At 72.3% G+C, this 56,393-nt stretch carries 50 protein-coding genes and 1 pseudogene (1 of these 51 running past the window's edge); 29 read left to right on the top strand and 22 right to left on the bottom strand.

The window, feature by feature from the left end:
* Together IO30_RS0129615 and amaP are read left to right on the top strand one after the other, a co-directional pair.
* Positions 1-571, top strand: the 3' portion of a protein-coding gene (locus IO30_RS0129615; RefSeq protein WP_037895649.1) for a DUF6286 domain-containing protein. The gene continues 59 nt to the left of window position 1, outside the view; only the last 571 of its 630 coding nucleotides appear in the window; its start codon lies off the left edge, out of view; its stop codon occupies positions 569-571.
* 4 nt (positions 572-575) lie between these two features.
* Positions 576-1,142 (top strand): alkaline shock response membrane anchor protein AmaP, encoded by a 567-nt coding sequence (gene amaP, locus IO30_RS0129610; RefSeq protein WP_031147999.1) that lies wholly within the window; start codon positions 576-578, stop codon positions 1,140-1,142.
* 45 nt (positions 1,143-1,187) lie between these two features.
* Here amaP and IO30_RS0129605 read toward each other — a convergent pair whose 3' ends face one another.
* The 6 genes from IO30_RS0129605 to IO30_RS0129580 form a co-directional block, all read right to left on the bottom strand.
* Positions 1,188-1,943 carry an SDR family oxidoreductase gene (locus IO30_RS0129605; RefSeq protein ID WP_031147997.1) on the bottom strand — a complete coding sequence of 252 codons (756 nt, stop codon included), beginning with the start codon at positions 1,941-1,943 and terminating at the stop codon, positions 1,188-1,190.
* 9 nt (positions 1,944-1,952) lie between these two features.
* Positions 1,953-2,741: an SURF1 family cytochrome oxidase biogenesis protein gene (locus IO30_RS0129600; protein ID WP_031147995.1), complete on the bottom strand. Its 789-nt coding sequence runs from the start codon at positions 2,739-2,741 to the stop codon at positions 1,953-1,955.
* A 125-nt stretch (positions 2,742-2,866) separates the two neighbouring features.
* Positions 2,867-3,100: a hypothetical protein gene (locus IO30_RS0129595; protein WP_078904345.1), complete on the bottom strand. Its 234-nt coding sequence runs from the start codon at positions 3,098-3,100 to the stop codon at positions 2,867-2,869.
* Between the two features lie 147 nt (positions 3,101-3,247).
* Positions 3,248-4,225, bottom strand: a complete 978-nt coding sequence (locus IO30_RS0129590; protein WP_037895648.1) for a DEDDh family exonuclease — start codon at positions 4,223-4,225, stop codon at positions 3,248-3,250.
* Between the two features lie 74 nt (positions 4,226-4,299).
* Positions 4,300-6,912, bottom strand: a complete 2,613-nt coding sequence (locus tag IO30_RS0129585) for an MXAN_6230/SCO0854 family RING domain-containing protein (RefSeq protein WP_031147990.1) — start codon at positions 6,910-6,912, stop codon at positions 4,300-4,302.
* Positions 6,913-7,063: 151 nt separating this feature from the next.
* Positions 7,064-7,696 (bottom strand): TetR/AcrR family transcriptional regulator, encoded by a 633-nt coding sequence (locus IO30_RS0129580; RefSeq protein WP_031147988.1) that lies wholly within the window; start codon positions 7,694-7,696, stop codon positions 7,064-7,066.
* Between the two features lie 118 nt (positions 7,697-7,814).
* Here IO30_RS0129580 and IO30_RS0129575 point away from each other — a divergent pair, with 118 nt between their 5' ends.
* Genes IO30_RS0129575 through IO30_RS0129560 form a run of 4 tightly spaced genes read left to right on the top strand, consistent with a single transcriptional unit; the run spans position 7,815 to position 12,019 of the window.
* Positions 7,815-8,612, top strand: coding sequence for an acetoacetate decarboxylase family protein (locus IO30_RS0129575; protein WP_031147986.1), 798 nt, complete (start codon positions 7,815-7,817; stop codon positions 8,610-8,612).
* 1 nt (position 8,613) lies between these two features.
* Positions 8,614-9,498, top strand: a complete 885-nt coding sequence (locus IO30_RS0129570) for an SDR family NAD(P)-dependent oxidoreductase (protein ID WP_031147984.1) — start codon at positions 8,614-8,616, stop codon at positions 9,496-9,498.
* Between the two features lie 11 nt (positions 9,499-9,509).
* Positions 9,510-10,796, top strand: coding sequence for an amidohydrolase family protein (locus IO30_RS0129565; RefSeq protein WP_031147982.1), 1,287 nt, complete (start codon positions 9,510-9,512; stop codon positions 10,794-10,796).
* The gene (locus IO30_RS0129560; protein ID WP_031147979.1) at positions 10,793-12,019 is read left to right on the top strand and encodes an amidohydrolase family protein; all 1,227 of its coding nucleotides are present in this window, start codon (positions 10,793-10,795) and stop codon (positions 12,017-12,019) included. Before IO30_RS0129565 ends, IO30_RS0129560 begins: the two co-directional genes overlap by 4 nt.
* Positions 12,020-12,038: 19 nt before the next feature.
* On the opposite strand, the gene IO30_RS0129555 is transcribed toward IO30_RS0129560, so the two are convergent.
* A complete protein-coding gene (locus tag IO30_RS0129555) occupies positions 12,039-15,143 on the bottom strand; it encodes an NACHT domain-containing protein (protein WP_031147978.1) in 3,105 nt (1,034 codons plus the stop codon).
* A 114-nt stretch (positions 15,144-15,257) separates the two neighbouring features.
* Here IO30_RS0129555 and IO30_RS0129550 point away from each other — a divergent pair, with 114 nt between their 5' ends.
* The 3 genes from IO30_RS0129550 to IO30_RS0129540 are packed head-to-tail and all read left to right on the top strand — an operon-like array spanning position 15,258 to position 18,132.
* Positions 15,258-16,349, top strand: a complete 1,092-nt coding sequence (locus IO30_RS0129550; protein ID WP_051902663.1) for a sterol desaturase family protein — start codon at positions 15,258-15,260, stop codon at positions 16,347-16,349.
* On the top strand, positions 16,346-17,032 hold the full coding sequence (locus tag IO30_RS0129545; protein ID WP_078904315.1) for a lysoplasmalogenase: 687 nt from the start codon (positions 16,346-16,348) through the stop codon (positions 17,030-17,032). Before IO30_RS0129550 ends, IO30_RS0129545 begins: the two co-directional genes overlap by 4 nt.
* A gap of 56 nt (positions 17,033-17,088) precedes the next feature.
* On the top strand, positions 17,089-18,132 hold the full coding sequence (locus IO30_RS0129540) for a zinc-dependent alcohol dehydrogenase family protein (protein WP_031147972.1): 1,044 nt from the start codon (positions 17,089-17,091) through the stop codon (positions 18,130-18,132).
* Positions 18,133-18,198: 66 nt separating this feature from the next.
* Here the strand turns inward: IO30_RS0129540 and IO30_RS0129535 are convergent, their stop codons facing one another.
* Entirely contained in the window at positions 18,199-19,755 is a 1,557-nt protein-coding gene (locus IO30_RS0129535; protein WP_031147971.1) for a S8 family serine peptidase, read from the bottom strand.
* 258 nt (positions 19,756-20,013) lie between these two features.
* Between IO30_RS0129535 and IO30_RS0129530 the strand changes: the two genes are divergently transcribed.
* The 3 genes from IO30_RS0129530 to moaA all read left to right on the top strand — a co-directional run bounded on the left by IO30_RS0129530 (position 20,014) and on the right by moaA (position 23,200).
* Positions 20,014-20,379, top strand: coding sequence for a DUF485 domain-containing protein (locus tag IO30_RS0129530; RefSeq protein WP_031147969.1), 366 nt, complete (start codon positions 20,014-20,016; stop codon positions 20,377-20,379).
* Entirely contained in the window at positions 20,376-22,019 is a 1,644-nt protein-coding gene (locus IO30_RS0129525) for a solute symporter family protein (protein WP_031147967.1), read from the top strand. The genes IO30_RS0129530 and IO30_RS0129525 overlap by 4 nt, the downstream gene beginning before the upstream one ends.
* 191 nt (positions 22,020-22,210) lie before the next feature.
* Complete coding sequence (moaA, locus tag IO30_RS0129520; protein ID WP_031147965.1) at positions 22,211-23,200, top strand: GTP 3',8-cyclase MoaA; 990 nt, start codon at positions 22,211-22,213, stop codon at positions 23,198-23,200.
* 84 nt (positions 23,201-23,284) lie between these two features.
* On the opposite strand, the gene IO30_RS0129515 is transcribed toward moaA, so the two are convergent.
* Positions 23,285-23,530 carry a hypothetical protein gene (locus tag IO30_RS0129515; protein WP_031147963.1) on the bottom strand — a complete coding sequence of 82 codons (246 nt, stop codon included), beginning with the start codon at positions 23,528-23,530 and terminating at the stop codon, positions 23,285-23,287.
* Positions 23,531-23,676: 146 nt separating this feature from the next.
* Positions 23,677-24,018 carry a DUF3099 domain-containing protein gene (locus IO30_RS41230; protein WP_037895645.1) on the bottom strand — a complete coding sequence of 114 codons (342 nt, stop codon included), beginning with the start codon at positions 24,016-24,018 and terminating at the stop codon, positions 23,677-23,679.
* A 176-nt stretch (positions 24,019-24,194) separates the two neighbouring features.
* Between IO30_RS41230 and IO30_RS0129505 the strand changes: the two genes are divergently transcribed.
* Entirely contained in the window at positions 24,195-24,470 is a 276-nt protein-coding gene (locus IO30_RS0129505) for a GlsB/YeaQ/YmgE family stress response membrane protein (protein ID WP_031147959.1), read from the top strand.
* An 85-nt stretch (positions 24,471-24,555) separates the two neighbouring features.
* Here IO30_RS0129505 and tyrS read toward each other — a convergent pair whose 3' ends face one another.
* The 3 genes from tyrS to IO30_RS0129490 form a co-directional block, all read right to left on the bottom strand.
* Entirely contained in the window at positions 24,556-25,821 is a 1,266-nt protein-coding gene (gene tyrS, locus IO30_RS0129500; protein WP_031147957.1) for a tyrosine--tRNA ligase, read from the bottom strand.
* 62 nt (positions 25,822-25,883) lie between these two features.
* Entirely contained in the window at positions 25,884-27,284 is a 1,401-nt protein-coding gene (locus IO30_RS0129495) for a metallopeptidase TldD-related protein (protein ID WP_031147956.1), read from the bottom strand.
* Positions 27,281-28,843: a TldD/PmbA family protein gene (locus IO30_RS0129490; protein WP_373316423.1), complete on the bottom strand. Its 1,563-nt coding sequence runs from the start codon at positions 28,841-28,843 to the stop codon at positions 27,281-27,283. Before IO30_RS0129490 ends, IO30_RS0129495 begins: the two co-directional genes overlap by 4 nt.
* A 146-nt stretch (positions 28,844-28,989) precedes the next feature.
* Here IO30_RS0129490 and fabG point away from each other — a divergent pair, with 146 nt between their 5' ends.
* Positions 28,990-29,709 carry a 3-oxoacyl-[acyl-carrier-protein] reductase gene (gene fabG, locus IO30_RS0129485; protein WP_031147952.1) on the top strand — a complete coding sequence of 240 codons (720 nt, stop codon included), beginning with the start codon at positions 28,990-28,992 and terminating at the stop codon, positions 29,707-29,709.
* Between the two features lie 5 nt (positions 29,710-29,714).
* Positions 29,715-30,410: pseudogene (gene fabI, locus IO30_RS48225) on the top strand (enoyl-ACP reductase FabI); the annotation flags it as partial.
* 700 nt (positions 30,411-31,110) lie between these two features.
* Here fabI and IO30_RS0129475 read toward each other — a convergent pair.
* Complete coding sequence (locus IO30_RS0129475) at positions 31,111-31,854, bottom strand: FadR/GntR family transcriptional regulator (protein WP_237403316.1); 744 nt, start codon at positions 31,852-31,854, stop codon at positions 31,111-31,113.
* A 57-nt stretch (positions 31,855-31,911) separates the two neighbouring features.
* Here IO30_RS0129475 and IO30_RS0129470 point away from each other — a divergent pair, with 57 nt between their 5' ends.
* From IO30_RS0129470 to IO30_RS0129455, 4 genes are all read left to right on the top strand, one after another.
* Complete coding sequence (locus IO30_RS0129470) at positions 31,912-33,228, top strand: CynX/NimT family MFS transporter (RefSeq protein ID WP_031147946.1); 1,317 nt, start codon at positions 31,912-31,914, stop codon at positions 33,226-33,228.
* Positions 33,229-33,233: 5 nt separating this feature from the next.
* Positions 33,234-33,353, top strand: a complete 120-nt coding sequence (locus tag IO30_RS47745) for an SGM_5486 family transporter-associated protein (protein WP_267886487.1) — start codon at positions 33,234-33,236, stop codon at positions 33,351-33,353.
* A gap of 148 nt (positions 33,354-33,501) precedes the next feature.
* Positions 33,502-33,717 carry a hypothetical protein gene (locus tag IO30_RS0129460; RefSeq protein ID WP_031147945.1) on the top strand — a complete coding sequence of 72 codons (216 nt, stop codon included), beginning with the start codon at positions 33,502-33,504 and terminating at the stop codon, positions 33,715-33,717.
* An 89-nt stretch (positions 33,718-33,806) separates the two neighbouring features.
* Entirely contained in the window at positions 33,807-34,328 is a 522-nt protein-coding gene (locus IO30_RS0129455) for a SixA phosphatase family protein (protein WP_031147943.1), read from the top strand.
* A gap of 117 nt (positions 34,329-34,445) precedes the next feature.
* On the opposite strand, the gene serB is transcribed toward IO30_RS0129455, so the two are convergent.
* Together serB and IO30_RS0129445 are read right to left on the bottom strand one after the other, a co-directional pair.
* Positions 34,446-35,645, bottom strand: coding sequence for a phosphoserine phosphatase SerB (gene serB, locus IO30_RS0129450; RefSeq protein ID WP_031147941.1), 1,200 nt, complete (start codon positions 35,643-35,645; stop codon positions 34,446-34,448).
* Between the two features lie 67 nt (positions 35,646-35,712).
* Entirely contained in the window at positions 35,713-37,287 is a 1,575-nt protein-coding gene (locus tag IO30_RS0129445) for a glycosyltransferase family 39 protein (RefSeq protein WP_031147939.1), read from the bottom strand.
* Between the two features lie 436 nt (positions 37,288-37,723).
* Here IO30_RS0129445 and IO30_RS0129440 point away from each other — a divergent pair, with 436 nt between their 5' ends.
* Complete coding sequence (locus tag IO30_RS0129440; RefSeq protein ID WP_078904314.1) at positions 37,724-40,288, top strand: ABC transporter ATP-binding protein/permease; 2,565 nt, start codon at positions 37,724-37,726, stop codon at positions 40,286-40,288.
* Between the two features lie 95 nt (positions 40,289-40,383).
* Here IO30_RS0129440 and IO30_RS0129435 read toward each other — a convergent pair whose 3' ends face one another.
* Together IO30_RS0129435 and IO30_RS0129430 are read right to left on the bottom strand one after the other, a co-directional pair.
* Positions 40,384-41,082, bottom strand: coding sequence for a transglycosylase SLT domain-containing protein (locus IO30_RS0129435; protein WP_031147935.1), 699 nt, complete (start codon positions 41,080-41,082; stop codon positions 40,384-40,386).
* A gap of 541 nt (positions 41,083-41,623) precedes the next feature.
* Positions 41,624-42,346 carry an SDR family NAD(P)-dependent oxidoreductase gene (locus tag IO30_RS0129430; protein WP_031147933.1) on the bottom strand — a complete coding sequence of 241 codons (723 nt, stop codon included), beginning with the start codon at positions 42,344-42,346 and terminating at the stop codon, positions 41,624-41,626.
* A 170-nt stretch (positions 42,347-42,516) separates the two neighbouring features.
* Between IO30_RS0129430 and IO30_RS0129425 the strand changes: the two genes are divergently transcribed.
* The 3 genes from IO30_RS0129425 to IO30_RS0129415 all read left to right on the top strand — a co-directional run bounded on the left by IO30_RS0129425 (position 42,517) and on the right by IO30_RS0129415 (position 44,673).
* Positions 42,517-43,662, top strand: coding sequence for a GAF domain-containing sensor histidine kinase (locus tag IO30_RS0129425; RefSeq protein ID WP_031147931.1), 1,146 nt, complete (start codon positions 42,517-42,519; stop codon positions 43,660-43,662).
* Positions 43,655-44,299: a response regulator gene (locus IO30_RS0129420; protein ID WP_031147929.1), complete on the top strand. Its 645-nt coding sequence runs from the start codon at positions 43,655-43,657 to the stop codon at positions 44,297-44,299. The genes IO30_RS0129425 and IO30_RS0129420 overlap by 8 nt, the downstream gene beginning before the upstream one ends.
* Before the next feature lie 128 nt (positions 44,300-44,427).
* The gene (locus IO30_RS0129415; RefSeq protein WP_031147927.1) at positions 44,428-44,673 is read left to right on the top strand and encodes a chaplin; all 246 of its coding nucleotides are present in this window, start codon (positions 44,428-44,430) and stop codon (positions 44,671-44,673) included.
* A 780-nt stretch (positions 44,674-45,453) separates the two neighbouring features.
* Here the strand turns inward: IO30_RS0129415 and IO30_RS0129405 are convergent.
* Positions 45,454-46,239, bottom strand: a complete 786-nt coding sequence (locus tag IO30_RS0129405; RefSeq protein WP_031147925.1) for a hypothetical protein — start codon at positions 46,237-46,239, stop codon at positions 45,454-45,456.
* A gap of 133 nt (positions 46,240-46,372) precedes the next feature.
* On the opposite strand from IO30_RS0129405, the gene IO30_RS0129400 reads away from it, so the two are divergent.
* From IO30_RS0129400 to IO30_RS0129385, 4 genes are all read left to right on the top strand, one after another.
* Complete coding sequence (locus tag IO30_RS0129400; protein ID WP_031147923.1) at positions 46,373-47,167, top strand: ABC transporter ATP-binding protein; 795 nt, start codon at positions 46,373-46,375, stop codon at positions 47,165-47,167.
* A gap of 54 nt (positions 47,168-47,221) precedes the next feature.
* Positions 47,222-47,650: an NfeD family protein gene (locus tag IO30_RS0129395; protein WP_031147921.1), complete on the top strand. Its 429-nt coding sequence runs from the start codon at positions 47,222-47,224 to the stop codon at positions 47,648-47,650.
* An 84-nt stretch (positions 47,651-47,734) separates the two neighbouring features.
* The gene (locus IO30_RS0129390; RefSeq protein ID WP_031147919.1) at positions 47,735-48,721 is read left to right on the top strand and encodes an SPFH domain-containing protein; all 987 of its coding nucleotides are present in this window, start codon (positions 47,735-47,737) and stop codon (positions 48,719-48,721) included.
* A gap of 90 nt (positions 48,722-48,811) precedes the next feature.
* Complete coding sequence (locus IO30_RS0129385) at positions 48,812-49,582, top strand: sulfite exporter TauE/SafE family protein (RefSeq protein ID WP_031147917.1); 771 nt, start codon at positions 48,812-48,814, stop codon at positions 49,580-49,582.
* 95 nt (positions 49,583-49,677) lie between these two features.
* On the opposite strand, the gene IO30_RS0129380 is transcribed toward IO30_RS0129385, so the two are convergent.
* Both IO30_RS0129380 and IO30_RS0129375 read right to left on the bottom strand, forming a co-directional pair.
* Positions 49,678-50,181: an HNH endonuclease gene (locus tag IO30_RS0129380; RefSeq protein WP_031147915.1), complete on the bottom strand. Its 504-nt coding sequence runs from the start codon at positions 50,179-50,181 to the stop codon at positions 49,678-49,680.
* A gap of 149 nt (positions 50,182-50,330) precedes the next feature.
* Positions 50,331-50,864 (bottom strand): YbhB/YbcL family Raf kinase inhibitor-like protein, encoded by a 534-nt coding sequence (locus IO30_RS0129375; protein ID WP_031147913.1) that lies wholly within the window; start codon positions 50,862-50,864, stop codon positions 50,331-50,333.
* A 142-nt stretch (positions 50,865-51,006) separates the two neighbouring features.
* Here IO30_RS0129375 and IO30_RS0129370 point away from each other — a divergent pair, with 142 nt between their 5' ends.
* Positions 51,007-54,453: a LamG-like jellyroll fold domain-containing protein gene (locus tag IO30_RS0129370; RefSeq protein ID WP_167347294.1), complete on the top strand. Its 3,447-nt coding sequence runs from the start codon at positions 51,007-51,009 to the stop codon at positions 54,451-54,453.
* 109 nt (positions 54,454-54,562) lie between these two features.
* Here IO30_RS0129370 and IO30_RS0129365 read toward each other — a convergent pair whose 3' ends face one another.
* Positions 54,563-55,345 carry a sporulation protein gene (locus IO30_RS0129365; protein ID WP_031147909.1) on the bottom strand — a complete coding sequence of 261 codons (783 nt, stop codon included), beginning with the start codon at positions 55,343-55,345 and terminating at the stop codon, positions 54,563-54,565.
* 118 nt (positions 55,346-55,463) lie between these two features.
* Here IO30_RS0129365 and IO30_RS0129360 point away from each other — a divergent pair, with 118 nt between their 5' ends.
* Complete coding sequence (locus IO30_RS0129360; protein WP_031147907.1) at positions 55,464-56,105, top strand: DNA-3-methyladenine glycosylase; 642 nt, start codon at positions 55,464-55,466, stop codon at positions 56,103-56,105.
* Positions 56,106-56,393: the final 288 nt, after the last annotated feature.

The raw sequence follows: 56,393 nt of genomic DNA, 5'->3' as shown, positions 1-56,393 counted from the left end.
GGCCGGAGCCCCGGTACGGCGGGTGCGCCGGTTCCGTTCCGCCCGGCGGATCCCGGCCGCCCTCACCGCCCTCCTCGTCCTTGCGGCGGCGGGCCTGCTCCTCTACGACCTCGCCGCCGTACGCGCCGGACGCCCCGGCATGGAGTGGCGCGGGGAACTCGCCCGCCGGCTGGAGCAGCACACCCCGGCCGACCCGCAGGTGCTGATCGCCGGCGGGCTCCTCGCCGCGGCCGGGGCGGTGCTCCTGCTGCTGGCCTGCACCCCGGGGCTGCGCCGGGTGCTGCCGATGACGGTCCCCGGCCAGGACGCGGACCTGCGGGCCGGCCTCGGGCGCAAGGCCGCCGCGCAGGTGCTGCGGGACCGGGCCATGGAGGTGTCGGGAGTGCGGTCGGTACGGGTCAAGGTGGGCCGGTCCCACGTCAGGGTGCGGGCCACCTCGCACTTCCGGGAACTGGCCGACGTACGGGCCGACCTGGACGAGGTGCTCGCCGTCGGCATCGAGGAACTGGGCCTCGCGCACCCGCCGCGGGCGCGCGTACGGGTCAGCCGGGCCTCCGGACCGAAGGGGTGAGGCGATGACGGGCACGCTCGGAGCGGTCAACCGGATCCTGCTGGCGCTGGCCGGCCTGGTCCTGCTGGCCGCCGGCCTCGCGCTGCTCACCGGGTCCTGGCCGCTCGGCGGGCGCCACGCACCGCTGCTGACGGAGCAGACCCGGGACCGGTACTGGCACGCCGACGGCTGGTGGTGGTGGGCGGTGGTGGCCGCCCTCGCCGTGTGCGTGCTGCTGGCCCTGTGGTGGCTGCTGTCCCAGCTGAGGCGGCCGCGACTGGACGCGGTCGTCGTGGACACCGGCGACGGGGCCTTCGCCCTGCTGCGCGGGCGCGCGCTGGAAGAGGCCGTGGCCGCCGAGGCCGGCGCCCTCGACGGGGTGGCCGCCTGCAAGGTCGTGCTGCGCGGGAAGCGGGGGGCGCCCGCACTGCGGATCGGCCTCGAACTGGAACCGCACGCCGTGCCCGCCGATGCCCTGGCCGGGCTGGCGGGCCCGGTCCTGACCCACGCCCGCAGCTCGGCGGGCCTCCCCGCACTGCCCACGGAGGCCCGCCTGCGGGTCACCTCGCACCGGGCTCAGCGGGTCACCTGAGGCCGGGTGTCCAGGGGCGTCCCGCCGATCCGGTACGCGGGTGCCTCAGAAGCCGTGGCGGAAGCCGCCGTCGACCGGGAGCATGACGCCCGTCAGGTACGAGGCCGCGGGCGAGAGCAGGAAGGCCGCGGCGCGGCCGAACTCCTCCGGGGTGCCGTAGCGCCCCAGCGGGATGCGGGACTCGTTCCGGGCCCGGGCCGCGTCCGAGTCACCGGACAGCGCGTCGAGCTCGCGCACGCGGTCGGTGTCGATGCGGGCCGGCAGGAGGCCCACGACCCGGATGCCGCGCGGGCCGAGGTCCACCGAGAGGGACTTGGCGAAGCCCGCGAGACCCGGGCGCAGGCCGTTGGAGACGGTCAGGCCCGGAATCGGCTCGTGGACCGAGCCCGAGAGGACGAAGCCGATGACCCCGCCCTCGCCGAGTTCGGCGGCCGCCGCCCGGGCGAGCCGCACCGCACCCAGGAAGACGGACTCGAAGGCCGCCGTCCACTGCTCGTCGGTGTTGTCCGCCGCGGAGCCCGGCGGCGGCCCGCCGACGCTGATGAGGATGCCGTCCAGGCGGCCGAACCGCTCGCGGGCGGTGGCCACGAGCCGCGCGGCCGCGTCCGGGTCGGCGTTGTCGGCGGCCACCCCGACCGCCAGGGGGCCGAGGGCGGCCGCGGCGTCCGCCGCGCGCTTCTCGTCCCGGCCCGTCACCACGACCCGTGCGCCGTCGGCGGTCAGTTCACGGGCGGCGGCGAAGCCGAGGCCGCGCGTGGCCCCGGTGACGATGTAGACACGGTCCTTCAGTCCAAGATCCATGCCGACACGCTACGCCGCCGGTGCGGGCTCCCGCTCGGCGGCCGCGGCGGCCGCCTCCTCGCGGTCACGCTTCTCCCGCCGTACCAGGACGATCCAGCCCACCGGTACCGCGGAGGCGAACAGCCACCACTGGACGGCGTACGCCATGTGCGCGCCGATCGAGTCGTGGTCGGGCTCGCCGACCGGCTCGGGGCCGCCGTCCTGCGGGACCGGCGCGGTGAGTTCCAGGTAGCCGCCGAGGACGGGCCGGCCCAGGGACTCCGCCTGCTGAGTGCTGTTGATCAGCATCACCTGACGGTCCGGCAGGCCCTTGCGGTCCTTGATGCCGCTGCCGCCGCTGGTCTCGTCGGCCTTCAGCCGCCCGGTGACGGTGACCTCGCCCGCGGGCGGGGCCGGCACCGCGGGGTAGGCACGGGGGTCGCCGCCGCCGGGCACCCAGCCGCGGTTGACGAGCACGGCCCGGCCGTCGGCGAGGACGAGCGGGGTCAGGACGTGGAAGCCGACCTTGTCGTCGTCCGAGGTCCGCATCCGGACGACGACCTCGTGCGCGCTGTCGTAGGTCCCGGTCGCGGTGACGGTCCGCCAGTAGTCGGAGCGCGGGACCACGTGGCCCGGTGAGGTGAGCCCGGTCACGGGGACGGGCTGCGCCCGCAGGCTCGTCTCGATCAGTTCGTTCTGCGCGACCCGGTGCTCGTGGCGGTGGAACTGCCAGAACCCCAGCTTGATCATCGCGGGGATGAGGGCGAGGGCGACGAGGGTGAGGCACACCCACTGCCGGGTCAGTACAAAGCGGTACACGCCCACGACGGTACCCGCAGTCGGGTCGGCCCCGGCGGCCGGGTGGCCGTCCGGGGCCGCGGGGTACGGGACCGGGTGCGGGGCGTCGCCGCGCGGACGCCGTACGGGGTGCGGGATCGGCCTGGTCAGACGTGGTCCTTGATGCCCACCTTCCCCTCCGCCCGGGCGCAGTGCGCCCCGCAGAACCACTGCCCCTCGACCTCGACGCCCTGTCCGATGATCTGGACCCGGCAGTGCTCGCAGATGGGCGCCATGCGGTGGATGGCGCAGGAGAAGCAGTCGAAGACGTGCACGGCGCCCTGCGCGTGCACCTCGAAGGACATGCCGTAATCGTTTCCGCAGACCTCACAACGTGCCATGCGCCGCATGCTGCGCACAGCGGAGGACCGGAACAAGATCCAGCGGGGTGAGTCGCGGCGCCTGCACCCGGGCGGCGCAACGCGCACCGCCGGCGGCGCTGCCGGGGCCGCCGCCCGGGCCGCCGCGGGGCGGCCGCCGGCCCCGTCCTACTCCTCGGCCGCGGCCACGTCGCGCAAGAGCTGGGTGAAGGCCGCCTCGTCGACGACCGGGGTGCCGAAGGCCTTCGCCTTGACGGTCTTCGAGGTCGCCGAGTCGGGGTCGTTGGTGACGAGGAGGCTGGTGAGCCGGGACACGCTCGTCGCGATGTGCAGGCCCGCCTCCACCGCGCGGTCCTCCAGCAGTTCCCGGTCGACCGAGGTGTCGCCGGAGAAGGCGATCCGCATGCCCTGCCGGAGCGGCTCGCCGTCCTTGAAGCGCCCCGGGTTCGGGTGCGGGCACGGCGGGCGCTTGCGCGAGGGCCGCCAGCTGCTGCCGCGGTACGAGGCCTGGTAGCCCACCCGCGGCGCGGCGGGGGTGTCCGACCACTCGGTCAGCGGCCGGCACTCCAGCAGCGGCAGCCGTACGCCGTCCCGTGCGGCGGCGTGCAGCGACGGACGGAAGGCCTCGGCCAGCACCCGGGCGTCGTCGAGCGCGTGGTGCGCGCGCTGCTGGACCACGCCGAAGTGCGCGGCGAGCGACTCCAGCTTGTGGTTGGGCAGCGGCAGGTTCAGTTCCTTCGACAGGGCGATGGTGCACAGCCGCTGGCGCACGGGTGCGGTCTCGGCGGCGCGCGCGTACTCCCGGGCGATCATCTGCCAGTCGAAGATGGCGTTGTGCGCGACCAGCACCCGGTCGGCCAGCCGGCCGGCGAACTCCTCGGCGATGTCCTTGAAGAGCGGCGCGTCCTGGAGGAGGTCACTGGTCAGACCGTGGATCCAGACCGGGCCCGGGTCCCGCTGCGGATTGACCAGGGTGTACCAGTGGTCCTCCACATTGCCCTGGGCGTCGAGCCGGTAGACGGCGGCGGAGACTATCCGGTCGTCGCGAGCGAGTCCGGTGGTCTCCACGTCGACGACCGCGTACCCCTGTGGGTACGCGGTCGGCCACATCGTCTCTGCGGTCGTACGGTCGTCGAGCATGGTCACAGAGGATATCGGCACCGACTGACACCTGTGGCCCCGATGTCCCCTCCGGCCCCCGGGCCCGGGGCGGTGCGCGCTCAGCCCAGCGCGGTGACGAGGTCGCCCGCCGCCAGCTGTTCGAGGCCGCAGCCGTCAACGGGCCCCGGCAGCAGGCGGTATACGGAGCCGCTCGCCCCGGCCGGGGCGACCTCACCGTCCACGAGGGCGAGGAAGACCGACCGCCCGGAGGCTGCGGTGCCCGCGAGGGCATCGGCCCCGGCCGAGCGCAGCAGGGAGTCCGGTGGGTGCAGCCCGACCACCCGGGCGGCGAAGGCCGCGGTGTCCTCCTGCGTCCGCCGCCGGTAGGTCCACAGCTCGTCGGGATCGCTGGGCCGGGGGGTGCGGCGTACGACGGTCACCTCGGGGCAGCGGGCGGCCGCGTGCCAGCCGGCCAGTTCCCACAGGGTGGTGCGGCCGGTGGAGAAGTACTGGAACAGGTCGCGCCCGACGCGGGCCAGGTCCTCGCCGTGCGCCGCCACGCTGTGGTAGCCCTCGTCGTCCGGCAGGTGGACGTCGGTCCACAGGAAGCCGCGCCGTTCCAGGTCGACCAGGAGCGGCACGTGGATGCGGGAGTTGCCGACCAGGTCGTACCGCTGGCGGACCGTCCGCGGGTCGTAGCGGGAGGTGCGGCCGGAGCGGCCGGGCAGGGCCATGAACCCGGCGAAGGCGTCGGGCAGCAGCTCGAAGGGGATGTTGTTGTAGCTGAAGACCACCGGCATGGCGAAGCGCACGCCCGCGTCGGCGAGGGCGTCCAGGTCGATGTCCACGTACTCGCTCGCCCCGTGCGGCGCGGGCGCCGAGACGAGGTCGCCCGAGTGGACGACCGCGCGGCCGCCGTACACGAGGTTCGTGTAGTCGCACAGCCCCGCGTAGTTCCACTGCGCGTCGAACAGGACCACCGACAGGTCCAGGTCCACCCGCTTCTTCGGCGGTTCCATCCAGTGCAGGAACATGCGCAGCACCTCCCCGTCGGGCAGTGCCTGGAAGCTGCCCTTGGGGACGGTGACCAGGGCCTTGGCCGCGGCCCGCTCGGCGGACGGGACGTGCAGGTGGGCCAGCCGGGAGTCGAGGACCGCGAGGTCGTACGGGGGTGCGCAGGCGAGCCGGCGCAGCACCTCGGCCTCGAACAGCTCGCACACCGAAGCCGTCACCGCCTCGGCCAGCGGGGCCCGGTCGTCGTCCCGGGTGAAGGAGTGCGCGACCTGCCCGCGGGGGAAGAACACCCGCTTGGAGCCGGGCAGATGGCGGATCCGCAGCCGTCCGAGGGCGGACAGCAGGGGTCCCGGCCCGGCCTTCTCCAGCCGTTGCCGCAGCACCGCGGCCACCTGCGGGGGCAGGGCCTCGGCCGCGTACAGCCGCAGCAGGTGGTCGAGGCGGCGCACGAGTTCGCCGGGCCGTTCGGCGAGCACCGCGAGGGCCCGGTCCGGGTCGCCGCCGCGCAGGGCCTCCTCGGCCCGGCCCTTCCAGGTGGCCGCCCGGAGCCGGTCCCCGTCGAGGCGTACGGCGTCCGGGTGCGCGGCGGCGGTGGCGAGCAGCGCCGCGCCGAGGGCGGTGCCCGTGACCCGGGTGGAGCGCAGCACGGCGAAGGCGAGCGCGGCGCGCGGGTGGCGGGCGTGCTGTTCGAAGGGGTGCAGGATCTCGGCGGCGCGCTTGAAGAGGTCGGGGTGGCGCAGGACGTCCTCGACGAGCAGCGCCGGATCGAGTGCGTCCAGGACGGCGAGCAGTTCGCGCCGCAGGGCCCGGGGCAGGGAACGCAGCCGCGGGGGCGCCAGCAGGTCGGCCTCCCCGCCGGACCACACGGCGAGCAGCCGCAGCACGTCGGTGGCGGTGGTCAGCCGTGCGGGCAGCAGGGCCCGTACGGCCTCGCGGGTGCGGCGCTCGCGCAGCAGGGTGCCCAGGACCAGGGCCTTGGTCCCGCGCACCGGGATGTCGTCGGGGAGCCAGCCGAGGTCCGCGGGCGTGTGGGCGAGGAGGATGCGGGCCTCCTCGGTGTCCTGTGGGGAGAGCGGGGTCCGGCGGGCGAGTAGCTTGCCGAGCGCGGTGACGCAGTCGGCGGCGCGGTCGGCGGCGAAGGACAGCAGCCGCAGGGGGCCCGCGTATCCGCCGTCCGGGCCGTCCGGGCCGTCCGCGGCGGCCGCGGACTCGGGGCCGGGGTGCAGGAACGGGTCGGCGGGGTCGACGTGCCCCTTGCAGACCGGACAGGCGGTGCGCCCGGCCGCCTCCCAGCAGCCCCGGCACACCAGATGGGCGCACGGGGCGACGGGCCGGACGCCGCCGTCCGCCGCGCAGAGCGCGCACGGCTGGTGCGGCCACTGCGCGAGGAGGGCGCGGACCCGGTCGAGCCACAGCCGGGGGATGCCGTCGGGTACGGAGGCGGGGAAGGAGCGGAACAGCGGCATGTGGGTGCGGTCGGAGCCGAGCAGGGTGTCGACGTCACGGACCAGCTGGGTGCCCGCCTGGGCCAGTCCGGTGGGGCCCAGCCAGGCGAGGGCGGCGCGCAGGGGGGCCGTCAGGGCGTGGCCCCGGTCGAGGAGTTCGGCCTCCAGGGCCGTCAGGCCCGCGGCTGTCGGCGGATCACCCGGGCGCGGCCCGGCCTGGTCGACGTAGACGGTGTGCAGACGGCGCAACAGGACGGTCGACAGCTCGGGCAAAGGGGGGAGTCCTCCGGGACCGGAAAGGGATGGAGGCGGGGGCGGAGAGGGGACGCGCTACGGGTGTCGTCAGAGGTGGAGAAGGAAGCACGTCGCGGAGCCGCCCCCGCGCGGCAGATGCAACCACGGACCGACGGGGTGCGCACGTGATTTACCGCGGGGCCGCGGACGGTGCCAACAGGGCCTGCACGAGGGCCCGTACGGTCAGCAGGAAGAGCCGTTCCGGATCGGCCGGGCGGGCCAGGGCGCGGGCCAGCGCCGGGTCGTGCGGGGCGGCGGCCGGGTCCCAGAGCTCGCTCTCGGCGGGGGACTGGGCGGGGGAGCGCTCGCGGTTGCGCTCGACCAGGAGGAAGCCGATGACCTGGAACTGGACGGCGCGCACCGCGTCGGCCGCCCGGGTCCCGCGCAGGCCCGCGGCGTGCACCTCGTGGACGAGCGCCTGCTGGGCGGGCAGGAACATCCGCTCGGTGAGGCCGCGCTCGTGGACCATGGCGATCAGGTGCGGGCGGGCGCGCAGTTCGCGGCGCAGCACCCGGGCCACCGACAGGATCCGCTCGGCGGGGGTGCGTCCGGCCGGCCGGATGGCGCCCATCTCCTCGACCGTCCGCTCGACGAGGGCGTCCAGCAGGGACTCGCGGTTGCCCACGTGCCAGTAGATGGAGGTCACCGCGGTGCCGAGGTCGGCGGCGAGCCTGCGCATGGTGAGGGCGGCCGGACCGTGCTGCCTGACCAGGGACGCGGCGGCGTCCAGGACCTCCGTGCGGGTGAGTGCGGATCTGGTCATGTCGGACGGCCCACCAATCTGTCGGAACGTCAGTTCCGGTCCCTGCAAGGGTCTTTACCCTTCATCGGTGGCGGTGTAACTGTGTTACAGGAACCCGAACCGAAGGGTGGTGCGAGACATGGCACGCGTACGGTACGGAGCGCGCACCGAGGCCGAGATCGCTGCGGCGCGCGAGAAGAGCTCCAAACTCCCCGACATCTGGTCCACCGGTGTCGTCGCGGTCTGGGAGAGCGACCCGGACGTGGTGGCGGCGGTCCTGCCGCCCCCGCTCAAGCCCGCGGAACGGCCCCTGGTGCGGGCCAACATCAGCAAGGTCGACCTGCCCGGCTACCCGCTGGGCGCCGGCTCGGTGGCCGTCGCCGCCCGGCACGGCGGGGTCGAGGGCTGGTACCCGCTGGTCATGCCGATGACCCACGAGCGCGCCCTCGTCGGCGGCCGCGAGGTCTTCGGCGAGCCGAAGAAGCTGGGCGAGGTCACGGTGGAGCGCGACGGGCTCGTCGTCCGCGCCGCCCTCGCCCGTCACGGCATCGCCTTCGTGGAGGTGCGCGGGGCGGTGGACCGCGCGCTGCCGCTGCCCGAGCCCACCCAGAAGACCGACTTCTACTTCAAGTTCCTCCCCGCCGTGGACGGTTCGGGCTTCGACGCCGATCCGGTCCTGGTGCACTGCACCCGCAACGAGAAGGTCCGCAAGCTGGAGCACGTCACCGGCGACGTGGTGCTGCGCGAGTCCATGTTCGATCCGGTCGCCGACCTCCCCGTCCGCCGGATCGTGGAGATCACCATCGGCGAGAAGACCACCGACCAGCGGGGCCGCGCCGTCGAGCGGGTCAGCGCCCAGGCGCTGCTCCCGTACATCCACCAGCGGTACGACGACCCGATGCAGATCCTGGACGGGCCGCCCGAGGGGAGTGTGTGACATGAGACTCGAACCGGGACAGGTGGCCGTCGTCACCGGCGCCGCCAGCGGCATCGGCCTCGCGATGGCCCGCCGCTTCGCCGCCGAAGGCCTCAAGGTCGTCCTCGCCGACGTGGAGGAGGGCGCCCTGCACAAGGCCGCCGGGGAACTCGCCGCCCAAGGGGCCCAGGTGCTCGCCCGGACCGTCGACGTCAGCGAGCGCGACTCGGTGATCTCCCTCGCCGACGCCGCGTACGAGGCCTTCGGCGCCGTGCACGTGCTGTGCAACAACGCGGGCGTCGGCTCCGGGGCCGAGGGCCGCATGTGGCAGCACGAGCCGAACGACTGGCAGTGGGCCTTCTCCGTCAACGTGTGGGGCGTATTCCACGGCATCCAGGCCTTCGTCCCGCGCATGATCGAGGCCGGCGGCCCGGGCCACGTCGTCAACACCTCCTCCGGCGACGGGGGCATCGCCCCGCTGCCCACCGCCTCCGTGTACGCCGTCACCAAGGCGGCCGTGGTCACCATGACCGAATCGCTCTACGCCCACCTCAGGGCCGAGGGCGCCGCCGTGGGAGCCTCCGTCCTCTTCCCCGGACCGCACATGCTGCGCACCGGGCTGTGGGAGTCGCACCGCAACCGGCCCGAGCGCTTCGCGAAGCAGCGGCCGCGCAGGACCCCGTACCGCAGCCTCGACCAGTACGAGGCGGCGATGAAGCAGGCCGGGCACGAGGTGGACTTCACCCCCGTCGAAGAGGTCGCCGAGCACGTCGTCGACGGCATCCGCGCCGACCGCTTCTGGATGCTCCCGGCGAGCGAGCACAGCGACCGGCAGATCCGCGCCCGGTCGCAGTCGATGCTCGACCGGTCCAACCCCGCCTACCTGGAAAGCTTCATCCTCGACTGAGGGGCCTTGTCGTGAGCGCGTACGAAGACCCGTACCTGATCATCTCCTCCGACTGCCACGCCGGCCTGCCCACCGAGCAGTACCGGCCCTACCTGGACTCCCGCTTCCACCGCCAGTTCGACGAGTTCCTCGGCCAGCGCGACGCCCGCCGCGCCGAGGCGACCCGGCTCGGCGTCCGCAACGAGGCCTTCGCCGAGAAGTGGTTCCACGACCACGAGGAAGGCCTCCGCGGCGGCTGGGACACGGCGCAGCGGCTGAAGGAACTCGACGGCGACGGCGTGGCCGCCGAGGTCGTCTTCCCCGACGCGGACGCCGTCGACAGCCAGACCGCGGCCCCCTTCGGGGTGGGCCTGGGCCTCTCCGGGGACCAGGACCCGGAACTGGGCATGGCGGGCGCCCAGGCGCACAACCGCTGGCTGGCGGAGTTCGTGTCGGCCCACCCCGAACGGCACTGCGGCGTCGCCCTGCTCCCCATCACCGGCGAGCCGCAGAAGGTCGTCGCGGAGATCCACCGGGCCAAGGAGTCCGGGCTGGGCGCGCTGATGATCCCCGCCATGTGGGTGGACAAGGCGCCCTACCACGACCGCCGCTACGACCCGGTGTGGGCGGCGGCGGCCGAGACGCAGATGCCGGTGGTCACCCACTCGGGCTCCTCACCGCGCCACGAGTACGGCGACCACCTGGGCATCTTCGTCTCCGAGGTCACCTGGTGGCCCGCCCGGCCCCTGTGGTTCCTGCTCTGGTCGGGGGTCTTCGAGCGGCACCCGGGGCTGAAGTTCGGGGTCGCCGAGTCCGGCTGCTGGTGGCTGCCGAACCAGCTGTGGTTCATGGACCGCCTCTACCTCGGCGCGCACGGCGGCAAGAAGCTGTCCCCGTTCGAGGAGCTCAAGCGCCCGCCGAGCGAGTACCTGGACCGGCAGGTGTTCGTCTGCGCGACCAACACCAAGCGCCGGGAACTGGCCCAGCGCTACGAGATCGGCGTCGACAACATCCTGTGGGGCTCGGACTTCCCCCACCCCGAGGGCACCTGGCCCGACACCCGCAACTGGCTGCGCAGGACCTTCCACGACATCCCGGTCGACGAGACCCGCCGGATGCTCGGGCTGGCCGCGGCCGAGGTGTTCGGCTTCGACACGGCAAGGCTCGCCCCGCTCGCCCGCCGCATCGGCCCCACCCCGGCCGAGCTGGGGCAGTCCCCGGACCAGGCCGCCGTGGCGGCCTCCTGGGCCCGCTCCCGCGAGACGGGCCGGCACTGGCTGACGGGCGAGGACTTCCCGGTGCTGGGGGTGTCCGGATGAGCGGTGCCCCCGACCGGTACACGGTCATCTCGGCCGACTGCCACGCGGGCGCCGACCTGCTGGACTACCGGCCGTACCTGGAGAAGCGCCACCACGAGGAGTTCGACGCCTGGGCCGCCTCGTACGTGAACCCGTACGAGGACCTCCTCGCGGACACGGCGGACCGGAACTGGAACTCGCAGCGGCGCCTGGCGGAGCTCGAAGCCGACGGGATCGTCGCGGAAGTCCTCTTCCCGAACACCATCCCGCCGTTCTTCCCCAAGGCCTCCCTCATGGCCCAGCCCCCTACGGCGGCCGAGTACGAGATGCGGTGGGCCGGGCTCCAGGCCCACAACCGCTGGCTCGCCGACTTCTGCGCGGACGCGCCGGGGCGCCGGGCGGGCGTGGTGCAGATCCTGCTGAACGACGTGGACGCGGCGGTGAAGGAGATCCGCCGCACGAGGCGGGCGGGCCTCACGGGCGGCATCCTGCTGCCCGGCGTCCCGCCCGGCTCCGCCGTCCCGGAGCTCTACTCGGCCGCGTACGACCCGATCTGGGCCGTCTGTGACGAGCTGGACGTGCCGGTCAACCACCACGGCGGCTCCGCGTCCCCGCCGCTGGGCGACGAACCGGCCGCGCGGGCCGTCTTCATGGTGGAGACGACCTGGTTCTCGCACCGGGCCCTGTGGCACCTCGTCTTCGGCGGGGCCTTCCGCCGTCACCCGGGGCTCAAGCTGGTCCTGACCGAGCAGGGCTCCGGCTGGATCCCGGGCGTGCTGGACATGCTGGACTACTACCACGGCCGTCTGGTGGCGGCCTCGGCGACGGCCGAGGCCAAGTTCGGCGCGGGCCTGGCGGAAGCCATGGGCAAGGGCCCGAGCGAGGTCTGGCGGGACAACTGCTTCGTCGGGGCGAGCTTCATGCGCCCCCACGAGGTCCCGCTGCGGGACCGGATCGGCCTCGACAAGATCATGTGGGGCAGCGACTACCCCCACGACGAGGGCACCACCCCCTACTCCCGCGAGGGGCTGCGCATCGCGTACGCGGGCCTGCCGCGGGAGGAGGTCGCGGCGATGGTCGGCGGCAACGCGGCCCGGGTCTACGGGTTCGACCTCTCGCTCCTGGACCCGGTGGCCGCGAAGTGCGGCCCGCTGGTCACGGAGATCGCCGAACCCCTCACGGAGATCCCGCCCCAGGCCACCAGCCCGGCCTTCGCCCGCGGCGGCTCGGTCCGCGTCTGGTGACACCCTCCGCCGGGGCGGCTCAGGACCTGCTGAACCTGATCCGCCCCGGCGGGAAGAGCTCACCGCCCACGGCCCGGGTGCCGCCCGACACCTCGATCCGCAGATCGGGCAGGCCCGCGAGCGGCGTGATGTCGACGGAGGGCCCGCACTGGTTGAGGCCGAGACGGCCCAGCCGCGGGAGTTCGCGCAGCGGCTCCAGCCCGCCGGTCAGGGTGCTGCCCGACAGGAAGAGGTCGGTGAGCCCCTGGTGGCGCACCAGGCTGCCCGGGTCGAGCGCGCTCACGTCGAGCAGCTGGAGCGTGCCGAGCGGCGGCGCCGGGGCCAGCCGGCCGAGCTCCGCCGCCTGGTCGTCCCCGGACACCGTCAGCCAGTTCAGGGCCGTCCACTCCTCCAGTCCCGCCAGGCTCACCCGGTGCGCCCTGCGGTAGAACCCCAGGGCCGTGGCCGAACGCGCCACCGGGAGGTCGGCCACCCGGGCGATCCCCGGGGCGAAGTCCAGCCCGAGATGGTCGAGGGAGGCCATCCCGGCGACCGGTGACAGATCCAGCCCGTCGGGTATCCGGTAGAGGTAGAGGGTCCTCAGGGCGAGCCCCCGGATCCCGTCCAGGTCCGTCACCCGGCAGTCGTCGAAGCCGAGCAGGGTCAGCCGCGGCAGCGCGGACAGGGCCGAGAGGTCCGAGAGGCCGTTGTTCTGGCTGAGGTACAGCATCTCCAGGTCCGGGTGGGTCAGGACCTCCTGGGGGATGCCCCGGTCGCCCTCCAGCCGTACCCGGGACAGGTGCGGCACCCGGGGCAGCAGCGCCAACTGCTCGGCGCTGCTCACCTCCAGGAACGCCAGCTCGCCCAGCGAGGCGTGGGAGAGCACCGCGTCGACGTAGTCCGACCCTTTGAACCTCCGCCAGCCCGTGGAGAGTTCGTGGCACACCAGGAAGCGGCCGTCGTCACGGAACCCGGTGATCAGCTCCAGCGCGCGGACCCCGCCGACGAGGGCCGCCGTACGGACGGTCGCGGCCGCCTCGTCCTCGGTCAGGTCGGCGGGTTCCGGGAGGAGTTCGAGGACCAGCTCGCCCACCTTGGCCAGCTCGTCGGCCTGTTCCACGCTGCGGGGCGGCAGCAGCGCCGCCGTACGGTGCTCGATGTCCGCGCGGACCCCCGGCTCCAGCTCCGGCGCGTGCTCCAGACAGCTGGCCGCCAGCAGGACCAGACGGCTGTGGTCCCGTTTCACCCGGTCGGCCCGGCGCAGCAGGCCGCGCAGCAGCCTGGCCCGTTCGGCGGGCCGGGCGTGGCCGACAGACATCCGGATGACGTCCTCCCAGGTGTCGTCGTGCGCGTGCTGCACGAGGACCCCGAAGTCCCGTTCCTCGACGGCCGCCTTCGCACCCAGGTAGTCCTGGAAGGTGCGGTGCACGAAGTTCACCGCACCCGGGACCGGTTCGCGCAGCAGGCCGCTGCGGATCAGCAGGTGCATGAACACCTGGCCCGCGCTGCCCTGCGCCCGGACCTGCGGCATGGCGTCCATCCACTCGGCCACCATCTCGACGGCCTCGTCCCGGGCGGCCTCCACCTGGCCGTTGCGGATCAGCCAGTACGCGAGCCGCTGGAGCAGCAGGATCTGCTCGTCGCGGGTCAGGTAGACGCCCTCGACCCCGCTGATCTCCCGCTCGGTGTCCCGGCGGACCAGGAGCATGTCCAGAGCGGCGTCGTAGAGCTCCTTGCGGGCCCGGGGCAACTGCATGCGCCGGTCCTGGTTCAGCGCGCAGAGCAGGGCGCACATGAGCGGGTTGGTGGCCAGCTGCCCGAGGTCGCGGCGGGTGCCGACCGCCTCCAGCAAGGAGGTCTCGTACGCGTCCAGCCGGGCCAGCTCCGCCGGGGAGCCGCACTCCTCGCGCGCCGAGGCGTGCCAGTGGGAGACGAAGGCCCGGACGTCACCGCGTTCCATCGGCAGCAGGGAGTGCGGGGTGAAGTCCTGGTGGGCGAGCCAGCCCTCGGGGACCGCCGAGGAGCGGGTCGTGACCACGTAACGCGCCTTGGGGAAGGCGGAGATCAGCGAGCGGAGCCAGGACTCGGTGCGCATGCGCAGCCGCTGGGGCACCTCGTCCACCCCGTCGACGAGCACCACGGCGCGGCCCTCGGACATGAGCTGTTCGGCCCACCCGGCCGGGGCGGTCAGCGGGACGCCGGAGGCCCGCAGGAACTCCTCCGGCAGGGGCAGGCTCGCCGCCGCCGTGAAGGACCGCAGCCGCAGGACGAACGGTACGCAGCCGTTCCATGCCCGCAGTTCCGGGCCGAAGGTCCGCCGGGCCGCGTTGAGGGCCAGCCACTGCACGAGCGTGCTCTTCCCGGAGCCCGCCGGTCCGCGCAGCAGCATCCGCCGGGAGGCGCCGAGCGCCTGCTCGGCCTTCATCGAGGTGAGGTGCATCCCGGCCTCGCCCGGCACGATCTGCTCGCCGCTGACCGCCAGGCTGATGTACGCCACGTCCAGCGGCCACTCCTGCCGGGACCGGCTGAGGGTGAGGCCGAAGAGCTGCAGGCGGCCGTGGGTGCGGGCGACGTACTCGGCGTAGCGCTCCTCGAAGGCGTGGGCGGAGCCGTCCGGGCGGTCCTGGAGCCGTTCCAGCGAGCGGGTCAGCGCCCCCGTGCGCCGGACCAGTTCCACGTCCGCCCGGGCGCCGAAGCCCGGCAGGGTCGTCGCGTACTCCACGGCGTGCGCGCAGCACAGCCGCGTCAGCCGCGCGTACAGGGCCTCGGCCGCGGGGCTCAGGCCCGGCGGGGGAGCGGGGAGGGCCGCGGCCAGGGCGTCCGGGTCGAGGTCCGCGGCGAAGAGGGTTTCGGCGTCCAGCGTGCCCAGGGCGGCGAAGGCGTCGCCCACCGCGTCCACCGCCGCCGCGCGCTCGTGCTCCGGGAGCCGGAGCCGGGCCGTGGCCTCGCCGAGGCGGGCCGCCAGGACCTCCGCCAGCCGGCGGACCTCCGCGTCGCCCAGCTCCGCCGGGCGGCGCCACCGCGGTGCCGGGCGGGCCGGATCGGCGGCGAGTCCCGCGCCCGGAGCCCGTGCCAGGAGGGACTTCAGCAGTGCCCCCGCAGCCGTGCCCGCCACCCGTAAGAGAACCGTCTCGAAACCCGTCATCGCGCACCCTCCCCTTGGCCCCGGCATCATCTCGCGAACCCGCGGTAACCCAGATGGATACCGATCGGTAACAACCTCTAGCGGAGCCCCCGGAGGCGCCTCTATGGTGCGGGCATGCCGAACCTGCCCGATGTCGTGCTGTGGTCCATACCGGCCTTCGTGCTGCTCACCGTCCTGGAGGTGGTGAGCTACCGCCTCCGTCCCGACGAGGACGCGGCCGGGTACGACACCAAGGACGCGGTCACGAGCGTCACCATGGGGCTCGGCAGCATCGGCTTCGACCTGCTGTGGAAGATCCCGGTCGTCGCGGTCTTCACCGCGGTCTACGAACTCACCCCGCTGCGGGTGCCGTTCCTGTGGTGGACCGCCCTGCTGATGCTGCTCGCCCAGGACTTCCTCTACTACTGGCAGCACCGCGGGCACCACGTCATCCGCATCCTGTGGGCCTGCCACGTGGTCCACCACAGCAGCCGCATGTTCAACCTCACCACCGCCCTGCGCCAGCCCTGGACCAGCGCCACCACCTGGTGGTTCTACCTGCCGATGGTGGCCCTCGGCGTGCACCCGGCGGCCATCCCGTTCTGCTACGGGATCAACCTCCTCTACCAGTTCTGGGTCCACACCGAGCGCATCGGGAAGCTGCCGCGCGCCTACGAGTACGTCTTCAACACCCCCTCCCACCACCGGGTCCACCACGCTTCCCAGGGCGGCTACCTGGACCGCAACTTCGGCGGGATCCTGATCCTCTGGGACCGGATGTTCGGCTCCTGGGTGGGGGAGACGGAGCGGCCCGTCTACGGCCTCACCAAGAACATCGCCACCCACAACCCGCTGCGGGTGGCCACCCACGAGTACGCGGCCATCGCCCGGGACGTACGGGCCGCCGCGAACTGGCGCGAGCGGGCCGGACGGATCTTCGCGGGCCCCGGCTGGCAGCCCGCGGCCGCGGCTCCCGCCGCCGTGGCTGCCGCTCCCGCAGTCCAGGCCGCAGCTCCCGTCGCCCCGGCCGCCGCGCCGGCCGAGGCCGAGGCCACCGAGGCCGTCGCCGCAGCCCCCGCGCCCGCCCCGGCCGTCGCCGACGCCGCGGTCCCCGAGCCCAGGCCGGCACCGGCATCCGCACCCGCGTCCGTCCCCGCCCCGGCCGAGGCCCCCGACGCGGGCGCCGACAGCGACGCCCGGACCCCCGTGCGGGAGACCACCCCGTGAGCACCGCGACGCCCGCGCCCCGGCCCGCGCCCTCCTGGGCCGCCGTCCCCGCCCCCGCGGCGCGGGAGCGCCTCGCCCGGGCCGCCCTCCTGGCCTTCGCCGTGGCAGCCGCCGCCGACCTCGGGTCCCTCCTGGCCGACTGGCACCTCGGGCACGTCATCGCCAAGCCCCTCCTGATGCCGCTGCTCGTCGCCCACGTGGTCGCCCGCGGCGCCCCGCGGCTGCTGACCGCCGCCCTGCTGTTCGGCTGGGGCGGGGACCTCGCGCTGCTCTTCGACGCCGAGGCCGCCTTCCTGATCGGCATGGGCTCCTTCGCCGCCGGGCACGTCTGCTACCTGGTGCTCTTCGGCCGCCGCCGTACCAGTCCGCTGCTCGCCGGCGGGTACGCCCTCGCGCTCGTCGCCACCGTCGCCCTGCTGTGGGGGGACCTGCCGGCCGACCTGCGCATCCCGGTCGCCGGGTACAGCCTGCTGCTCACCGCCATGGCCCTGCGCTCCAGCGCCCTCGGCCTGCGGGCCGGGGCGGGCGGGGCGCTGTTCCTGCTCTCCGACACGCTCATCGCCACCGGGGTCGCCGAGTGGCCCCAGCTGCCCCGCCCCGACTTCTGGATCATGGCCACCTACCTGGCCGCCCAGTACCTCCTGGCCACTGGCGTGACCAACCGGAATGCGGGCGTACGGTAGGACGGTCATAGGTCGTACAAGACCGAACGATCCCCGAGCCGGAGGACTGCACCACCATGCGCGCCACCGTCATCCACGCCCCGCACGACATCCGCGTGGAGGAGGTGCCCGACGCTGCGATCCAGCGCCCCGAGGACGCCGTCGTCCGCGTCCTGCGTGCCTGCATCTGCGGCAGCGACCTGTGGGCCTACCGCGGCGAGGCCGCGCGCCAGCCCGGTCAGCGCATCGGCCACGAGTTCCTCGGCATCGTCGAGGAGACCGGCTCCGCGGTGTCCGGCCTGCGCGCCGGCGACCTCGTCGTCGCCCCGTTCATGTGGTCCGACGGCACCTGCGACTACTGCTCCGAGGGCCTCTACACCTCCTGCGTGCACGGCGGCTTCTGGGGCTCGGTCGGCCACGACGGCGGCCAGGGCGAGGCCGTCCGCGTCCCGCACGCCGACGGCACCCTGGTGAAGCTGCCCGCCGCGGCCGTCTCCGACGACCACCTGCTCACCGGTCTCCTCGCCCTGTCCGACGTGCTCGGCACCGGCCACCACGCGGCGCTGGGCGCGGGCGTGCGCAAGGGCTCCACGGTCGCCGTCGTCGGTGACGGCGCGGTCGGCCTGTGCGGGGTCCTCGCGGCCAAGCGCCTGGGCGCCGAGCGGATCATCGCCCTGGGCCGCCACACCGTCCGTACGGACATCGCCAGGCTCTTCGGCGCCACCGACGTCGTCGCGGAGCGCGGGGAGGCGGCCGAGGCGGCCGTCCGCGAGCTCACCGGCGGCCAGGGCGCGCACGCGGTCATCGAGGCCGTCGGCACCGAGCAGTCCATGCGCACCGCCGTGAACATCACCCGTGACGGCGGGGCCGTGGGCTACGTCGGCGTCCCGCACGGCAGTGGCACCGGCCTCGACCTCGGCGTCATGTTCGACCGCAACATCACCCTGCGCGGCGGCGTGGCACCGGTCCGCGCCTACATCCCGGAGCTGCTGGAGGACGTCCTCAGCGGCGCCGTCGACCCGGCCCCCGTCTTCGACCGGGCCGTGTCCCTCGACGAGGTCCCGGACGGGTACCGCGCGATGGACGACCGCAGTGCGCTCAAGGTGCTGATCAAGCCCTGATCAAGCCCAGGACGGCCGGGAGGGCCGGGCGGGGGTGTCCCCCCGCCCGGCCCTCCCGGGGTCCTGCTACTTCTTCACGGCCTTGAGGGCGTCGACCACGCCGTAGCCGTAGTAGCCGGTCTGACCCCACTTGCTCTCGCAGGTGGTGGCGTCTATCAGGACGCCGGCGGCGTCGTAGACCTGCGTCGGGCAGGCCGTCTTGGTGGCCTGGCCCTTGAGCATCGACTGGAGCTGCGACGGGGTCGCCGACGGGTGCGCGCTCTTGAGCAGGGCCGCGACGCCCGCGACGTGCGGGGTCGCCATGGAGGTGCCCTGCTTGTAGCCGTAGCCGCCGGGGATCGTGGACAGCACGCGGCCGTTGGCGTCCGGGGTGGCCGGGACCTGCCACTTGTCGCCGCCGGGGGCCGACACGTCCGCCACGCCGAGGCCGAAGCTGGAGTAGTACGACTTGAAGCCCTTGTCACCGGTCGCGGTCACCGTGACGACGCCCGGGAGCTGGGTGGGCACGTCGAGGCAGACCCGCGGGTCGATGGTGCGCGGCACCGGAGTGGTGTCGTTCGGGCTGGTGTCGTCGGTGATCGAGTCGGCCGACAGGTCGTAGTTCTCGTTGCCGGCCGCGGCGACATGCAGCACGCCCTTGCGCTCGGCGTACTTGCTCGCCCGGCTGAGGGCCTCCACCAGCGCCTTCTGGTCGTCGTCCGACTTGCAGTTGAAGTACCAGGGGTCGACGTAGTAGCTGTTGTTGGTCACCTCGATCCCCTTCTCGGCGGCGAACATGAAGCCGCAGACGACCGCCTCGGTGTAGAAGAGGCTGGTCGCGGGCTCGCTCACCTTGATCGCGGAGATCTGCACGCCGGGGGCGACACCGCTGATGCCCACGCCGTTGCGCGGGGCCGCGATGGTGCCCGCCACGTGGGTGCCGTGGTCGCTGCCGTCGGCGTACGGGCGCCAGGCGCCCTCGGAGGTGTCCGCGACGCCGCCGACACAGTTGGCCGACTGCGACTTGGAGAAGTTCCCCGCGAGATCGGGGTGGGTGTCGTCCACACCCGTGTCGATGACGCCCACCGTGACGTTCCGGCTGCCATCGTTGATCTTGTGAGCCTGATCGGCCTTGATCGAACGCAGGTCCCACTGGTTGGCTTCCAGCGGTTCCTGCCCGGGCGCAGCCTCCGCCGCCGCCTCGGTGGCGTCCGCGGCGCTCAGGCGCTGCGTGGTGCCCTCCTCGGTGGTCTGCACGGTCTGGAGCGGGGCCGTACGGGTGGCGCCCACGGAGACGAACAGGCTGCGCTGGGCCCGCAGCTGCTTGGCGAAGTCCGGGTTCTGGGAATGTGCGACGACGACCCCGATCTGGTCGTGGGCCTTCACCACCGTTCCGCCGGCGCGCTCGATGGCCTTCTTGGCCTGCTTCACCGTGCCGTACGCGGTCAGGTTCGCCACGTACGAGAGCTTGGGCCCGGTGGTGTCGGCCTTGGAGGCCGTCGCTGCGTCCGCGGTGCTGCCCAGCGGGGCGGCGGAGGCCGCGACCGCGGGGAGGAAGGCGAGCGAGGCGGTGAGCGCCAGCCCGACCGGCACGGAGAGGGCACGGCGGCGTCCGTTGAAGGAACGCGACCCCAGATGAGCCATGGGTTCTCCACATCATCCTTGGTAAAGCCGTCCGGACGTGGTCACGGCGGACGGGTTCATGACAGGTGGAACCTAGTGCCGGTGTTCCCCTCTGCGCCATCAGTTCGAGAAATCAGTTTCTAAAGAAACAGCGGGTGTTGAACCGTCCCGACACGCCGGCCGTGCCGTTGACAGGGGGGCTCAGCACCACCGTCCCCCCACACGGAGGTTGTTTTGTCCGTCGTCCCCACCGCACCCGCGTCACAAGGAGAGCCCCCCGTGACCACCGAAGCAGCGCCGCCCCCCGGCAGCGCGGGAGCGCCCCCGGCGGCTCCCACGGCCGAAGAGTTCGGACACGTCCAGCGCAGCCCCGAGTTCGCCGAACTGCGCAGCTCCTACCGCTCCTTCGCCTTCCCGCTCACCGTGGCCTTCATCGCCTGGTACCTGCTCTACGTCCTGCTGTCCAGCTATGCGGGCGGCTTCATGGGGACCAAGCTCTTCGGCAACATCAACGTGGCCCTCGTGCTCGGCCTCGCGCAGTTCGCGACGACCTTCCTGATCGCCTGGCTCTACTCGCGGCACGCCGCCGCCAAGCTCGACCCGAAGGCCGCGGCCATCAAGGCGCGGATGGAGGGCGGGGAATGAGCAACAGCCTCCAGCTGACGACGACCGCGAACATGACGGTCGGCGCCGGGGCCACCGAGCACCGCCCGCTGATCATGACCCTCTTCGGCCTGTTCGTCGTCGCCACCCTGATCATCACGATCTGGGCCGGCCGCCAGACGAAGGACGCCGCCGACTTCTACGCGGGCGGACGCCAGTTCACCGGCTTCCAGAACGGCCTGGCCATCTCCGGCGACTACATGTCCGCCGCTTCCTTCCTCGGCATCGCCGGAGCCATCGCCCTCTTCGGCTACGACGGCTTCCTGTACTCCATCGGCTTCCTCGTCGCCTGGCTGGTCGCCCTGCTGCTCGTCGCCGAGCCGCTGCGCAACTCCGGCCGCTACACGATGGGCGACGTCCTCGCCTACCGGATGCGCCAGCGGCCCGTGCGCACCGCCGCGGGCACCTCCACCATCGTGGTCTCGATCTTCTACCTGCTCGCCCAGATGGCCGGCGCCGGCGTGCTCGTCTCCCTGCTGCTGGGCATCACCAGCGACGGCGGGAAGGTGGCCGTGGTCGCGCTGGTGGGCGTCCTGATGATCGTCTACGTGACCATCGGCGGCATGAAGGGCACCACCTGGGTCCAGATGATCAAGGCGGTCCTGCTCATCGCGGGCGCCCTGCTGATCACCTTCCTGGTGCTGCTGGAGTTCGATTTCAACGTCTCCGACCTGCTGGGCAAGGCCGCGGAGAACAGCGGACAGGGCGTCAAGTTCCTGGAACCCGGACTGAAGTACGGCAAGGACGGGGTCACGAAGCTCGACTTCATCTCCCTCGGCCTCGCCCTGGTCCTGGGCACCGCGGGCCTGCCGCACATCCTGATCCGCTTCTACACGGTTCCCACCGCCAAGGCCGCCCGCAAGTCCGTGAACTGGGCCATCGGCATCATCGGCGCCTTCTACCTGATGACGATCGCGCTGGGCTTCGGCGCCGCGGCCCTGCTGAACCGGGCCGACATCCTCGCCTCGAACAAGGCGGGCAACACCGCCGCCCCGCTGCTCGCCCAGGAGATCGGCGGCGGAGCGGACTCCACCGGCGGCGCGATCCTGCTCGCCGTGATCTCCGCGGTCGCCTTCGCCACCATCCTCGCCGTGGTCGCCGGCCTCACCCTGGCCTCCTCCTCGTCCTTCGCGCACGACCTCTACGTGAACGTCATCCGCAAGGGCAACGCCACCGAGAAGGAGGAGGTGCGCGCGGCCCGCTGGTCCACCGTGGTCATCGGAGCCGTCGCCATCGGCCTCGGGGCCCTCGCCCGCGACCTGAACGTCGCCGGCCTGGTCGCCCTCGCCTTCGCGGTGGCCGCCTCCGCCAACCTGCCGACGATCCTCTACAGCCTCTTCTGGAAGCGCTTCACCACCCAGGGTGCGCTGTGGTCGATCTACGGAGGCCTGATCTCGGCGGTCGGGCTGGTGCTCTTCTCCCCGGTCGTCTCCGGCAAGCCCACCTCGATGTTCAAGGACGCCGACTTCTACTGGTTCCCCCTGGAGAACCCCGGCATCATCTCCATCCCGCTCGGCTTCCTGCTGGGCTGGCTGGGCACCGTCCTGTCGAAGGAGAAGGCGGACCCGGCGAAGTTCGCCGAGCTGGAGGTCCGCTCCCTGACCGGTACCGGGGCGCACTGACGAAGGCTCCATGAGTTCGTCCGAACACCCTGCGTGGCCGCATCGTACTTCTCTACGATGCGGCCACGCCGCGTCTCGTTCCTTTGGGCACCCCTACACGTAACAAGCGTCGCGTAGGCTCGAATCAGCGCATCAGCGGATCCGCGGGCTGCGCCAACCTCTACAGAACCGGACAGGGGAGGAGGCCCACAGTGCTTCTCGACACCTACGGCCGTGTGGCCACTGACCTGCGCGTCTCGCTCACCGACCGGTGCAATCTGCGCTGTACGTACTGCATGCCCGAGGAGGGACTGCAGTGGCTCGGCAAGTCCGACCTGCTCAGTGACGAAGAGATCGTCCGGCTGATCCGCATCGCCGTCACGCAGCTCGGCATCACCGAGGTGCGCTTCACCGGCGGCGAGCCGCTGCTGCGGCCCGGTCTGGTCGGGATCGTCGAACAGTGCGCCGCCCTGGAACCCCGCCCCCAGATGTCGCTGACCACCAACGGCATCGGCCTCAAGCGCACGGCGCAGGCCCTCAAGGCGGCCGGCCTGGACCGGGTAAACGTTTCCCTGGACACCCTGCGCCCCGAGGTCTTCAAGACCCTCACCCGCCGTGACCGCCACCACGACGTCATCGACGGCATGGCCGCGGCCCGCGAGGCGGGCCTGACCCCCGTCAAGGTCAATGCGGTCCTGATGCCCGGGCTGAACGACGACGAGGCCCCCGACCTGCTGGCCTGGGCCGTCGAGAACGAGTACGAGCTCCGCTTCATCGAGCAGATGCCCCTCGACGCCCAGCACGGCTGGAAGCGCGACGGCATGATCACGGCCGGCGACATCCTCCAGTCGCTGCGCACCCGCTTCACGCTCACCGAGGAGGGCTCCGAGGAGCGCGGCTCGGCCCCCGCCGAGCGCTGGGTGGTCGACGGCGGCCCGGCCACCGTCGGCGTCATCGCCTCGGTCACCCGCCCGTTCTGCGGAGCCTGCGACCGTACGCGGCTCACGGCCGACGGCCAGGTCCGCACGTGCCTGTTCGCCACCGAGGAGTCGGACCTGCGCGCCGCCCTGCGTTCCGGGGCCCCGGACGAGGAGATCGCCCGCCTGTGGAAGGTGGCGATGTGGGGCAAGAAGGCCGGATCCGGCCTCGACGACCCGTCCTTCCTCCAGCCCGACCGCCCGATGTCGGCCATCGGCGGCTGACCGGCCCGGCCGGCATGACACCGCGAGCCCCGGCCCTGAGGCCGGGGCCCGCGCGCGTACGGGTGCGGTGCGGTGCGGCGCCGCTCAGGTGCGTTCCGAGCCCTCCGGCTGGACCCACTCGTCGATCTTCACGACGTCCTTCAGGAAGCCGCGGACGCCGAGGAACTGGGAGAGGCTCTCACGGTGCTCCTCGCACGCCAGCCAGGTCTTGCGGCGCTCGGGCGTGTGCAGCTTCGGGTTGTTCCACGCCAGGACCCAGACGGCCGTGTCACGGCAGCCCTTGGCGGAGCAGGTGGGTTCTTCGGTGCCGGGGGAGTCAGGGGAAATCACGGCTCAACCCTACAAAGCCCCGGACCGGAAGGGCGACGCCGGGCAGCCACGGGGGGAGCTGCCCGGCGTCGGTCCGTCGCTCCGACGGGGGATGCGGAGCGCGTAGGCAGTATGTCACGCAGGACCCGGTGTAGTGCACCGGAACTTCATGATTGATCTGAGCTTTTCTTGAGGTTTCCTGCTCCGAGGGCCGGACGGACCGGGGCCGGGACGAAGTGGGAGGGCAGGGAGGGGGTCGACTCGCGGCCCGCGTTGGCGATGACCACGGCGACGTAGGGCAGCAGCGCACCCGCGACGAGCGTCACGACCGCCACGTGGCGTTCCACGTTCCACAGGACCACGGTCGCGATGACCGACAGGGTCCGGATGACCATCGAGATCACGTAGCGTCGCTGACGGCCCCGCACGTCCTCGGCGAGCCCCATCCGTGCGCCCGTGATCCGGAAGACCTCGGCTCCGCCCTGCTTCTGCCGCTTCGTCCGCTGCACGCTCCACCACCCGATCGCCCGCCGGGCGCACCCAGGCCCGGACCCCCTCCACGGTACGCCGCCCGTCCGGAGGTGGGGAGAGGGGGTGTCCTCCGTACAGCCCTGCCCGAAATGCGCCGTTCGCCGCGCGGGTTGAGACTGGCCGCACATGCGCACATCGCGCCGGAGGAGGCGACATGCATTGGTTGTGGGCGATCATCGTCGGTTTGGTGCTGGGGCTCATCGCCCGCTTGATCCTGCCGGGCAAGCAGCACCAGCCCCTCTGGATGACCGCGATCTTCGGCATCCTCGGCGGCGTCCTCGGCAACGCCGTCGCCACGTGGATCGGCGTCAATGACACCAAGGGCATCGACTGGATCCGGCACCTGCTGCAACTGGCCGGAGCCGTCCTGCTCGTCGGCCTCGGCGACATGGTGTACATGGGGCTGAGGGGCAACAAGAGAACGACCTGACAGGGCGGCAGAGCAGGCGGAACGGCGCGGGGGCCGGTGCGGACACGACGTGTCCGCACCGGCCCCCGCGCCGTTCACCCGAGGATCAGCCCGTGACCTCGACCGCGGCCAGGTTCTTCTTGCCCCGGCGCAGCACCAGCCAGCGGCCGTGCAGCAGCTCTTCCCGGGCGGGCACCGCGTCCTCGGCGGTGACCTTCACGTTGTTCACGTAGGCCCCGCCCTCCTTCACGGTGCGGCGCCCGGCCGACTTGCTCGCGACCAGACCCGTCTCGGCGAGCAGGTCCACGACCTGGCCGAGCTCGGCCACCTGGGCGTGCGGCAGCTCGGACAGGGCCGCGGCCAGCGTGGCCTCGTCCAGCTCGGTGAGCTCGCCCTGGCCGAACAGCGCCTTCGACGCGGCGATCACGGCGGCGCACTGGTCCGCGCCGTGCACCAGGGTCGTCAGCTCCTCCGCCAGCGCCCGCTGGGCGGCGCGCGCCTGCGGCCGCTCGGCGGTCTGCGCCTCCAGCGCCTCCAGCTCCTCACGGCTCTGGAACGACAGGATCCGCATGTAGGTGGAGATGTCCCGGTCGTCCACGTTCAGCCAGAACTGGTAGAACGCGTACGGCGTGGTCATCTCCGGGTCGAGCCAGACGGCCCCGCCCTCGGTCTTGCCGAACTTGGTGCCGTCCGCCTTGACCATCAGCGGGGTCGCCATCGCGTGCACGACCGCGCCCGGCTCCACCCGGTGGATCAGGTCGAGACCGGCCGTCAGGTTGCCCCACTGGTCGGATCCGCCCTGCTGGAGCACGCAGCCGTGGCGCCGGTACAGCTCCAGGAAGTCCATCCCCTGGAGCAGCTGGTAGCTGAACTCCGTGTAACTGATGCCCTGGTCGGACTCCAGCCGCTTGGCGACCGAGTCCTTCGTCAGCATCTTGTTGACGCGGAAGTGCTTGCCGATGTCGCGCAGGAACTCGATGGCGGACATGCCCGCCGTCCAGTCCAGGTTGTTCACCAGCACGGCCGCGTTCTCGCCCTCGAAGGACAGGAACGGCTCGATCTGCGACCGCAGCCGGTTGACCCACTCCGCGATGACCGCCGGGTCGTTCAGGGTGCGCTCGGCGGTCGGACGCGGGTCACCGATCTGGCCGGTGGCCCCGCCGACCAGCGCCAGCGGCCGGTTCCCGGCCAGCTGGAGCCGGCGCATGGTGAGGACCTGCACCAGGTGCCCCACGTGCAGCGAGGCCGCGGTGGGGTCGTAGCCGCAATAGAACGTGACCGGACCGTCCGCGAACGCCTTGCGCAGCGCTTCTTCATCGGTGGACTGGGCGAAGAGCCCGCGCCACTTCAGTTCGTCGACGATGTCCGTCACGGTTTCTCGGCTCCTTCGGAGGATGGGGGTCGCGCTACAGGCGAAGACCCAGTCTAGGTGGGTCAGACGCCCTTGCTGACCGAGCTCATGTTGAAGTCCGGGATGCGCAGCGCGGGCATCGCGGCCCGGGTGAACCAGTCGCTCCACTCGCGCGGCAGGGTCTTCTCGGTCCGGCCGGCCTCCGAGGCCCGCGACAGCAGGTCCACCGGGGACTCGTTGAAGCGGAAGTTGTTCACCTCGCCCACGACCTGCCCGTTCTCCACCAGGTAGACGCCGTCCCGGGTCAGCCCCGTGAGCAGCAGGGTGGCCGGGTCCACCTCGCGGATGTACCAGAGGCAGGTCAGCAGCAGGCCCCGTTCGGTGTCCGCCACCATCTCCTCCAGGGACTTCTCGCCGCCCGCGTCCAGCGTCAGGTTCCCGAAGCCGGGGGAGAGCGGCTGCCCGGTCAGGGCGGCGCTGTGCCGGGTCGTGGTCAGCCGCTTCAGCTCGCCGCCCTGGATCCACTCGGTCACCGGGACCGGCAGCCCGTTGTCGAAGACGGACGCGTCGTCGCCCGAGCTGTGGGCGATCACGAACGGCGCGGACTCCAGGCCCGGCGCGTTCGGGTCGCTGCGCAGGGTCAGCGGGAGCTCGGAGAGCCGCTCGCCGAGCCGGGTGCCGCCACCGGGCTTGGAGAAGACCGTCCGGCCCTCCACCGCGTCCCGGGCCGCCGCCGACCACATCTGGTAGATCAGCAGGTCGGCCACGGCCGTGGGCGGCAGCAGGGTCTCGTACCGCCCGGCGGGCAGGTCGATCTTCCGCTCGGCCCAGCCCAGGCGTACGGCGAGCTCCGCGTCCAGGGCCGTGGGGTCCACGTCCTTGAAGTCCCGGGTGGAGCGGCCCGCCCAGGCCGAGCGCAGCCGGTCCGGGGACTTGGCGTTGAGCTCCAGGGTGCCGTTGGGCTGGTCGTGGCGCAGCCGCAGGCCCGTGGAGGTGCCGAGGTAGGTGGAGACCAGCTCGTGGTTGGCGAAGCCGTACAGCTCCCGGCCGCCCGCGCGGGCCCGGGCGAAGGCCTCGCCGAGGGCCGGGGCGAAGTCCGCGAACACCGCGGAGGAGGTCTCGGCCGGGGCGTCGGTGAAGTCCGGGGAGGCCGGGGTGCCGGTCACCAGCGGCTGGGCGTCCTCCGCCGGACCGGCCCCGCGCGCGGCCGCCTCGGCGGCCCGCACCAGCGGCTCCAGGTCCTCGGCGGTGACGGCGGAGCGCGAGACGACCCCCGAGGCCGTGCCCTCCTTGCCGTCGACCGTGGCGATGACCGTCAGGGTCCGGCCGCGGGTGACGCCGTTGGTGGTGAGCGCGTTGCCCGCCCAGCGCAGGTTGGCGCTCGACTCCTCGTCGGCGATGACGACGCAGCCGTCGGCGGTGGACAGCTCCAGGGCCCGCTCGACGATCTCGTGCGGCTTGGTGGTTCGAATAGACGAGCTCATCGCCCGGCCTCCTGCGTGGTGTTCAGGATGTTCACGTCGCGGAAGAGTGCGGACGGGCAGCCGTGCGAGACGGCCGCGACCTGGCCCGGCTGGGCCTTGCCGCAGTTGAACGCGCCGCCCAGGACGTAGGTCTGCGGGCCGCCGAGCTTCTCCATCGAGCCCCAGAACTCGGTGGTCGTGGCCTGGTACGCCACGTCGCGCAGCTGCCCGGCCAGCTTGCCGTTCTCGATCCGGAAGAACCGCTGGCCGGTGAACTGGAAGTTGTACCTCTGCATGTCGATCGACCAGGAGCGGTCGCCGACCACGTAGATCCCGCGCTCGACCCCGCCGATCAGGTCCTCGGTCGAGAGCCCGCCCGGATCCGGCTGGAGCGAGACGTTCGCCATCCGCTGCACCGGGACGTGCCCGGGGGAGTCGGCGTACGCGCAGCCGTTGGAGCGGCCCAGCCCGGTCAGCTTCGCGATCCGCCGGTCCAGCTGGTAGCCGACCAGGGTGCCGTCCTTGACCAGGTCCCAGCTCTGCCCCTGCACGCCCTCGTCGTCGAAGCCGACGGTGGCCAGACCGTGCTCGGCAGTGCGGTCCCCCGTCACGTTCATGATCGGGGAGCCGTACTTCAGCTTGCCCAGCTGGTCGAAGGTGGCGAAGGAGGTCCCCGCGTACGCCGCCTCGTAGCCCAGCGCCCGGTCGAGCTCGGTGGCGTGGCCGATGGACTCGTGGATGGTCAGCCACAGGTTCGAGGGGTCCACGACCAGGTCGTAGCGCCCGGCCTGCACGCTCGGCGCCCGCATCTTCTCGGCCAGCAGGCCCGGGATCTGCTCCAGCTCGGAGTCCCAGTCCCAGCCGGTGCCGGTCAGGTACTCCCAGCCGCGCCCGGCGGGCGGGGCGATCGTGCGCATCGAGTCGAACTCGCCGGTCGTGCCGTTCACGGCGACCGCCGTCAGCTGCGGGTGGATCCGCACCCGCTGCTGGGTGGTCGAGGTGCCCGCGGTGTCGGCATAGAACTTGTTCTCGTGCACGGCGAGCAGCGAGGCGTCCACGTGGGCCACCCCGTCGGCCGCCAGCAGCCGCGCGCTCCAGTCGGCCAGCAGGGCCGCCTTCTCCGCGTCCGGCACCTCGAAGGGGTTCACGTCGTAGGCGGAGATCCAGGTCCGGTCCGCGTGCACCGGCTCCTCGGCGAGCTCCACCCGCTCGTCCGACCCGGCTGCCTTGATCACCTGGGCCGACAGCTTGGCCATGGCCACGGCCTGCGAGGCCACCTTGGCAGCGGCGTCCATGGTCAGGTCCACTCCGGAGGCGAAGCCCCAGCTGCCCCCGTGCACCACGCGGACCGCGTACCCGAGGTCGGTGGTGTCGGACCCGCCGGAGGGCTTGGCGTCACGGAGCCGCCAGGAGGCGCTGCGAATGCGTTCCAGCCGGAAGTCGGCATGATCGGCACCCAGCGCGCGCGCCCGGGCGAGCGCCGCGTCGGCGAGCGCCCGCAGGGGCAGCGCGGTGAATGCCGCGTCGATGGAATGGGCCACGGAAGTCCTCCCGGGGTCGGGGCCGGTCGCCCCGATCATGTCGCGCTCGGGGCCCTTGTGCCTACATCTTTCTGTAGGGACTCGACAGAGCCCGTCGCAAGGCCCTGTCGGAGCCCGATTCTCCGTCCGGGCGGTACGACCTATAGGTTTTTGGTAATCAGACCGCTGAGCGAAAGGGTGATCCGTTGAGCCGCTCGGTTCTCGTCACCGGAGGAAACCGGGGCATCGGCCTCGCCATCGCCCGTGCCTTTGCGGAGGCCGGAGACAAGGTCGCCATCACGTACCGGTCCGGCGAGCCGCCGGAGGCGCTGACCTCCCTGGGCGTGCTGGCGGTCCGCTGCGACATCACCGACTCCGAGCAGGTGGAGCAGGCCTACAAGGAGATCGAGGACAAGCACGGCAACGTCGAGGTGCTGGTGGCCAACGCCGGCATCACCAAGGACACGCTGCTGATGCGCATGTCCGAGGAGGACTTCGCCTCGGTCGTCGACACGAACCTCACCGGCACCTTCCGCGTGGTCAAGCGCGCGAACCGTGGCATGCTCCGTGCCAAGAAGGGCCGCGTCGTCCTGATCTCCTCGGTCGTCGGACTGCTCGGTTCGGCGGGCCAGGCCAACTACGCCGCCTCCAAGGCGGCACTGGTCGGCTTCGCCCGGTCGCTCGCGCGTGAGCTGGGCTCCCGGAACATCACCTTCAACGTCGTCGCCCCGGGCTTCGTGGACACGGACATGACGAAGGTGCTCACCGACGAGCAGCGCGCGGGCATCGTGGCCCAGGTGCCGCTCGCCCGCTACGCGCAGCCCGAGGAGATCGCGGCAGCCGTCAGCTTCCTGGCGTCCGACGACGCCGCGTACATCACCGGAGCCGTCATTCCCGTTGACGGCGGATTGGGCATGGGTCACTGATCACCATGAGTGGAATTCTCGAGGGCAAGCGCGTCCTCATCACGGGTGTGCTGATGGAGTCCTCCATCGCCTTCCACACGGCCCGGCTGGCCCAGGAGCAGGGCGCCGAGGTCATCCTCACCGCGTGGCCGCGCCCGTCGCTGACCGAGCGCATCGCCAAGAAGCTGCCCAAGCCGGTCAAGGTGATCGAGCTCGACGTCACCAACGACGAGCACCTGGCCCGCCTGGAGGGTCTCGTCCGTGACGAGCTCGGCGGCCTCGACGGCGTCGTCCACTCGATCGGCTTCGCCCCGCAGGACGCCCTCGGCGGCAACTTCCTGAACACGCCGTTCGAGTCGGTGGCCACGGCCATGCACGTCTCCGCGTTCTCGCTGAAGTCGCTGGCCATGGCCTGCAAGCCGCTCTTCCCGGCGGAGGGCGCGGCCATCGTCGGCCTCACCTTCGACGCGCAGTTCGCCTGGCCGCAGTACGACTGGATGGGCCCGGCCAAGGCCGCACTGGAGGCCACCAGCCGCTACCTGGCCCGTGACCTGGGCAAGGAGAACATCCGCTGCAACCTGGTCTCGGCCGGTCCGATCGGCTCGATGGCCGCCAAGTCCATCCCCGGCTTCGGCGAGCTGGCCGAGGTCTGGAACTCCCGCTCGATGCTGGAGTGGGACATGAGCGACCCGGAGCCGACCGGCGCCCCCGTGTACCGCCTCGGCTCCCGCGGGTCGGACCTCGACGCCGACGGGTACCGGCTGCCCACCCAGGCCGAGTGGGGGGGGGCCTGCCCGCGTTGGGCGGGGGGCGCCCCCCCCCGCCGTTCGCGCGAGCGGGTCCGCAGTGCGGCCCGGGGCGGGGACCGGAGGCCGGGCGGGGGGCCGGGCCGTAGCTGGTGCTCGATCAGATGTGCGCCGTCTGACCGGATCTTCCCGAGTCGAAAACCAGGACAGATGCCTGCAAACTGTCCAAGTCGGGATCTTCCCGGCTCCTGCGGGGAGGAGGTAGGAGTGCGCGCGAGACCGAGCCGAGGGGTATCGCTGCTGGTCACCTCCGTGATCCTGACCGGCCTCCTGGTCCCCGGGGCCGCCGCGGAGCCCGCGGGCGGCGAGCCGGCGTCCGGTTCCGAGGCCGCCCCGGCGGTGGTCGACCTGACGGAGATCCCCGCGGAGCCACCCGTACGGCCCGCGCCGGGCGCCGGACGTGAACTCTTCGGGGCGGACTGCGACACCGAGATCAGCGGGTCACAGGTGACGGCGTACTGCCTCAACAGCTATCCGGAGACCGACCTGGTCACGCTGCACGTGGAATGCGACCGCTGGTGGGACGTGGACGGGGACGCCGCCCCCGTGGCCGTCGGCCCGGCCGGGCGGGTGGCGCTCGCCGGGCGCTGCTGGAAGGAAGTCCGCTCCGCCTGGGTCAGCCACCGGCGCGCGTGACGGCGCCCGCGCTCGCGCTCGCGCCCGTGCCCGCGCCCGGGGCGGTCGCCTCCGTGTCCTGGCCGAGGCAGACGAACGGGTAGCCGGCCGCCTCGGAGGCCGCCGCGTCCCCGTCCCCCCGCCGGATCGCCTCGATCAGCCGGGAGTGGTCCAGATGCGAGGCCGGGTCCAGTTCGGTCCCGACGTCCGTCCGCAGCCAGTCGGCCACCAGCTCCCCGAGGTCCGCGTACAGCTCGATCAGCACCTCGTTGTGCGAGGCCGTCACCACGGCCATGTGCAGGCTCACGTCCGCCGCCACGAACACCTCCGCGTCCCCGCCCGCCCAGGCCTCCTCGCGCCGGGCCAGCAGGGCGTCCAGCTGTACGAGGTCCCGCGCGGTGCGGCGCTCCGCCGCCAGCCGGGCCGCCGAGGACTCCAGCGTCGAGCGCAGTTCCGCGATGTGGCGCGGCTCGGCCCCCGCGAAGCGCCGGTGCATCACCCCGGCCAGCTCGCTGGTCGCCAGCACGTACGTGCCCGAACCCTGCCGGATGTCGAGGAGCCCGTTGTGCGCGAGCGCCCGGACGGCCTCGCGGACGGTGTTGCGGGCGACGCCCATCAGTTCCACGAGCTCCGGCTCGGTGGGGATGCGGGAGCCCACGGGCCACTCGCCGGAGGTGATCTGGTTCCGCAGCTGGGCGATCACCTGGTCGACGAGTGCGGAGCGCCGGGGCGAGGTCAGCGGCATGGGTTCCTCTCAAGAGCGACTGGACAACCAATCATCCCATGATTCTATGATGGTTCAATGTCCGACGAAGAAATCCAGACCATGAGCCGCCCACCGGCCGCCCGCATCCGCGCCGGCCGGCCCCTTTCCCCTTCCGCCCACGTCACCCCCACGTGGCTCGGCCCGGTGCTCCTCGTCGGAATCGTGCTGGCCGCCCTCAACCTGCGGCCCGCCATCACCAGCCTCGGCGCCCTCTTCGAGGAAACCCGTACGGGCCTCGGCATGAGCGGCACCGTCGCCGGACTGATCACCTCCGTCCCGGCCCTCTGTTTCGCCGTCTTCGGCGTCACCGCGCCCCGGCTCTCCCGCCGCTTCGGCCCCGCCGCCGTCGTCTGCGCGGGCATGGCCGCCGTCGCCACCGGCCTGCTGATCCGGCCCTTCGCCGGCAACGCCGCCGCCTTCCTCGCAGCCAGCGCGCTCTGCCTGGCCGGCATAGCCGTGACCAACGTGCTGCTCCCGGTCATCGTCAAGCGCTACTTCCCGGACCGCGTCGGCACGATGACCGGCCTGTACTCCATGGCCCTGGCCGTCGGCACCTCGCTCGCCGCCGCGGCGACCGTCCCCCTGACCACCGCACTCGGCGGCAGCTGGCGCACGGGCCTGCTCGTCTGGGCCGTCCTCGCCGCGGTCGCCGTCCTGCCGTGGCTGCCCATCGCCCGCGCCTCCCGGCGCGCCGAACGGGCCGCCGCCCAGGACGCGGCCGCGCAGGGCCCCCTCACCGGCCCCGCGCGCACCGACACCGGCCCCAAGGTCTTCCGCAGCCGCACCTCCTGGGCCCTGGCCTGCTACTTCGGACTCCAGGCCACCGGCGCGTACATCACCATGGGCTGGCTCCCGCAGATCTTCCGCGACGCTGGGGTCTCCGCCTCCACCTCCGGCGTGCTGCTCGCCCTCACGATGGTCATGGGCGTCCCGCTCGCCTTCGTCATCCCCGGCCTCGCCGCACGGATGAAGAACCAGGGCGCCATCGCCGCCACCCTCGGCCTCTTCGGTCTCGTCGGCTACCTCGGCCTCTACCTCGCCCCCGTGGCCGGAGCCTGGGCCTGGGCCCTCATGCTCGGCGTCTCCAACTGCGCCTTCCCGCTCGCCATCACCATGATCGGGCTGCGCGCCAAGTCCCCGGCCGGAGTCGTCAAGCTCTCCGCCTTCGCGCAGAGCACCGGCTACCTCATCTCCATCCCCGGCCCGCTGCTCATCGGCACCCTCTACCAGCACAGCGGCGGCTGGGACCTTCCCCTGGCCCTGATGGCCGGCCTCCTGGTCCCGCAGATCGCGCTGGGCGTCCTCGCGGGCCGGGACCGCACGATCGAGGACGAATGCGGCGTGCGAAACTGAGTCGCATGTCGCCCGTACTCGAACCGAACCCCCAGGACGGCCGCAAGAAGCTCGGCCTCGTGCTGGGCGCGATGCTCGCCGTGACCGTGATCATCTCCGTCATCGCGACGATCGCCTCCCCGTGAGGGAGGGTTGGTGGGGTTAACCCCACCAACCCCTAGGGGGCAGGGCTCAGGGTGAAGTGGGGTGCGCCCCGGATGGGAACGGCCCCTTCGGATCCATAGATTCGAAGACAACGAAACCCGTCCCGTCCGCACACCCCCGGAGGCGGCCATGCCGGCCCCCACGCACCCCCGGTCCCTCCCGTCCGGCCACCGCGCAGGCGCCGGCGCCGACGCCCGCCTGCACTGGTGGGCACTGGCCCTGCCGGCCCTCGGCTTCGGCCTGATGCTGCTGCTCCTCGCCGGGTCCGCCGAGGCCCATGCGGCCGCCGGGGAAGCCACCGGCCTGCTCCACGTCACCCAGCAGGTACTGCGCGCCGTCGGCTGATCCCGCGTGCGCCGGGTGCGCCCCACCAACGGGCCGCGGCCCTCCAACACCCTGCGCCCCATGGCCCGTTTCATGCGAAGCTGGGAGCCATGAGCGCCGACACACCCCGCAGGATCGCCCTCCTCCGGCACGCCAAGGCCGACTGGCCCCAGGTGTCCGATCACGACCGCCCCCTGGCGGAACGGGGCCGCAAGGACGCCCCCGCCGTCGGTCTGAAGCTCGCCGAGACCGGCATCGCCTTCGACCTGGCCCTCTGCTCCACCGCCGCCCGCACCCGCGAGACCTGGAAGCTCGCCGTCCAGGAGATGCCGCACCGGCCGAGGACCTCCTACGAGGAACGGCTGTACGACGCCTCGCTCGGCGAGCTCATCGCCCTCCTGAACGAGACTTCCGAAGACGTCGCGGACCTCCTCGTCATCGGCCACAACCCCGGCATGCACGCCCTCGCCGACGCCCTCTCCGGGCGCGCCGAAGGCGACACCCTGGCGCGGATGAGCCGTACGGGCTTCCCGACCGCGGCGCTCGCCGTCGTGTCCTTCACCGGCACGTGGAAGTCCCTGGAGCACGGCGTCGGCACCCTGCTGGACTTCTGGACCCCCAAGGACCACTGACCCGGGCCCACCAGGACCACTGATCCAGGCCCACCGACGCACGAACGGGCCCCGGCGGCCGTCCTGCCCGCCGGGGCCCGTCCTCGTACTCGTGGGCCTCGCCGGCCTCGCCGGCGCTCACGCCAGGTCGGCGGCCTCCACCTCTTCGCGGGTGATCCCCAGCAGGTACAGCACGGCGTCCAGGAACGGCACGTTCACCGCGGTGTGCGCGGCCTCGCGCACCACCGGCTTGGCGTTGAAGGCCACGCCCAGCCCCGCCGCGTTCAGCATGTCCAGGTCGTTGGCCCCGTCTCCGATGGCCACCGTCTGGGCCAGCGGTACGCCGGCCTCCGCGGCGAAGCGCCGCAGCAGCCGGGCCTTGCCCGCCCGGTCCACGATCTCGCCGGTGACCCGCCCGGTCAGCTTCCCGTCGACGATCTCCAGGGTGTTGGCGGAGGCGAAGTCCAGCCCCAGCCGCTCCCGCAGATCGTCCGTGACCTGGGTGAACCCGCCGGAGACCACTCCGACCTGGTAGCCCAGCCGCTTGAGGGTGCGGATCAGGGTCCGGGCGCCCGGCGTCAGCTGCACCTCGGCGCGGACCTTGTCCACCACGGACGCGTCCAGCCCCGCCAGCAGTGCGACGCGGGCGTGCAGCGACTGCTCGAAGTCCAGCTCGCCGCGCATGGCCCGCTCGGTGACCTCGGCGACCTCGGCCTCGCAGCCCGCGTGGGCGGCGAAGAGCTCGATGACCTCGTCCTGGATCAGCGTCGAGTCCACGTCCATGACGACCAGGCGCTGGGCCCGGCGGTGCAGCCCGGCGGAGACCACGGCCACGTCCACGCCGATGTGCGAGGCCGCGGTGGCCAGCGCCGTGCGCAGCGGCTCCGTCTCGGTGCCCGAGACGGCGAACTCCACGGCCGTCACCGGATACTTCGCGAGCCGGAAGATGCGGTCGATGTTGCCGCCGGTCGCGGTGATCCGTGCCGCTATGGCCGCCGTGGACTCCGCGGTGAGCGGGTGCCCGAGGACGGTGACGTGGGAGCGGCCGCTGCCGCGCGGCCGGTTGTCACCCGTACCGGACAGGATCTCGGCCTGGAGCTTGAGTGACTCGGCCCAGCTGTGGACGGTGGCCCGCAGCGAGCCCTCGGTCCCGGCGGCGGGCTGGGTGACGAGGGCGCACAGCACGATGCGGCCACGGGTGACGACCTGCTCGATGTCGACGACGTCGACGGCGTAGGCGGCGAGGGTGTCGAACAGCCCGGCGGTGATCCCGGGACGGTCCTTGCCGAAGATCTTGACGAGGAGGGTGGGGGCGTCTGAGGTCTGCGAAGCGCTCATGGTGCCCTCACCGTATCTTCCCCGGCCCGGGGGCCGGACCCCCGTCCCACCCTCCGGGACCGGGTCGTCAGCGCCGGACCAGGAGGGCGACCGAGATGCCCGAGACCTGCTGGTAGTCCGTCTGCGTGTATCGGTCCTGCAGGGCCTTCGCATGCTCGGGCGGCAGCGTCGTGAAGGGGTCGCCGCCGTCGTCCTTGGAGACCAGCCAGATCCGCGGCGCCGCGAGGGTGTCCAGCGCCTTGACCGGGTCGGGGGTCAGGGCCGGCCACAGGTCGTCGCGCTGCTCGCCGCTGCTGCCGAGCAGGACGTCCGGCAGTTCGATGCGGTCCGGGAGGTAGTACGCGACACCGGTGTCCACGCCCCACCACAGCTCCTGCTTCTGCTGGCCGTACGCCGCCGCGTCGCCGGGCCGGTAGCCGGCGGCCACGATCTCGGCGGCCGACCGGTAGTCCAGCGGCTTGAACCAGGTGACCGCCTCGGGGTAGGTGTACGAGGCGTGGGAGAGCGGCCGGTGCATGGTCAGGTGGTCCGGGACGACCATCACGCCCATCACCAGCAGCGCCGCCACCACACCGCGCCACCGGACCAGGGCGATCCCCGCCCCGGCCATCACCGCCCAGGCGGGCAGGACGAAGAACAGGTACTTCGGCATGAAGTAGGAGACGTCGGCCCGCTGCGAGATGACCCAGATCGCCACCACCGGCATCACGGCCGCGACCGTGCCGAAGAGGGCCGACTGCTTGCGGTCGCCGCCCCAGGCGAACGCCGCGGCCAGGAAGAGCACGGCGGCCAGCAGGGTGCTGCAGAAGACCTGCGGCCAGATGCCGGCCAGGTCGCTCAGCTGCGGCTTGGGGATCCAGCTGATCTGGCGCCCCGCCTGTCCGCCGGCGAGCTTGATCAGCGGGTACGTCGAGGCCACGCCCAGGCAGGCCGCCAGGGTGAAGCCGACCGGGAGCCGCCAGTTCCGGCGGTCCTTCCACCAGTACAGGGCCACCCCGAAGGCGTGCGCCCCGAGGAAGACCAGCGACACCAGGTGGAACCAGCCCGCGGCCGCCACCGGCAGCGCGTAGCAGAACCAGCGCACCGGGCCGGGCCGCTCCAGCGCCCGCAGCAGCAGGACCAGCGCCAAGGCCGCGACCAGCACCACGAAGGAGTAGGAGCGGATCTCCTGTGCGTACCGGGTGACGGCCGGGATCAGCGCGAACACCAGGCCCGCCGTCAGCCCTGCGCGGGCGCCGAACATCCGCTTGCCGGCCAGAGCGACACAGGCGGCGGCCGCGGCCATCGCCAGCACCGTGGGCAGCCGGAGCACGGCCGGGGACTCGCCGAAGGCCACCATCCAGTAGTGCATCAGCAGGTAGTAGGCGCCGTGCACGGCGTCCACGTTCTGCAGCATGTCCAGCAGGGCGCCCCGCGGCCGCCGGATCACCGAGAGGGTGGCCAGCTCGTCGTGCCACAGGACCGGGGTGCTGATCCGGAAGAGCCCGGAGGCGAGGGTCGCCAGCAGGGGCAGCAGCCAGACCAGCCCGGATATCGGGCGGCGCCGCAGCGCCCGCCGCGCTCTGCGCGCGGCGCTGCGAGGGCCGAGCTGCTCGACCGCAGGCTCGGTCGCGGGCGGCGCGGCGTGATCTGTACGCGTCATTGCATTCCTGGAGGTGGAGCGGGCGCGGCGGGAGCGCGGGAGCGGATGGATCCTGATCCAGGAGCCATTCTGCCGGGGTCGGGGAGCGGGTGCGGACTCCGGGCGCCCCACTGTGAGGGAAATCCTGCGGGGCGCCCGGCCCGCCAGGGCCCGTCCCGGACCCCGCGCGGACGTTGCCCGGATCCGTCCCGGACCCCGCCCGGACCGTCGCCGTGTCGCCTCCGCTTCCCTGCCGTGCCGACCCGAGGGGTGGGCGAGAAGTCCCCTATCGCACTCTCCGGGTGCCTTTCGCACCCCACCGGCGGGCCGTCACGTCCAGCCGGACGGGCCCGGATTCCACTTGTGGCCGCGGGCCTGAAATAGTTCCCCCGGATGTTCGCCATCCCTAGACTCCCTGACGTCAGGGGGATTCTCGGGGGACTTAAGTGGGGCTGGAGTGCCGGAACTCGTACTGGAATTGAACGGAAGGACCTGGACGCTTGATCCGTCCAGGTCGTACTCCCTGGGGCGCGATCCCCAGGGGGATGTGGTGATCGACGACGCCCGGGTGTCGTGGCGGCACGCCACCGTCAGCTGGAACGGCCGTGGTTGGGGCATCGAGGACCACGGCAGCACCAACGGCACCTACGTGCACGGTGCCCGGGTCCAGCAGGCCGAACTCGTGCCCGGCACGCCCGTGTTCCTGGGCAATGCGACCGACGGCCCGCGGCTGAACCCCGTCGGGGCGGCGGCCGCCGCGGCGCCCGCGGCCCAGCAGCAGGCCCCGGCGTACGCCCAGCCGCAGGCCCAGGCCTACCAGGCGCCTGCGCAGCAGCAGCCCCAGCAGGCCTGGCAGCAGCAGGCCGCGCCACAGCAGCCGCAGCACGCACAGCCGCAGCACGCACAGCCGCAGCACGCGCAGCAGCCGCAGGCGCACGTCCCGCACCAGCAGGGCGGCGGCCCTGCCGCCTCCCGCCCGGCGCAGGGCGCGGCACCCGGCTACAACGACCGCAGCCCGACCACGTTCCACCAGCTCTCGCTGGGCAACGTCATGCGCATCGGCCGTGCGCTGGAGAACGAGCTGGTCGTCTCCGACCTCCAGGTCTCCCGCCACCACGCCGAGTTCCGCTCGATGCCCGGCGGCCGCTTCGAGATCCACGACCTCGGCAGCCACAACGGCACCTACGTCAACGGTCAGCCGGTACCCAAGTCCGGCACCGCCCTGCTCGGCCCGAACGACATCGTCGGCGTCGGCCACTCGACGTTCCGGATCGTCGGTGACCGCCTCGAGGAGTTCGTCGACACCGGCGAGGTCTCCTTCTCGGCCCGCCACCTCACCGTCACGGTCGACGGCGGCAAGCAGATCCTCAAGGACGTCACCTTCGGTGTCCCGGAGAAGTCGCTCATCGGTGTCATCGGCCCCTCCGGCTCCGGCAAGTCGACCCTCCTCAAGGCGCTCACCGGCTACCGGCCCGCCAACCAGGGCGACGTCCTGTACGACAACCGCAACCTGTACAAGCAGTTCGCGGAGCTCCGCCAGCGCATCGGCCTGGTCCCGCAGGACGACATCCTGCACAAGGAGCTGCGCGTCCGTACGGCCCTGAAGTACGCGGCCAAGCTGCGCTTCCCCGGGGACACCGCCGAGTCCGAGCGCGCCGCCCGCGTCGACGAGGTGCTGCGCGAGCTCAAGCTCGACATCCACAAGGACAAGAAGATCACCGCCCTCTCGGGTGGTCAGCGCAAGCGCGTGTCCGTGGCCCTGGAGCTGCTCACCAAGCCCTCGCTGATCTTCCTGGACGAGCCCACCTCCGGCCTCGACCCGGGCATGGACCGCGACGTCATGCAGCTGCTGCGCGGCCTCGCCGACGACGGCCGCACGGTCCTCGTCGTCACCCACTCGGTCGCCGAGCTGGCCATCTGCGACAAGCTGCTGGTCATGGCCCCGGGCGGTTCGGTCGCGTACTTCGGCCCGCCGGACGAGGCGCTGAACTTCTTCGGCTACACCACGTGGGCGGACGTCTTCTCGGCCTTCGAGAACTACCGCGACTACGACTGGGCCGGACGCTGGAAGGGTTCGCAGCACTACCAGCTGTACGCCGCCGACATCGACGCCGTCGCCCCGCAGTCGGTCGCGATGCCGCCGCACCAGCAGATGCGCCCGCCGAAGCCGCAGGGCTGGGGCTCCCAGCTGTGGACGCTGATCCGCCGCTACGTCTCGGTGATCGCCTCCGACAAGGGCTTCATCGGCCTGATGCTGATCCTGCCCGCCGTCCTGGGCGTGGTCTCCACGGTCATCCCCGCGAAGTTCGGCCTCGCGCCGCCCGTGGCCCCGTCGCGCTTCAACGGCGACGCCGGCACGATCATGCTGATCCTCGCGGTCGGCATGTGCTTCTCGGGCGCGGCCAACTCGGTCCGTGAGCTGATCAAGGAACGGGTCATCTACGAGCGCGAACGGGCCACCGGCCTGTCGCGGTCGGCCTACCTCATGTCGAAGGTGATCGTCCTCGGCATCATCACCGCCGTCCAGGGCGTGATCATCTGCGGGATCGGCTTCTACCCGCGCGACCTGCCCACCGAGGGCCTGCTCATGCCGCCCGCGGTGGAGATCTGCCTGTCGGTCATCGCGCTCGGCTTCACCTCGATGATGTTCGGCCTGGTCATCTCCTCGCTGGTGAAGACCGCCGAGAAGACGATGCCGCTGCTGGTCATGTTCGCGATCGTCCAGGTCGTCTTCACCGGCATCCTCTTCCAGGTCTACGACTCCCCGGGCCTGGAGCAGTTCGCCTGGCTGATGCCGTCCCGCTGGGCCATCGCCGCTGCGGGCACCACCTTGAACCTCGGCGTCCTGATGCCGCCGTGGGACGCGGACAACCCGACCAACACCGACCCGCTCTGGGACGCCACGGTCGGGCAGTGGAGCCTGAACATCACCATCCTGCTGCTCCTCGGCATCGCCTGCGGCTTCGCCGTGCAGCGCCTGCTGCGCCGCCACGAGCCGGAGGTCATGCGCGCGGGCAAGTAGCGGCATGAAAGCCTGAACGCACGAACGCCTCAGGGCGGCCCCCGGAAGTCCGGGGGCCGCCCTGAGGCGCGTGGGGGTACGGCTACGCCAGTGGCCTAGTAGGCGCTGTTGACGTTGTCCATCGAGCCGTAGCGGTCGGCCGCGTAGTTGCAGGCGGCGACGATGTTCGCGACCGGGTCGTACTGGTCGAACTTGGTGCCCTTGACGTGGTACGTCTTGAAGGTCGGGAGGATGACCTGGAGCAGACCCTTGCTGGGGATGCCGTTCTGGGCGTTGATGTCCCAGTTGTTGATCGCCATCGGGTTGCCGCTGGACTCGCGCATGATGTTCTTGTGGATTCCGGCGTAGGTGCCCGGAATGCCTTCCTTCTTCATGATGAAGAGGGCTTCCTTGATCCAGCCGTCAAGGTTGTTCGCGAAGACGGGGGTGCGGGCGGCGGAGCGGCTCGCGGCCTGCTTCTGCTCGCGGTCCTTCTTCGCGGCGGCCTCGGCCTTGGCCTTCGCGGCGGCCTTCGCCTTGGCGTCCGCCTCGGCCTTGGCCTTGGCAGCGGCCTTCGCGTTGGCGTCGACTATGACCTGCTGTGCGGAGAGGTGGCCCTGCATGGCCTTCACCTGCGCGCCGTCGACGGCCTGGGACCAGGCGACGGGGGCTACGGCGACCGTCTGGGCCTCGACGGCGCCGGCCGGAACGAGGGAGAAGGCGACGGCGGCGGCACCGAGCGTGGCAACGCCGGCGATGGACAGCTTGTGTGCCTTCGTCAGACGACTGTGACCGGGAGTGCTGGAAGCAGACATGGCGGGGCAACCTCTTCGAATAGCGGGGGCCGCAGGAAGGCGCCGCTGGGATCCGGGATCCGCGGCGCTGTGCGACGGGAGCAATTCTTAGCGGCGGCAAAATCGCCTGGCAAAGGTGTGACCTACGATGCTGCTTAGTGGATCACGCACCGGCGCCGAGGCCGGTTTTCCGGCCTCGGCGCTACGCCCGCCCGTGTTCACGGGACCTTTATTTGTCCACTAGGTACCTTCGTAAGTGATGTGCGTCCTATGTGCGGGCTCACATCGGGCACGTAACGGTTTGACCGTGCGTTGCTGAAGCAACGCACTCCGTCACCGTCCTCATCCTTGAGTAGTACGCGGAGGCCCCCGCGCTCGTCCCACAGGCAGCCCCGGGGCACCGCTCCCGCATACCCAGGGCGTACGCCGACACGCTGCAGTCGGCATCCGGGCCGAGAGTGCTCCCGGTTTGTCCGTTATATACGGTCCTGCTTTCTGCACCGGCCGGAGCCCGCTCCCCGCCACCCCGGCTCCACCCCCGCCCCGGCCGTCGGCGCATCCGTCAGACCGGACCGGTCACGGTCCGGCCCAGGCCCAGGCCCAGGCCCGCGGCCGTGTACCGGCCGCTCGGCAGGCGGCCTGCCACCAGTCGCAGCAACGCCGGGGCCACCTCCTCCGGTGTCGGCAGCGAGGCCAGCTCCTCCTCCGGCTCGGCCGCCGCCATCATCCGCGTCCGCATCGAACCCGGATCCGCCCACCACACCCGCAGCCCCGGCTCCTCCACCGCGAGCACCGCCGACATCAGGTCCCCCGCCGCCTTCGTCGCCCCGTACGCCCCCCAGGTCTCGTACGCCACCACCGCCGCGGCCGAGCTGATGTTCAGCACGGCCCCCGCCTCCGCGGCCCGCAGCAGCGGCAGCCCCTCCTGAACCAGCCCCAGCGGCCCCACCACGTTGATCTCGAAGGCCTCGCGCAGCCCGTCCAGCGCGTGCACCGCCAGCGGCACCAGCGGCTCGGCCCCCAGCACCGCCGCGTTGTTCAGCAGCAGGTCCAGCCCGCCCAGCTCCCGCGCCGCGTCCACCAGGGCAGTCCGGTACCCCGCCGAGGACACGTCCCCCGCCACGGCCCGGACCCGGACTCCCGCCGCCCGCGCGGACCGGGCCGTCTCCTCCAGGGCCGGCCCGCCCCGCGCACCCAGGACGAGGTCCCAGCCGCGCCCCGCCAGCTCACCGGCCAGCGCCCGCCCCAGCCCGCGGGAGGCTCCCGTCACCATCGCCACCGTCATGCCCGCACCCCTGCCTTCCGCACCGCCCGCCAGATGCCCCCAACCTAGGAACGCGGCCCGCGCCGCCGCCTCGGCCGCCGGACCCGGCCCGGGCGGGCCCTTCGGCCTACGTCCGGACCTACGTCCGCGGCCCGATCCCGATGATCACTCCCGCGGGTACCGTGAGCCCCATGCACCGACCCCGCAGCGGCCTGGCCGCCGTCAGCACCGCGCTGCTCGCCATGAGCCGCCGACTGGAGGTCCGTGACGTCCTGCGCACGATCGTCGTCTCGGCCCGCGAGCTGCTGGACGCCGAGTACGCGGCCCTGGGCGTCCCCGACGACCACGGGGGCTTCGCCCAGTTCGTCGTCGACGGCATCAGCGAGGAGCAGTGGCGCCGCATCGGCCCGCTGCCCCGCCAGCACGGCATCCTCGCCGCGATGCTCCACCAGGACGGCGCCGAGCGGCTGGCCGACGTACGCAAGGACCCGCGCTTCGAGGGCTGGCCCGCCGCCCACCCGGACATGTCCGACTTCCTCGGCCTCCCGATCCGGGACGGCGAGGAGACCCTCGGCGCCCTCTTCCTCGCCAACAAGCGCTGCCCGGCCCCCGGGGCCGGCTGCGGATTCACCGAGGAGGACGAGGAGCTCCTGGACCTCCTCGCCCAGCACGCGGCGCTCGCCCTGACGAACGCCCGGCTCTACGAGCGCAGCCGCGAGCTCACCATCGCCGAGGAGCGCTCCCGCCTCGCCCACGAGCTGCACGACGCCGTCAGCCAGAAGCTCTTCTCCCTCCGCCTCACCGCCCAGGCCGCCGCGGCGCTCGTCGACCGCGACCCGGCCCGCGCCAAGGACGAGCTCCAGCAGGTCTCCGTCCTCGCGGCGGAGGCGGCCGACGAACTGCGGGCGGCGGTCACCGAGCTCCGCCCGGCCGCACTCGACGAGGACGGCCTCGTCGCCACCCTGCGCACCCACGTCCAGGTGCTCGACCGCGCCCACGGCGCACACGTCACCTTCATCTGTGACGGCGTACGGGCCCTCCCCGCGGCCCAGGAGGAAGCGCTGCTCCGCGTCGCCCAGGAGGCCCTCCACAACGCCCTGCGCCACTCCGGTGCGGACCGCGTCGAGGTCACACTGGCCCGGACGCGCGGCGGGGGAGCGGTACTGAAGGTCACCGACCCCGGCCGGGGCTTCGACCCCCGCACGGTCCGCCGGGCCGGCCGCCACCTCGGACTGGTCTCCATGCGGGACCGCGCGGGCGGCGTCGGAGGCCGGCTGGAGGTGCACTCGGAGCCCGGCAGGGGCACCACGATCGAGATGGAGGTACCGGGTGGCTGACACCCCCGTCCGCGTCCTGCTGGTCGACGACCACCAGGTGGTCCGGCGCGGCCTGCGCACCTTCCTGGAGGTCCAGGACGACATCGAGGTGGTCGGCGAGGCCTCCGACGGCGAGGAGGGCATCGCCCGCGCCGAGGAACTGCGGCCCGACGTGATCCTCATGGACATCAAGATGCCGGGCACCGACGGCATCGAGGCGCTGCGCCGGCTGCGCGAGCTGGCGAACCCCGCGCGGGTCCTCATCGTCACCAGCTTCACCGAGCAGCGCACCGTGGTCCCGGCCCTGCGGGCCGGCGCCGCCGGATACGTCTACAAGGACATCGACCCCGATGCCCTGGCCGGGGCCATCCGGTCCGTCCACGCGGGCCACGTCCTCCTTCAGCCGGAGGTCGCGGAGGCGCTGCTCGCCCAGGACGACCGGAGCACCCCGCCGGGCCGCAGCGGCTCGCTGACCGACCGGGAGCGGGAGGTGCTCGCCCTCATCGCGGACGGCCGTTCGAACCGCGAGATCGCCCGGGCGCTCGTCCTGTCCGAGAAGACGGTCAAGACGCACGTCTCGAACATCCTGATGAAACTGGACCTCGCGGACCGCACGCAGGCCGCGTTGTGGGCGGTCAGGCACGGATTGGCGGAATGAACCGACCGGAATGAGATTCATACCGTCGGGGGAATGTCGCCCACATGGCGTATCCCCGAGGCGGTGCGGCCGTTCTCCATGGCGTGCCGCGACGGCTGGTCGCGGCAGACGTACTGGAGGACGAGAACGTGAAGAACTTCAAGAAGGCCGCTGCCGTCACCATGATCGCGGGTGGCCTCCTCGCCGCCGGCGCCGGTGTCTCCTCGGCGCACGGCGGTGCGTCGGCGGAGGGCGAGGCCCTGAACTCGCCCGGCGTGGCCTCCGGGAACCTGCTCCAGGTCCCCGTGCACGTCCCGGTGAACGCGGTCGGCAACACGGTCAACGTGATCGGCCTGCTGAACGGCGCCTTCGGCAACACCGGCGTGAACGCCTGACCGAACCCCGCGAACCGCTGCGCGGGCCCCGCACCGCCGCGCCGGAATCCGTCCGGCGGGTGACCGCGGCCCGCGGAGCGGCGTGGACGCCACCGGCCCCGCTTCCCTCCACTCCCCGGGAACCGGGGCCGCTGCACACCCGCCCCCCGACCGGCGGGCCCCCCGCCGCCCGAGCCTCGCCGGACCCCCGAGCCCCTCGGCGGCCACCCGACGCCCCGGATGACACCGACGCCAGGGCGCCCGCCGCCCGCCCGAAGCTCGACGGATGCCTGCTGTCCCGGGGCGCGCGACATCCGAGCCCCTCGACGGCCACCCCGACGCCCGGGCGCCCGCGATCGGCCGGAAGCCACCCGATGCCCCCGCCCGGCGGACCCGCAGAACCCCGGCGGCAGCCCGAAGCCCCGCCGCCCCCCCCCGAAGCCTCGACGGATGCCCGAGACCCTAGGCGGCCACCCCGACGCCCCGGCGGACGCTGATGCCCGGCGCCCGCGATCGGCCGGCAGTAACCCCGCCCCCGCCCGGCTGGCGTGATGCCGGGCAGACCCCCGAGGCCGCGCCGCTCGCCCAAGCCCCGGCGGCACCCCGACGCCCCGGCGGACCCGCAAAGCCCCGGGGGCAGCCCGAAGTCCTGCCGCCCCCCGACCGGCGGCCGCCCGCCCGAAGCCTCGTCGGATGCCCGACGCCCCGCCGGATGCCCGACGATGCGGCGGCCACCGATCGGCCACAAGCCGCTCGCGGCCCCGGCGGCCCCGGCGGCCCCGGCGGCAGCCGACCGGCGGGCTACCGGTCCCGCTCGCGTTCCTCGACCGCCGCGTTGTACGCCGCGACCAGCGCCCGCCGCGCCACGCGTTCCACCGGACGCAGGGCCTCCGTCCGCGCCGCCATCTCCGAGGCGGCCACCGCACCGCCCGGCCCGTTCTCGTACGCCAGCGACACCAGCAGGTCCACCCGCTGCGCCAGCGACAGCACCCGTACCGCCCGCGGCGGATATCCGGGCGCCAGCACCTCGCGCCCCGCCTCCGCCCGCGCCCGGTACGCCGACAGCGCGGCCTCCGCCACCGGACCGGAGCCCGCCACGTCCAGCTGCGTCAGCAGCACGGTGGCCTCGCGCAGCGCCTCCGCCAGCTCCCGTTCCGCCTCGCCGAGCGAGGGCACGTCCGCCGGCGGCGCCTCCCGTACCGGTAGGCAGTGCCAGGTCACCGACACGTGCAGATCACCCGCGGGCCCCACCTCCTCGACCTCGGGTACGAGACCCAGCGCGGCCCCCGTGCACACGACCGCCTCCTCGGCCTCCAGCGCCCGCGCGTTGAACTCCGGCGGCCCGCTCAGCCCCAGCGGGTGCCCCGGCGCCGGCAGGGCCACCCGCAGACCGGTGACCCCCAGCGCCCGCATCCGCCCCAGGGCCAGCGTGAGCCCCACGGGCCCCGCTTCCCCCGGCAGCCCCAGGACCCGGTGCACGGAGTCCTCGCCCACGATCGACGTCACGGCCTCGTCGGGCGAGACCAGACCGGCCAGCAGTGCGTTCCCCCAGGCGGCCAGCCGCCCTGAACGTGGTTCGAAAAGCATCCCCCTACTTTACGGATCCGGCCCGGCGCCGGGCCCCGGCCCCGGACCCCTCCCCGAGTGGCGTAGGTTTTCCCCTGGGGCTGCGCCTGCCGGCGCACAGAGAACCGTGACTGCAAGGGGTGACAACACGCTCATGAGCGATGTTCTGGAGCTGGTGGACGTATCCGTGGTCCGCGAGGGCCGGGCTCTGGTGGACCAGGTCTCCTGGTCGGTCAAGGAGGGCGAGCGCTGGGTGATCCTCGGCCCCAACGGCGCCGGCAAGACCACCCTGCTGAACCTCGCCTCCAGCTACCTCTTCCCCACCAAGGGCACTGCCACCATCCTCGGCAGCACCCTCGGCCGGGTGGACGTCTTCGAGCTGCGCCCCCGCATCGGTGTCGCCGGCATCGCGATGGCCGACAAGCTCCCCAAGAGGCAGACCGTCCTGCAGACCGTCCTGACCGCCGCATACGGCATGACGGCGACCTGGCAGGAGCAGTACGAGGAGGTCGACGAGCTGCGCGCCCGCGCCTTCCTCGACCGCCTCGGCATGAGCGACTACCTCGACCGCAAGTTCGGCACCCTCTCCGAGGGCGAGCGCAAGCGCACGCTGATCGCCCGCGCCCTGATGACCGACCCCGAGCTGCTGCTCCTCGACGAGCCCGCCGCCGGCCTGGACCTCGGCGGCCGCGAGGACCTCGTACGCCGCCTCGGCCGCCTCGCCAGCGACCCGCTCGCCCCGTCGATGGTGATGGTCACGCACCACGTCGAGGAGATCGCCCCCGGCTTCACCCACGTCCTGATGATCCGTCAGGGCAAGGTCGTCGCCGCCGGACCGATCGACCTCGAACTCACCTCGCGCAACCTCTCGTTGTGCTTCGGCCTCCCGCTGGTCGTCGAACGCAACGGGAACGACCGCTGGACCGCGCAGGGCCTCCCCCTGCGGTAGGACGAAGCCCCCGCACCCTGTCCGGACCGCGCCCCACCGACCTACCATGACCATGTGGACATCGACGCATGGGTGTGGTGGCTGATCGGCGCGGTCGGACTGGGCATTCCCCTCGTGCTCACCGCGATGCCGGAGTTCGGCATGTTCGCGGCCGGAGCGGCGCTGGCCGCCGTCACGGCCGCCCTCGGCGGGGGAGTGGTGGCACAGGTCCTCGTCTTCGTGATCGTCTCGGTCGCGCTGATCGCCGTCGTCCGGCCGATCGCCAACCGGCACCGGGAGCAACGACCCCAACACCGCAGCGGAATCGACGCGTTGAGAGGCAGGAGCGCCGTCGTCCTCGAACGCGTCGACGGCAGCGGCGGCCGCATCAAGCTGGCCGGCGAGATCTGGTCGGCGCGCACCCTCGACGCGGACACCAGTTTCGAACCGGGCCAGTCCGTGGACGTCGTGGAGATCGACGGAGCGACCGCCGTCGTCATGTGACAAGCAGCCTGCTCGCAGCCCCCGGGTCTGCGAGACTCCGTTCAACGGGGCAGCACAGACAGCCGGAAGGGCACGGGGAACCGCATGCAACCGATCATCATCGTCCTGATCATTCTGGTGGTTCTGGTCTTCATCGCACTGGTCAAGACGATCCAGGTGATCCCGCAGGCCAGCGCCGCCATCGTCGAGCGCTTCGGCCGCTACACCCGCACCCTCAACGCGGGCCTCAACATCGTCGTCCCGTTCATCGACTCGATCCGCAACCGGATCGACCTCCGCGAGCAGGTCGTCCCCTTCCCGCCGCAGCCGGTGATCACCCAGGACAATCTCGTCGTCAACATCGACACCGTCATCTACTACCAGGTGACCGACGCCCGCGCCGCGACCTACGAAGTGGCCAGCTACATCCAGGCCATCGAACAGCTCACCGTCACCACGCTCCGCAACATCATCGGCGGCATGGACCTGGAACGGACCCTGACCTCCCGCGAGGAGATCAACGCGGCCCTGCGCGGCGTCCTCGACGAGGCCACCGGCAAGTGGGGCATCCGCGTCAACCGCGTCGAGCTCAAGGCCATCGAGCCGCCGACCTCCATCCAGGACTCGATGGAGAAGCAGATGCGCGCCGACCGCGACAAGCGCGCCGCGATCCTCCAGGCCGAAGGTGTCCGGCAGTCCGAGATCCTGCGCGCCGAGGGCGAGAAGCAGTCCTCGATCCTGCGGGCCGAAGGTGACGCCAAGGCCGCGGCCCTGCGCGCCGAGGGTGAAGCCCAGGCCATCCGCACGGTCTTCGAGTCCATCCACGCCGGTGACGCCGACCAGAAGCTCCTCGCCTACCAGTACCTCCAGATGCTCCCGAAGATCGCCGAAGGCGACGCCAACAAGCTCTGGATCGTGCCGAGCGAGATCGGCGACGCCCTCAAGGGCCTCTCCGGGGCGATGGGCAACTTCGGCCCCATGGGCGGAGGTTCCGGCTTCAACCCGCAGAACTCCGGCAAGGACGGCGGCGGCATCCCCGCCGCCCGCGACAAGGACTCGGCCGACCGCCGCGAGCAGCCCCCCATCGACTGAGCCCGGCCGCCCCTGCTGCATGATCAGTGAGGCCCCTCGACCTTCATGGCGGGGAGGCGACCCACTCATGCGAAGGGGATGGCCCAGCCCATGTCCATCTGGGAATCACTCGCGGTCTTCGCCGCCGGCATCGGCGCGGGCACCATCAACACCATCGTCGGCTCCGGCACGCTCATCACCTTCCCGGTGCTGCTCGCCACCGGCCTGCCCCCGGTCACCGCCAACGTGTCCAACACCCTCGGCCTGGTGCCCGGTTCCATCAGCGGAGCCATCGGCTACCGCAAGGAGCTCCAGGGCCAGCGCGCCCGCATCATGCGCCTGGGCGCCGTCTCCCTCGTCGGCGGGTTCGCGGGCGCGGTCCTGCTCCTCACGCTGCCGTCCGACTCCTTCGACACGATCGTGCCCGTCCTCATCGGCATCGCCCTCGTGCTCGTCATCCTGCAGCCCCGCCTCGCCAAGGCCCTGCGCCGCCGTCAGGACGCGGCCGGCAAGGACCCCGGCCACCCCGACGGCGGGCCGGTGCTGCTCGGCGGCATGCTGCTCTCCAGCGCCTACGGAGGCTACTTCGGGGCCGCCCAGGGCGTGCTCTACGTCGGCCTGATGGGCCTGTTGCTCCGTGACGACCTGCAACGCATCAACGCGGCGAAGAACGTCATCGCCGCGATGGTGAACGGCATCGCGGCCGTCGTCTTCCTCTTCGTCGCGGAGTTCGACTGGACGGCCGTCCTGCTCATCGCCGTCGGATCCACCATCGGCGGCCAGATCGGCGCCAAGGTCGGCCGCCGCCTCCCGCCCACCGCCCTGCGCGCGGTCATCGTGGTGGTCGGAGTCCTGGCGATCGTCCAGCTGCTGGTCCGCTGAGCGACGTAGAAGAGATACGCCGCCCAGCGGGGCCGTACAAGAGCCCGGACGGGGCAGACACACCGTCCGGGCAGGGCATCAGGACCGCGTCCGGACTAGGCCGAGCGCTCCAGCCACTCCGGCAGCACGTCCCGCCCGGCCGCCCCGAGGGCGAGCAGCATGGCATCCGCCGGAGACGGTACGAAGGGCTTCCGCAGGAGCGGCATCCCCGCCTCCTCCGGAGTCCGGGCCGCCTTGCGGTGGTTGTCCTCGGCGCAGGAGGCCACCGTGTTCAGCCAGGTGTCCCCACCCCCCTGGGCCCGCGGAAGGACGTGGTCCACGGTCGTCGCGCGCTTCCCGCAGTACGCGCACCGGTGCTGGTCCCGGACCAGCACCCCCCTCCGTGACCAGGGAGCATGTCTTCGGAAGGGCACCCGGACGTACCGGCAGAGTCTGATCACCCGGGGCATCGGCAGCTCCATGGTGGCCGCTCGCACACGCAGCTCGGGATGCGACTGTTCGACCACGGCCTTGTCCTGGAGCACCAGGACCACGGCCCGGTTCAGGGTCACCGTCGACAGCGGCTCGAAGCTCGCATTCAGCACCAGCGTGTCCCGCATCTCGCCCACCTCCCGTGTGCAGGCCCGCGACCACCCTGGCGGCAGGGCCCGCAACCACTCTGGTCGCGCGCGCCACGCGGGACAACGCATTAAAAATGCCCGGTCCTGGACGTCTTTAGACCAGGACCGGGCAAACGCTCTGCGAACGATCAGCCGACAGGAGCCTCGTACTCACCGATCAGGTGGGCCCGACCGAGCGTGTGGAACCGCAGGTTGAAGCCGATGACCGCGGGGGAGGCCTCGTCGTCCGGACCGAGCTTCTCCGTGTCCACCGCGTACACCGTGAACACGTACCGGTGCCGCTCCCCGGCCGGCGGCGCCGCCCCGCCGAAGTCCTTCGTCCCGTAGTCGTTGCGCACGTGCACGGCTCCGGCGGGCAGTCCCTCGAACGCCCCGCCACCCGCCCCGGCCGGCAGCTCGGTGACGGACACCGGCAGGTCGAACAGGACCCAGTGCCAGAACCCGCTGCCCGTCGGCGCGTCCGGGTCGAAGCACGTCACGGCGAAGCTCTTCGTCCCCTCCGGGAACCCCTCCCACCGCAGCTGCGGCGAGAGGTCGCCGCCCGACTTCACCTGGGCGTCGCCCAGGTCCGCGCCCGGGGCCAGATCGGCGCTCGTCACGGTGAAGCCGTGCACCTCGGGATGGAAATCGTGGGGGAGCGGCGGCCTTTTGAGCTCGGACACGACGGAGACCTCCTGATGTGATCGGAAAACGTCCGCCCCGGAGCTTAGGGGGTGCCGTGCCGATCCGGCCGGGCCCGCGGGGTGTCCGGGCTCCGCGGCCGTGGTTTACCGTCTCCGAATGCGAAGATCATTCTCTGGTCGCGTGCTGATCACCGCGACAATGCTGGCCTGCGCGGGCAGCCTGCTCGCCCCACTCCCGGCCGGGGCAGCCGGAACCGAACCCTCCGACAACGGGCAGGTCCTCTTCCGCTCCGGCACCGCCGGATACGGCTGCTTCCGCATACCCACCGTCGTCCGGACCAAGGCGGGCAGCCTCCTGGCCTTCGCCGAGGCCCGGACCTCGCCCTCCTGCGCCGACCGCGGCGACATCGACATCGTCGTACGCCGCTCCACCGACGACGGCCGCACCTGGAGCCCCGTTCGCACCGTCACCTCCGGAAACGGGACCGACCCCGACGCCCCCCACACCCGCGGCAACCCCTCGCCGGTCGTCGACGAGACCGGCGACGGCACCATCCACCTGCTGTCCACCGCGGAACAGGCGATACCTGTCCACAACGACGTCCGCACGGCCCACGTCCAGACCAGCACCGACGACGGCCTCGGCTTCTCGGCCCCGGAGCCCCTGCCCCGCTTCGGCGACGGCAAGGGCAAGGACTGGTTCGGCACCGGCCCCTCCCACGGAATCCAGCTGACCGAGGGCCCGCACCAGGGCCGCCTCGTCGTCGGCGCCTACGAGAACTTCGGCAAGACGGGCCGCCGCACCGGCTTCCTCTACAAGGACCCGGGCGGCCCCTGGCAGGCCGTCGACACCGCCCTGACCCCGCCCGCCACGGCGAAGCCCGGAGAGCCCGCCGTCGCGGAACTGCCCGGCGGGGACGTCTACATCGGCGCCCGCAACGAGACCGAGGGCGCCAACCGGACCCACGCCACCAGCAAGGAGGGCGGCGCCACGGTGCCCGCCCACGCCCAGACCGGCCTGAAGACCCCCAACGTCCAGGCCTCCGTCCTCACCCTGCGCCGCACCTACACCGCGCGGCCCCGCGACCTCATGCTCCTCACCTCACCCACCGGCACCGCCACCAACCCCGACGACCGGGCGAACCTGAAGGTCCACCACTCCCTCGACAAGGGCGTCACCTGGACCGCCGGCCCCACCCTCAAGACCGGCCCGGCCGGCTACTCCGACCTCGCCGAACTCGACAACGGCCGCATCGCCCTCGTGTACGAAGGCGGCAAGCCCGCGCCCACCTCCCGGGAACAGGGCGACTGGTCGGCCGCCCACATCTACTTCCGCTCGCTCGACCCCAGGACGCTCGGCCTGCCGGCCGGCACCACGCTCCCCGCCCCGCCCCCGTTCACGGCACCGCCCACCGGACGCACCACCCCCGACACCACCCCCCAGGCCAACGACGCCCACCTGGCCGGAGCCGCCGCGCTCGACCCGGCCGCCCCCGACGGGCGCGCCCTGCGCCTCGCTGCGGACGGCGACCACGCGGAACTCCCGTACACCCGCTCGCTCGACCCGGGCAGCGGAGACTTCACCATGTCCCTGCACTTCCAGTACGGCCCCCTCCCCACGGGCACCGAGGCCGACCGCCGGACCCTGCTGTGGGCCTACGGCATGGGCGCGGGCACACCACAGGTCTGGATCCGGGCCGACCCCGCCAAGAACCGCATCTGGGCCTGGGCCGAAGGCTCCGGCGGCAGTGCCGAGGCCGAGGTGAAACCGGCCGACCCCAAGACGGCCGCCGCCTTCAGCGACGGCAAGCCGCACCACCTCACGCTGATCCGCCGCGGCAACGCCGTCGAACTCCGCGTCGACGGCGTCAGGGGGACCACCCAGCGCCAGGTCACCGGAACCGTCACCGGCCCCGCCAGGACCGGCTTCGACGGCATCCGCCTCGGCGCCCGCCCCGGCGTCACCACCGAGACCTTCAAGGGCGCCCTGGACGAGTTCCGCCTCTACCGCTCGGCCCTGACCGAGGCGCAGGCCACGGCGCTGCGGACCAAGGACGCCCTCGGCACCCCCCAGGACCCCGCACCCGCCGTCCGCCTTCCCTTCCAGGCCGTCGACCTGACCGACGCGCCCGTGACCACTCCCGTCTCGATCGTCGACGACGTCTCCGGCAACGGCGCCGACGGCACCCTCGTCAACGACACGTACCTGCGTCACCCCACGAAGGTCACCGGCCGCGTCGACGGCTCCGCCCTGAAGATCACCGCGAACCCCGACGCAGCCGCCACCGAGAAGGGCAAGGGCGTCCAGGGCGTCCAGGTCCCCTTCACGCCCAGCCTCGACATCGCCGACCGGGACTTCACCTATTCGCTGTGGTTCCAGGCCTCGCGACAGGCCACCACGCCCCAGACCCTGCTCACGGCGTACGGAAGCAGCACCACCGCCCCGCACCTGCGGGCCACCGTCGAATGGGACCCGGTCAGGCAGCAGCACCACGTCCTCGCCTCGGCGAAGACCGTCACCGGCCCGCCGGTGCAGCAGCAGCGCGACCTCCCCGCCCTCGACCCCGCGAAGCCCTGGCACCTGCTCACCCTCACCCGCTCCGGCGACACCTTCTCCCTCGGGGTCGACGCGGTCCTCTCCACCCCCACGGCCCTCACGGGTTCCTTCACCTCCGACGCCACCGCACCCTTCGGGCTGCGCGCGGGCTCCCAGGAACACCCCACCCTCCCGGGCAAGCCGGCCACGCACGTCCTCGACGGCCTCCTCGACGACGTACGGCTCTACGGAAACGCCCTGACCGAGCAGCAGATCAAGGCCATGTACCCGGTCGGCGGCCCGAACCCCAAGGAAGGGATCAAGCTCCGCTGGTCCATGGAGGAGGGCAACACCCAGATCCACGAGGTCATGCGGCCCCCGGCCGCCCCCACCCAGCAGTCCACCCCGGACAGCTCGCGCCACCACAACCACGCGTACGTCCGCGACGCCTCCACCCACGACGGCAGGACCCCCACGGGCAGCCCCTCCGGCAGCCCGTTCGGCAAGGCCCTGAAACTCGGCGCCGACGGCGCCGTCACCCTCCCTTACGGCCACGCCGAAGCCCTCGGCGCCGGCGACTTCACCGTGGCGACGCTCTTCAGCCACGCCCCCGAAGCCACCGACTCCCAGACCATCGCCTGGGCCTACGGCAACGGCGCCGCCGAACGCCAGCTGCGCCTGCGCACCGAGAACGTCAACGGCCAGAAGAAGATCACCGCCTACGTGCAGACCGACGCGGCCGAGGCCACCCTGTCCGTCGACGCACCGGGAGCGGGCTGGCACCACGTCGCCCTGACCCGCGAGGGCAACGCGCTCAAGCTGTACGTGGACGGCGTGCACCGGCAGACCGCCCCCGTCACCGGGAGCCTCACCCGCGGTGACGCCCACCAGGTGACGGGCTTCCTGCTCGGCTCCCGCCCCGACGGCCGGCAGCACCTCCAGGGCTCCCTGGACGAGTTCCGCATCCACCGCTCGGCACTCGGCCCGGCCGAGATCAAGGCCCTCTGGGACACGAACACCGCTCCCGCGGCCCTCCCGGTCGTCCACCTGCCCTTCGACACCCTCGCCGAAGGCAGCTACGCCCGCATGTAACCGCACACAGCCGCCGCACGGGGGACCGCAGCACAGAGGGGGCCGGGTCGCAGCAAGCGACCCGGCCCCCTCTTCAATTCCTCTTCACCTCTTCAACGCCGCGCTCCGGTCACAGCCAGTTGCGCTGGGAACCCACCGAGGCGATCCACTGGTTCAGGTACGCCGCCCAGTCGGTGTCCTGGTACGACTGCAGACCCACCTGGAAGCAGCGGTAGGTGTCGCTGCCCTCGCTGAACAGCCCCGGCTTCTTGTCCATCTCCAGGACCACGTCCATCTCACGGCCGTCCGAGACGAAGGTGAGCTCGACCTGGTTCAGCCCCCGGTACTGCGACGGCGGCACGAACTCGATCTCCTGGTAGAAGGGCAGCGTCTGGCGCGTCCCACGGATGTGACCGCGCTCCATGTCCGCACTGCGGAACGAGAAGCCCAGCTGGCGGAAGGCGTCCAGGATCGCCTGCTGCGCCGGAACCGGGTGCACGTTGATCGAGTCGAGGTCGCCCGCGTCCACGGCGCGCGCGATCTCCAGCTCGGTGCTCACCCCGATGTTCATCCCGTGCAGGTGCTGACCCCCGAAGTGGGTGATCGGCGTCTCCGCGGGGATCTCCAGACCGAAGGGCACCACGTGCAGCGCGCCGGCCTGCACCTGGAAGGCACCGCCGAGGCGCTGCTTGTTGAAGACGATGTCCTGCTTGTACTCCTGGTCACCGCCCTCGACCTCGACCCGCGCCTGCAGCCCGACGGACAGCCCCTCGATCTGCTGGTCCACGGACCCGCCCTGGATCCGGACCTCGCCCTGGACGATCCCGCCCGGCACGACGTTCGGCTCGGTGATGACGGTGTCCACCGAAGCACCACCGGCACCCAGGCTCGCGAACAGCTTCCTGAACCCCATGCTCAAAACTCCCCTGCTACGGATCTAAGGATCTGGCGACAACGCCGCGTCTACCCCTTACCAACGCGGAACATTAGGCCCCGGTTGCAGGTCTACGCGTTCCACTACGCTCGACCGGATGAGCGCGCGCCCTGACCGTACGCCCCTGCCCAGGTCCTTCTACGACCGCCCGGTCCTCACCGTGGCCCCGGATCTACTCGGCCGCACCCTGGTCAGCCGCACCGCGGAAGGCCCCCTCGAACTGCGCATCACGGAGGTCGAGGCGTACGAGGGGGAGGCCGATCCGGGCTCCCACGCCTACCGGGGCCGCACCGCCCGCAACGCATCGATGTTCGGGCCGCCCGGACACGCGTACGTCTACTTCATCTACGGCATGTGGTTCAGCCTCAACCTGGTGTGCGGCCCGGCGGACCATGCGAGCGGTGTCCTGCTGCGCGCGGGCGAGGTCACGGTGGGTGCCGACCTGGCAGCCAAACGTCGTCTCTCGGCCAGAAACCGCAGCGAACTGGCCAAGGGTCCGGCCCGTCTGGCCACCGCCCTGGCCGTGGACCGCTCCCTGGACGGCACGGACCTCTGCGGCGGCCCGGATTCCGCCCTCTCCCTCCTGGCGGGCACCCCGACCTCGCCCGACCTGGTGAGCAACGGCCCGCGTACCGGAGTGGGCGGGGCGGGATCCGCCCATCCCTACCGTTTCTGGATCACGCACGACCCGACGGTGAGCCCGTACCGGGCCCACGCGCCGCGCCGCCGCTCAACTTGACTCGGCCTTGCGGGACGCCTAACGTAGCCCGAGCCGCTTGAACGGGGCACTGCTGTCAGCAGACCCCCAGAGCGGCCAAACCACTCACTACGACTTACCCCTGGCGGGGTCCTATTCGGCATGCCCGAATTCCCGCCCGGTGCCTCGATTATGAGTCGCAAGGGATAAGCGCTAATGTGGTGGCACGCCGAAAGGGAAACGCGAAAGCGGAAACCTGGAAAGCGAAACCCGCTTCGACCGGGAATCGGACACGAAAGAGTCTGATAGAGTCGGAAACGAAGAACGAAG

This window comes from Streptomyces xanthophaeus, from assembly GCF_000725805.1.
Lineage (GTDB): Bacteria > Actinomycetota > Actinomycetes > Streptomycetales > Streptomycetaceae > Streptomyces > Streptomyces xanthophaeus.
This window is presented reverse-complemented; position numbering and strand designations above follow the sequence as displayed.

Bases quoted from the DNA above. Each gene is read 5' to 3' on its own strand.
- IO30_RS0129365 (WP_031147909.1), bottom strand. From the start codon at position 55,345: ATGGGGTTCAGGAAGCTGTTCGCGAGCCTGGGTGCCGGTGGTGCTTCG.
- IO30_RS0129380 (WP_031147915.1), bottom strand. From the start codon at position 50,181: ATGCGGGACACGCTGGTGCTGAATGCGAGCTTCGAGCCGCTGTCGACG.
- IO30_RS0129540 (WP_031147972.1), top strand. From the start codon at position 17,089: ATGCGCGCCACCGTCATCCACGCCCCGCACGACATCCGCGTGGAGGAG.
- IO30_RS47745 (WP_267886487.1), top strand. From the start codon at position 33,234: ATGTCGCCCGTACTCGAACCGAACCCCCAGGACGGCCGCAAGAAGCTC.
- IO30_RS0129470 (WP_031147946.1), top strand. From the start codon at position 31,912: ATGTCCGACGAAGAAATCCAGACCATGAGCCGCCCACCGGCCGCCCGC.
- IO30_RS0129570 (WP_031147984.1), top strand. From the start codon at position 8,614: ATGAGACTCGAACCGGGACAGGTGGCCGTCGTCACCGGCGCCGCCAGC.
- IO30_RS0129400 (WP_031147923.1), top strand. From the start codon at position 46,373: ATGAGCGATGTTCTGGAGCTGGTGGACGTATCCGTGGTCCGCGAGGGC.
- IO30_RS0129490 (WP_373316423.1), bottom strand. From the start codon at position 28,843: ATGATCGGGGCGACCGGCCCCGACCCCGGGAGGACTTCCGTGGCCCAT.
- IO30_RS0129385 (WP_031147917.1), top strand. From the start codon at position 48,812: ATGTCCATCTGGGAATCACTCGCGGTCTTCGCCGCCGGCATCGGCGCG.
- IO30_RS0129455 (WP_031147943.1), top strand. From the start codon at position 33,807: ATGAGCGCCGACACACCCCGCAGGATCGCCCTCCTCCGGCACGCCAAG.
- IO30_RS0129595 (WP_078904345.1), bottom strand. From the start codon at position 3,100: ATGGCACGTTGTGAGGTCTGCGGAAACGATTACGGCATGTCCTTCGAG.
- IO30_RS0129390 (WP_031147919.1), top strand. From the start codon at position 47,735: ATGCAACCGATCATCATCGTCCTGATCATTCTGGTGGTTCTGGTCTTC.
- IO30_RS0129560 (WP_031147979.1), top strand. From the start codon at position 10,793: ATGAGCGGTGCCCCCGACCGGTACACGGTCATCTCGGCCGACTGCCAC.
- IO30_RS0129575 (WP_031147986.1), top strand. From the start codon at position 7,815: ATGGCACGCGTACGGTACGGAGCGCGCACCGAGGCCGAGATCGCTGCG.
- IO30_RS0129550 (WP_051902663.1), top strand. From the start codon at position 15,258: ATGCCGAACCTGCCCGATGTCGTGCTGTGGTCCATACCGGCCTTCGTG.
- IO30_RS0129405 (WP_031147925.1), bottom strand. From the start codon at position 46,239: ATGCTTTTCGAACCACGTTCAGGGCGGCTGGCCGCCTGGGGGAACGCA.
- IO30_RS0129430 (WP_031147933.1), bottom strand. From the start codon at position 42,346: ATGACGGTGGCGATGGTGACGGGAGCCTCCCGCGGGCTGGGGCGGGCG.
- IO30_RS0129475 (WP_237403316.1), bottom strand. From the start codon at position 31,854: ATGCCGCTGACCTCGCCCCGGCGCTCCGCACTCGTCGACCAGGTGATC.
- serB (WP_031147941.1), bottom strand. From the start codon at position 35,645: ATGAGCGCTTCGCAGACCTCAGACGCCCCCACCCTCCTCGTCAAGATC.
- IO30_RS0129360 (WP_031147907.1), top strand. From the start codon at position 55,464: ATGAGCGCGCGCCCTGACCGTACGCCCCTGCCCAGGTCCTTCTACGAC.
- IO30_RS0129605 (WP_031147997.1), bottom strand. From the start codon at position 1,943: ATGGATCTTGGACTGAAGGACCGTGTCTACATCGTCACCGGGGCCACG.
- IO30_RS0129535 (WP_031147971.1), bottom strand. From the start codon at position 19,755: ATGGCTCATCTGGGGTCGCGTTCCTTCAACGGACGCCGCCGTGCCCTC.
- IO30_RS0129555 (WP_031147978.1), bottom strand. From the start codon at position 15,143: ATGACGGGTTTCGAGACGGTTCTCTTACGGGTGGCGGGCACGGCTGCG.
- IO30_RS0129505 (WP_031147959.1), top strand. From the start codon at position 24,195: ATGCATTGGTTGTGGGCGATCATCGTCGGTTTGGTGCTGGGGCTCATC.
- IO30_RS0129425 (WP_031147931.1), top strand. From the start codon at position 42,517: ATGCACCGACCCCGCAGCGGCCTGGCCGCCGTCAGCACCGCGCTGCTC.
- IO30_RS0129525 (WP_031147967.1), top strand. From the start codon at position 20,376: ATGAGCAACAGCCTCCAGCTGACGACGACCGCGAACATGACGGTCGGC.
- amaP (WP_031147999.1), top strand. From the start codon at position 576: ATGACGGGCACGCTCGGAGCGGTCAACCGGATCCTGCTGGCGCTGGCC.
- IO30_RS0129445 (WP_031147939.1), bottom strand. From the start codon at position 37,287: ATGACGCGTACAGATCACGCCGCGCCGCCCGCGACCGAGCCTGCGGTC.
- IO30_RS0129435 (WP_031147935.1), bottom strand. From the start codon at position 41,082: ATGTCTGCTTCCAGCACTCCCGGTCACAGTCGTCTGACGAAGGCACAC.
- IO30_RS0129580 (WP_031147988.1), bottom strand. From the start codon at position 7,696: ATGACCAGATCCGCACTCACCCGCACGGAGGTCCTGGACGCCGCCGCG.
- IO30_RS0129495 (WP_031147956.1), bottom strand. From the start codon at position 27,284: ATGAGCTCGTCTATTCGAACCACCAAGCCGCACGAGATCGTCGAGCGG.
- IO30_RS0129460 (WP_031147945.1), top strand. From the start codon at position 33,502: ATGCCGGCCCCCACGCACCCCCGGTCCCTCCCGTCCGGCCACCGCGCA.